This window comes from Streptomyces sp. NPDC057287 (assembly GCF_042667905.1).
Taxonomy (GTDB): domain Bacteria; phylum Actinomycetota; class Actinomycetes; order Streptomycetales; family Streptomycetaceae; genus Streptomyces.
The window spans coordinates 123,791-179,814 of sequence record NZ_JBHUYV010000013.1 but is presented as its reverse complement, the minus strand read 5'-3'; the positions used below and the strand labels follow the sequence as shown (position 1 = coordinate 179,814).

The 56,024-nt window shown below is 71.2% G+C and carries 53 protein-coding genes (1 of these 53 cut by a window edge); 23 read left to right on the top strand and 30 right to left on the bottom strand.

Features of this window, described 5'->3' with window-relative positions; genetic code table 11:
• The 4 genes in view from ACFUNE_RS24915 to ACFUNE_RS24900 are tightly spaced (at most 35 nt apart) and all read left to right on the top strand, a layout consistent with a single transcriptional unit that may run on beyond the window.
• Positions 1–153, top strand: partial view of a cytochrome P450 gene (locus ACFUNE_RS24915; protein WP_383572147.1) — the final stretch only. It extends 1,080 nt beyond the left edge of the window; 153 of the gene's 1,233 nt are visible here — the last part of the coding sequence; its start codon lies beyond the left edge, outside the window; its stop codon occupies positions 151–153.
• Positions 150–362 (top strand): ferredoxin, encoded by a 213-nt coding sequence (locus ACFUNE_RS24910; protein WP_383572144.1) that lies wholly within the window; start codon positions 150–152, stop codon positions 360–362. The genes ACFUNE_RS24915 and ACFUNE_RS24910 overlap by 4 nt, the downstream gene beginning before the upstream one ends.
• A 35-nt stretch (positions 363–397) precedes the next feature.
• Positions 398–1,702, top strand: a complete 1,305-nt coding sequence (locus ACFUNE_RS24905) for a Cpe/LpqF family protein (protein WP_383572141.1) — start codon at positions 398–400, stop codon at positions 1,700–1,702.
• Positions 1,699–2,670 carry an EamA family transporter gene (locus tag ACFUNE_RS24900; protein ID WP_383572138.1) on the top strand — a complete coding sequence of 324 codons (972 nt, stop codon included), beginning with the start codon at positions 1,699–1,701 and terminating at the stop codon, positions 2,668–2,670. The genes ACFUNE_RS24905 and ACFUNE_RS24900 overlap by 4 nt, the downstream gene beginning before the upstream one ends.
• On the opposite strand, the gene ACFUNE_RS24895 is transcribed toward ACFUNE_RS24900, so the two are convergent.
• From ACFUNE_RS24895 to ACFUNE_RS24875, 5 genes are all read right to left on the bottom strand, one after another.
• On the bottom strand, positions 2,597–3,628 hold the full coding sequence (locus ACFUNE_RS24895; RefSeq protein WP_383572135.1) for a GNAT family N-acetyltransferase: 1,032 nt from the start codon (positions 3,626–3,628) through the stop codon (positions 2,597–2,599). The genes ACFUNE_RS24900 and ACFUNE_RS24895 overlap by 74 nt on opposite strands.
• Positions 3,625–5,328, bottom strand: coding sequence for an ABC transporter substrate-binding protein (locus ACFUNE_RS24890; RefSeq protein WP_383572131.1), 1,704 nt, complete (start codon positions 5,326–5,328; stop codon positions 3,625–3,627). The genes ACFUNE_RS24895 and ACFUNE_RS24890 overlap by 4 nt, the downstream gene beginning before the upstream one ends.
• Positions 5,325–6,488 (bottom strand): GNAT family N-acetyltransferase, encoded by a 1,164-nt coding sequence (locus ACFUNE_RS24885; RefSeq protein WP_383572128.1) that lies wholly within the window; start codon positions 6,486–6,488, stop codon positions 5,325–5,327. The genes ACFUNE_RS24890 and ACFUNE_RS24885 overlap by 4 nt, the downstream gene beginning before the upstream one ends.
• On the bottom strand, positions 6,485–7,774 hold the full coding sequence (locus ACFUNE_RS24880) for an ATP-grasp domain-containing protein (RefSeq protein ID WP_383572125.1): 1,290 nt from the start codon (positions 7,772–7,774) through the stop codon (positions 6,485–6,487). The genes ACFUNE_RS24885 and ACFUNE_RS24880 overlap by 4 nt, the downstream gene beginning before the upstream one ends.
• 466 nt (positions 7,775–8,240) lie before the next feature.
• On the bottom strand, positions 8,241–8,702 hold the full coding sequence (locus ACFUNE_RS24875) for a DUF5709 domain-containing protein (RefSeq protein ID WP_383572123.1): 462 nt from the start codon (positions 8,700–8,702) through the stop codon (positions 8,241–8,243).
• A 379-nt stretch (positions 8,703–9,081) separates the two neighbouring features.
• Here ACFUNE_RS24875 and ACFUNE_RS24870 point away from each other — a divergent pair, with 379 nt between their 5' ends.
• The 6 genes from ACFUNE_RS24870 to ACFUNE_RS24845 all read left to right on the top strand — a co-directional run bounded on the left by ACFUNE_RS24870 (position 9,082) and on the right by ACFUNE_RS24845 (position 16,756).
• Positions 9,082–10,845, top strand: a complete 1,764-nt coding sequence (locus tag ACFUNE_RS24870; RefSeq protein WP_383572120.1) for a diacylglycerol kinase family protein — start codon at positions 9,082–9,084, stop codon at positions 10,843–10,845.
• A gap of 1 nt (position 10,846) precedes the next feature.
• Positions 10,847–11,800 (top strand): YihY/virulence factor BrkB family protein, encoded by a 954-nt coding sequence (locus tag ACFUNE_RS24865; protein WP_383572117.1) that lies wholly within the window; start codon positions 10,847–10,849, stop codon positions 11,798–11,800.
• A complete protein-coding gene (locus ACFUNE_RS24860; RefSeq protein ID WP_383572114.1) occupies positions 11,801–12,589 on the top strand; it encodes a phosphatase PAP2 family protein in 789 nt (262 codons plus the stop codon).
• 38 nt (positions 12,590–12,627) lie between these two features.
• The gene (locus tag ACFUNE_RS24855) at positions 12,628–13,254 is read left to right on the top strand and encodes an alpha-ketoglutarate-dependent dioxygenase AlkB (RefSeq protein WP_383572112.1); all 627 of its coding nucleotides are present in this window, start codon (positions 12,628–12,630) and stop codon (positions 13,252–13,254) included.
• Positions 13,255–13,369: 115 nt separating this feature from the next.
• Entirely contained in the window at positions 13,370–14,686 is a 1,317-nt protein-coding gene (locus ACFUNE_RS24850; protein ID WP_383572109.1) for an acetyl-CoA carboxylase biotin carboxylase subunit family protein, read from the top strand.
• A 39-nt stretch (positions 14,687–14,725) separates the two neighbouring features.
• Positions 14,726–16,756, top strand: coding sequence for a CocE/NonD family hydrolase (locus ACFUNE_RS24845; RefSeq protein ID WP_383572106.1), 2,031 nt, complete (start codon positions 14,726–14,728; stop codon positions 16,754–16,756).
• 341 nt (positions 16,757–17,097) lie between these two features.
• Here the strand turns inward: ACFUNE_RS24845 and ACFUNE_RS24840 are convergent, their stop codons facing one another.
• Both ACFUNE_RS24840 and ACFUNE_RS24835 read right to left on the bottom strand, forming a co-directional pair.
• Positions 17,098–17,694 (bottom strand): DUF1772 domain-containing protein, encoded by a 597-nt coding sequence (locus ACFUNE_RS24840; protein ID WP_383572103.1) that lies wholly within the window; start codon positions 17,692–17,694, stop codon positions 17,098–17,100.
• Entirely contained in the window at positions 17,691–18,530 is an 840-nt protein-coding gene (locus ACFUNE_RS24835) for an NAD(P)H-binding protein (protein WP_383572100.1), read from the bottom strand. Before ACFUNE_RS24835 ends, ACFUNE_RS24840 begins: the two co-directional genes overlap by 4 nt.
• A 137-nt stretch (positions 18,531–18,667) precedes the next feature.
• Here ACFUNE_RS24835 and ACFUNE_RS24830 point away from each other — a divergent pair, with 137 nt between their 5' ends.
• Complete coding sequence (locus tag ACFUNE_RS24830) at positions 18,668–19,678, top strand: LysR family transcriptional regulator (protein ID WP_383572098.1); 1,011 nt, start codon at positions 18,668–18,670, stop codon at positions 19,676–19,678.
• Positions 19,679–20,791: 1,113 nt separating this feature from the next.
• Here the strand turns inward: ACFUNE_RS24830 and ACFUNE_RS24825 are convergent.
• Positions 20,792–21,442: a type III effector protein gene (locus ACFUNE_RS24825; protein ID WP_383572095.1), complete on the bottom strand. Its 651-nt coding sequence runs from the start codon at positions 21,440–21,442 to the stop codon at positions 20,792–20,794.
• A gap of 129 nt (positions 21,443–21,571) precedes the next feature.
• On the opposite strand from ACFUNE_RS24825, the gene ACFUNE_RS24820 reads away from it, so the two are divergent.
• The 6 genes from ACFUNE_RS24820 (at position 21,572) to ACFUNE_RS24795 (ending at position 26,823) form a co-directional block, all read left to right on the top strand.
• Complete coding sequence (locus ACFUNE_RS24820) at positions 21,572–22,006, top strand: Hsp20/alpha crystallin family protein (RefSeq protein ID WP_383572092.1); 435 nt, start codon at positions 21,572–21,574, stop codon at positions 22,004–22,006.
• 333 nt (positions 22,007–22,339) lie between these two features.
• A complete protein-coding gene (locus tag ACFUNE_RS24815; RefSeq protein ID WP_383572089.1) occupies positions 22,340–22,774 on the top strand; it encodes a DUF2267 domain-containing protein in 435 nt (144 codons plus the stop codon).
• 342 nt (positions 22,775–23,116) lie between these two features.
• Entirely contained in the window at positions 23,117–23,920 is an 804-nt protein-coding gene (locus ACFUNE_RS24810; RefSeq protein WP_383572086.1) for an alpha/beta fold hydrolase, read from the top strand.
• Entirely contained in the window at positions 23,920–25,296 is a 1,377-nt protein-coding gene (locus tag ACFUNE_RS24805) for a PP2C family protein-serine/threonine phosphatase (protein WP_383572083.1), read from the top strand. Before ACFUNE_RS24810 ends, ACFUNE_RS24805 begins: the two co-directional genes overlap by 1 nt.
• Before the next feature lie 130 nt (positions 25,297–25,426).
• A complete protein-coding gene (locus ACFUNE_RS24800) occupies positions 25,427–26,296 on the top strand; it encodes an RNA polymerase sigma factor SigF (protein WP_383572080.1) in 870 nt (289 codons plus the stop codon).
• A gap of 263 nt (positions 26,297–26,559) precedes the next feature.
• Entirely contained in the window at positions 26,560–26,823 is a 264-nt protein-coding gene (locus ACFUNE_RS24795) for a hypothetical protein (protein WP_383572077.1), read from the top strand.
• A 25-nt stretch (positions 26,824–26,848) separates the two neighbouring features.
• Here ACFUNE_RS24795 and ACFUNE_RS24790 read toward each other — a convergent pair whose 3' ends face one another.
• From ACFUNE_RS24790 to ACFUNE_RS24760, 7 genes are all read right to left on the bottom strand, one after another.
• Entirely contained in the window at positions 26,849–26,977 is a 129-nt protein-coding gene (locus tag ACFUNE_RS24790) for an LPFR motif small protein (RefSeq protein WP_383572074.1), read from the bottom strand.
• 106 nt (positions 26,978–27,083) lie between these two features.
• On the bottom strand, positions 27,084–27,650 hold the full coding sequence (locus tag ACFUNE_RS24785; RefSeq protein WP_383572071.1) for a type 1 glutamine amidotransferase domain-containing protein: 567 nt from the start codon (positions 27,648–27,650) through the stop codon (positions 27,084–27,086).
• A 503-nt stretch (positions 27,651–28,153) separates the two neighbouring features.
• Positions 28,154–29,320, bottom strand: coding sequence for an aromatic acid exporter family protein (locus ACFUNE_RS24780; protein WP_383572296.1), 1,167 nt, complete (start codon positions 29,318–29,320; stop codon positions 28,154–28,156).
• Positions 29,321–29,456: 136 nt separating this feature from the next.
• The gene (locus ACFUNE_RS24775) at positions 29,457–30,221 is read right to left on the bottom strand and encodes a glycosyltransferase (RefSeq protein ID WP_383572068.1); all 765 of its coding nucleotides are present in this window, start codon (positions 30,219–30,221) and stop codon (positions 29,457–29,459) included.
• The gene (locus ACFUNE_RS24770; RefSeq protein WP_383572065.1) at positions 30,218–30,835 is read right to left on the bottom strand and encodes a class I SAM-dependent DNA methyltransferase; all 618 of its coding nucleotides are present in this window, start codon (positions 30,833–30,835) and stop codon (positions 30,218–30,220) included. The genes ACFUNE_RS24775 and ACFUNE_RS24770 overlap by 4 nt, the downstream gene beginning before the upstream one ends.
• Positions 30,832–31,602 (bottom strand): PIG-L deacetylase family protein, encoded by a 771-nt coding sequence (locus tag ACFUNE_RS24765; RefSeq protein WP_383572062.1) that lies wholly within the window; start codon positions 31,600–31,602, stop codon positions 30,832–30,834. The genes ACFUNE_RS24770 and ACFUNE_RS24765 overlap by 4 nt, the downstream gene beginning before the upstream one ends.
• The gene (locus tag ACFUNE_RS24760; RefSeq protein WP_383572059.1) at positions 31,599–32,615 is read right to left on the bottom strand and encodes an acyl-CoA dehydrogenase; all 1,017 of its coding nucleotides are present in this window, start codon (positions 32,613–32,615) and stop codon (positions 31,599–31,601) included. Before ACFUNE_RS24760 ends, ACFUNE_RS24765 begins: the two co-directional genes overlap by 4 nt.
• Before the next feature lie 429 nt (positions 32,616–33,044).
• Between ACFUNE_RS24760 and ACFUNE_RS24755 the strand changes: the two genes are divergently transcribed.
• Positions 33,045–33,287, top strand: a complete 243-nt coding sequence (locus ACFUNE_RS24755) for a DUF2945 domain-containing protein (RefSeq protein ID WP_383572056.1) — start codon at positions 33,045–33,047, stop codon at positions 33,285–33,287.
• Between the two features lie 99 nt (positions 33,288–33,386).
• Positions 33,387–34,286 (top strand): tetratricopeptide repeat protein, encoded by a 900-nt coding sequence (locus ACFUNE_RS24750; protein WP_383572053.1) that lies wholly within the window; start codon positions 33,387–33,389, stop codon positions 34,284–34,286.
• A 408-nt stretch (positions 34,287–34,694) separates the two neighbouring features.
• Here the strand turns inward: ACFUNE_RS24750 and ACFUNE_RS24745 are convergent, their stop codons facing one another.
• On the bottom strand, positions 34,695–35,750 hold the full coding sequence (locus ACFUNE_RS24745; protein ID WP_383572050.1) for a YncE family protein: 1,056 nt from the start codon (positions 35,748–35,750) through the stop codon (positions 34,695–34,697).
• A 274-nt stretch (positions 35,751–36,024) separates the two neighbouring features.
• A complete protein-coding gene (locus ACFUNE_RS24740) occupies positions 36,025–37,824 on the bottom strand; it encodes a hypothetical protein (RefSeq protein ID WP_383572047.1) in 1,800 nt (599 codons plus the stop codon).
• A 211-nt stretch (positions 37,825–38,035) separates the two neighbouring features.
• Between ACFUNE_RS24740 and fes the strand changes: the two genes are divergently transcribed.
• Positions 38,036–39,307 (top strand): enterochelin esterase, encoded by a 1,272-nt coding sequence (gene fes, locus ACFUNE_RS24735; RefSeq protein ID WP_383572044.1) that lies wholly within the window; start codon positions 38,036–38,038, stop codon positions 39,305–39,307.
• A gap of 13 nt (positions 39,308–39,320) precedes the next feature.
• On the opposite strand, the gene ACFUNE_RS24730 is transcribed toward fes, so the two are convergent.
• From ACFUNE_RS24730 to ACFUNE_RS24695, 8 genes are read right to left on the bottom strand one after another with little or no spacing between them, the layout of a single operon-like run.
• Positions 39,321–39,515 (bottom strand): MbtH family NRPS accessory protein, encoded by a 195-nt coding sequence (locus ACFUNE_RS24730; protein ID WP_383572041.1) that lies wholly within the window; start codon positions 39,513–39,515, stop codon positions 39,321–39,323.
• Complete coding sequence (locus tag ACFUNE_RS24725; RefSeq protein WP_383572038.1) at positions 39,512–43,450, bottom strand: amino acid adenylation domain-containing protein; 3,939 nt, start codon at positions 43,448–43,450, stop codon at positions 39,512–39,514. The genes ACFUNE_RS24730 and ACFUNE_RS24725 overlap by 4 nt, the downstream gene beginning before the upstream one ends.
• Complete coding sequence (locus ACFUNE_RS24720) at positions 43,447–43,674, bottom strand: phosphopantetheine-binding protein (protein ID WP_383572035.1); 228 nt, start codon at positions 43,672–43,674, stop codon at positions 43,447–43,449. Before ACFUNE_RS24720 ends, ACFUNE_RS24725 begins: the two co-directional genes overlap by 4 nt.
• Before the next feature lie 5 nt (positions 43,675–43,679).
• The gene (locus tag ACFUNE_RS24715; protein WP_383572032.1) at positions 43,680–44,312 is read right to left on the bottom strand and encodes an isochorismatase family protein; all 633 of its coding nucleotides are present in this window, start codon (positions 44,310–44,312) and stop codon (positions 43,680–43,682) included.
• A 48-nt stretch (positions 44,313–44,360) separates the two neighbouring features.
• Positions 44,361–46,010, bottom strand: coding sequence for a (2,3-dihydroxybenzoyl)adenylate synthase (locus ACFUNE_RS24710; protein WP_383572029.1), 1,650 nt, complete (start codon positions 46,008–46,010; stop codon positions 44,361–44,363).
• Positions 46,007–47,215: an isochorismate synthase DhbC gene (gene dhbC / locus ACFUNE_RS24705; RefSeq protein WP_383572026.1), complete on the bottom strand. Its 1,209-nt coding sequence runs from the start codon at positions 47,213–47,215 to the stop codon at positions 46,007–46,009. The genes ACFUNE_RS24710 and dhbC overlap by 4 nt, the downstream gene beginning before the upstream one ends.
• Positions 47,216–47,273: 58 nt before the next feature.
• Entirely contained in the window at positions 47,274–48,062 is a 789-nt protein-coding gene (locus tag ACFUNE_RS24700) for a 2,3-dihydro-2,3-dihydroxybenzoate dehydrogenase (RefSeq protein WP_383572023.1), read from the bottom strand.
• On the bottom strand, positions 48,059–49,027 hold the full coding sequence (locus tag ACFUNE_RS24695) for an ABC transporter substrate-binding protein (protein WP_383572020.1): 969 nt from the start codon (positions 49,025–49,027) through the stop codon (positions 48,059–48,061). The genes ACFUNE_RS24700 and ACFUNE_RS24695 overlap by 4 nt, the downstream gene beginning before the upstream one ends.
• 159 nt (positions 49,028–49,186) lie before the next feature.
• On the opposite strand from ACFUNE_RS24695, the gene ACFUNE_RS24690 reads away from it, so the two are divergent.
• The 3 genes from ACFUNE_RS24690 to ACFUNE_RS24680 are packed head-to-tail and all read left to right on the top strand — an operon-like array spanning position 49,187 to position 52,250.
• Positions 49,187–50,272, top strand: a complete 1,086-nt coding sequence (locus ACFUNE_RS24690; protein ID WP_383572017.1) for a FecCD family ABC transporter permease — start codon at positions 49,187–49,189, stop codon at positions 50,270–50,272.
• On the top strand, positions 50,269–51,423 hold the full coding sequence (locus ACFUNE_RS24685; protein WP_383572014.1) for a FecCD family ABC transporter permease: 1,155 nt from the start codon (positions 50,269–50,271) through the stop codon (positions 51,421–51,423). The genes ACFUNE_RS24690 and ACFUNE_RS24685 overlap by 4 nt, the downstream gene beginning before the upstream one ends.
• An 8-nt stretch (positions 51,424–51,431) precedes the next feature.
• Positions 51,432–52,250, top strand: a complete 819-nt coding sequence (locus ACFUNE_RS24680) for an ABC transporter ATP-binding protein (RefSeq protein WP_383572011.1) — start codon at positions 51,432–51,434, stop codon at positions 52,248–52,250.
• A gap of 57 nt (positions 52,251–52,307) precedes the next feature.
• Here the strand turns inward: ACFUNE_RS24680 and ACFUNE_RS24675 are convergent, their stop codons facing one another.
• From ACFUNE_RS24675 to ACFUNE_RS24655, 5 genes are all read right to left on the bottom strand, one after another.
• Positions 52,308–52,715, bottom strand: a complete 408-nt coding sequence (locus ACFUNE_RS24675; RefSeq protein ID WP_383572008.1) for an SHOCT domain-containing protein — start codon at positions 52,713–52,715, stop codon at positions 52,308–52,310.
• Positions 52,716–52,787: 72 nt separating this feature from the next.
• Positions 52,788–53,282: an FBP domain-containing protein gene (locus ACFUNE_RS24670; RefSeq protein WP_383572005.1), complete on the bottom strand. Its 495-nt coding sequence runs from the start codon at positions 53,280–53,282 to the stop codon at positions 52,788–52,790.
• A 56-nt stretch (positions 53,283–53,338) separates the two neighbouring features.
• Positions 53,339–53,833 (bottom strand): NUDIX hydrolase, encoded by a 495-nt coding sequence (locus ACFUNE_RS24665; RefSeq protein ID WP_383572002.1) that lies wholly within the window; start codon positions 53,831–53,833, stop codon positions 53,339–53,341.
• A gap of 67 nt (positions 53,834–53,900) precedes the next feature.
• The gene (locus tag ACFUNE_RS24660; RefSeq protein ID WP_383571999.1) at positions 53,901–54,800 is read right to left on the bottom strand and encodes a hypothetical protein; all 900 of its coding nucleotides are present in this window, start codon (positions 54,798–54,800) and stop codon (positions 53,901–53,903) included.
• On the bottom strand, positions 54,797–55,810 hold the full coding sequence (locus ACFUNE_RS24655; protein WP_383571996.1) for an SPFH domain-containing protein: 1,014 nt from the start codon (positions 55,808–55,810) through the stop codon (positions 54,797–54,799). Before ACFUNE_RS24655 ends, ACFUNE_RS24660 begins: the two co-directional genes overlap by 4 nt.
• Positions 55,811–56,024 lie beyond the last annotated feature (214 nt).

The window sequence follows — 56,024 nt, the reverse complement described above, 5'->3', positions numbered from 1 at the left end:
GGCCAGTGGCTGGCGAAGGTGGAGCTGGAGGAGATGCTCGCCGGCGTACTGCGCTGGATGCCCGGCGCCCGGCTCGCCGTGCCGTTCGGCGAACTGGACTTCCGGCACGAGGTGTCCAGCTACGGGCTCGGCGCGCTGCCGGTGACCTGGTGAGCTCCGGACGGCTGACCGTGGCCGTGGACACGGACGCCTGCTGCGCGATGGGCCGGTGCGCGGCGACGGAGCCGCAGGTCTTCGACCAGGACCCGGACAGCGGCATCGTGGTCCTGCTCATGGCCGAACCGCCGCCCGAACTGCACGGGACGGTACGGCTGTGCGCCGAGCTCTGCCCCTGCACGGCCATCACTGTCACCGAGGACTGAGACCACCGGTCGGCAACGGCCGTCGAGGAGCGATGATGATCGATCTGCCCGGTTCCGACGCCTCCGGCCGTCCGGACGCCCAGTCCGCGCTCGACGCGGACAGCACCCCGCTCGGGAGCCGCACCCGCTGGGCGGTGGAGCTGCTCACCGCCCCCGAGGAGCCCCGGGAGGAGGACCTGTCCGGGGTCTTCGTCCCCGTCTTCCTCGCCCGGCATCCGCAGGGCTTCGCCGCGACGGCCCAACAGTGGCGCGGCCTCGGCCCGTTCACCGTCACCGACTACCAGCCGGTGGCCCACAAGTCGTGGGTCACCCTGGAGGGCCCCGCGGGGGCCCGCTCCACCCTGTCGCTGACGCTCGACTCCACCGGACTGATACGCGTGCTGCACCTGGGCCCCGAGATGGTCACGCCGCCGGTGACCGGCTGGGACGACCTGGCCCGGGCTCTGGAGCAGCCGGGGGTGACCTGGTCGGCGCTGGTGACCCGGGAGGAGCGCGGGGTGACCAGGACGCTGTACTCCAAGGACGCCGACCGGCCGATGCCCAACGGCTCCTCGTACAAGCTGTATCTGATGCGGGCGCTGGCGGAGGCCGTGGCCGCCGGAACCGTCCGGTGGGACGACGAGGTGACGATCACGCCGGCCCTGCGCAGCCTGCCCACCGGGGACATGCAGGAACTGCCGGACGGAGCCCGGGTCCCGGTGCGCGAGACGGCGTACAAGATGATCGCGATGAGCGACAACACCGCTGCCGACCTGATCCAGGACCTGCTGGGCAGGGACGCGGTGGAGCGGGCCGTCGTGCAGGGCGGGCACAGCGACCCGTCCTTGCTACGACCCTTCTTGACGAGCCATGAGCTCTTCGAGATCGGCTGGGGCGCACCCGAGGTGCGGGCCGAGTGGGTGGCCGCGGACGAAGCGGGCCGCAGGCGTCTGCTGGAGCGGATCACCGGCCCGATGACCGTACGGGGCTCCGATCTCGGACCGGCCGTTCACCACCTGGGCCTGGACTGGCACATGAGCGCCTGGGACGTGGCGCGGGTGCTGGGCGCGCTGGCCGAGGACGGGGCAGAGGACGCGAGCGGAGCCGTCGACGGCATCCTGACGGCGTACCCGGGCGTCCCGATCGACACCGACCGCTGGCCCCGCGCGGTGTTCAAGGGGGGCTCGTGCCCCGGGGTGATGATGTTCTGCTGGCTGCTGGAGGACCCCGACGGAGCCCGCTGCACACTGGTGCTCCAGCAGTGCGCCGACGACCAGAAACTCATCGGTGACGGGCAGTTCCTGCGAGGGATGGGCGGCCGGGTCATCGAGTCCGGTCTGCTCTCCGGTACCTCCCGGTGACCGCCCGGGACCGGATGCTGGCCGTCCTGGTGGCCGTGCTCTGGGGACTGAACTTCCTCGCGGTGCGGGTCGGCCTCGACCACTTCCCGCCCTTCTTCCTGGCGGCGCTGCGCTATCTGGTGCTCGCCGTGCCGGTGGTCCTGTTCGTGCCGCGCCCGGGGGTGCCGCTGCGCTGGCTGCTCGGCTACGGACTGGGCTTCGGCGTAGCCCAGTTCGCGCTGCTCTTCCTCGCCATCGAGCAGGGCATGCCGTCGGGACTGGCATCCGTGGTGGTGCAGGCGTCGGCGCCGTTCACCGTGCTTCTGGGGGCGCTGCTGCTGCGCGAGCGGGTCACCGGGCGGCAGCTGGCCGGGATCGGGCTGGCGGTGCTGGGCATGGCCGTGATCGCGGTGGACCGGGCGCGTACGGCGCCCCTGCTGCCCCTGGTGCTGACCGTGCTGGCCGCGCTCGGCTGGGCGTTCGGCAACCTGGCCAGCCGGCAGGCGAAGCCCGAGTACCCGCTGCGCTTCGCCCTGTGGATGGCGGTGGTCCCGCCGGTGCCGCTGCTCGCGCTGTCGGCCGTGATGGAGGGCCCGGGCACGGGTTGGAGGGCGCTGGGAGCGGCGTTCGGCCCCGACGGCTGGCCGAGCCTGGTCGCGCTCGTCTACATCGCGGTGCTGGGCAGCGTCGTGGGCTCGGGGATCTGGACAGCGCTGCTCAAGCGCTACCCGGCGGGTGTGGTGGCGCCGTTCTCGATGCTGGTGCCGGTGGTCGGGATGGCCGGCGCGTGGCTGGCGCTGGACGAGCGGCCCACCGGATGGGCGGTGGGCGGCGGGATCGCGGTGGTCGCCGGGGTCCTGCTCGGCACGGGCTGGCTTCCGGGCTTCCTGCGGGAACGCACCGGCCGCCCGGCGGTCAGCCCGCCGGTGCGACCGGCGCCTCCCAGGAGACCAAGCGCTCCTGAGGGACGAAGCCCATCGCCCGGTTGAGGGCGATCATCGGGTGGTTGTCGTCGGCGTTGGCCGTCTCGATCAGCCGTACCCGGGGCTCGTACTCCCGCACATGGGCGAGGTTCGCGAGCTTGAGCAGCAGTCCCAGGCCGTGACCGCGGTGGCCCCCGGCCACCACCGTCATCCCCTGGAGCAGGTGCCGCGGGTTGCCGGTCGTCTTGGACGCGCTGGTGAAACCGGCGAGTTCACCGGTCTCCTCGTGGACGGCGCCCACGTGGTAGGCGCGCCGCCCACGGCCGACCCGCATCCGCTCGTAGCGCCGCACATGACTGGTGCGGACCGCTTCGGGCCCCTGCCCCCAGGTCTCCGGCAGGCTCTCGCCCAACGACTGGCCGAGCTCGGACACGCCGATCGCGAACTCGTCGGGTGTGACGGTTCCCCAGCGCTGGAGCCGGTAGCCGGACGGCACTCGGGGGACGCCGCCGGCCGACGGGTCGTGCCGGTCCAGGTCGAGCCACTGGCGGACCCCCTCGGGGCCCTCGGACCGGGTGGCGCCCAGCGCGGCGGCGAACGCGGCCGGACCCTCGTGCCGTACCGGCCCGCCGGGCAGTGCCTCGACCACATCTCCCACCAGCAGGGTGCGGCCGTGTCTCCCGGCCAGCGCGCCGGCACGCCGGAACAGGGCGCCCCCGACTCCCTGGCGGCGCTCCTTCGGTGCGGTCAGCAGCTGGTCGACCACGGCGACCGGTGCCCCGTCGGGAAGCACGAGCCGGACCGCGCCGACCGCCTGCCCGTCCAGGAAGGCGACCTCGCCCGCCAGAGCGGTGTCCGGCGGTGCGAAGAGCACCGAGCCGGCCAGATCCGCAGCACAGGGCGGGGCTGCGGACAGCGGGACGTCCTCCGCGCTGCCCGTGGTCAGCCGCATCCAGGCGTCTAGGGTGGCCGTGTCGCCGGCGTCCAGCGGGACGAAGCGGAGGTCCGCTGCTGCGTAGTTCATACGGTGTCGTTCTCCCGGTCGGTGCGGGTATCGGTGACGCCCATGGCCTGGATGTCGTACAGGCCGAAGGCGGGGTGGACGTACACGTTGGTGGCGCGGGGGCCCCGGTAGTGCAGGGTCTTGTCGTGGACCAGCGGGAGGATGACCGCGTGGTCCATGACCCGGCGCTCCACCTCGCGCCACAGCTCGGCACGGGCAGCCGGGTCGGCGGTGTGCAGCCCCGTGTCGATCAGTTCGTTGACCTTCGGGTCGTCGAGCTCGGCGATGTTCCAATTGCCGCCGCCGGGGCGGATCAGCCGGCCGTCCACCAGAGGGGCCAGGAAGCCGTACTCGGTGGGGAAGTCGGCGCCCCAGTCGGTGACGATCAGACCGAGCCCGTGCTTGCGGATCGTCTCGGGCGATCCCGCGCCCTGACTGAAGTACGTCGCTACGTCGAGTTCCTTGACGGTCAGCCGGATGCCGACCCGGGCGAGGGACTCCACGACCGCGTCGGCGACCAGTCTGAACTTGCCGCGCTGGGTGCCGATGACGGCGTCGAAGCCGTCGGGCAGTCCGGCGGCCCGGAGCTCCGCACGGGCGGCGTCGAGGTCACCGCGCAGATCGGGTCCGGTCGGGTACCGGTCGAGCGGCTGGTGCGCGGGGAGCTTCGGAGGGAACAGCGCGGTGGTCAGGTCGCCTCCGGTGACCGGGCCACCGCGGGCCTCCTGGAGCAGGATCTTGTCGGCCGCGTAGTGCACGGCCCGCCGCACGTGCACGTTGTCGAAGGGCGGGACGTGCGGCTGGAGCGAGACGAAGTGCAGGAAGCTCGTCTTCGGGTTGTCGGTGCGCGAGCGCAGCACCGGGTCGTCCGCCAGGCGTGCCTGCGCCGCGTGCTGGAGGCCGCGGCCCTCCAGGTTGATGTCGAAATCCCCAGCGGTCAGGCGCTCGTCCATGTCGTCGAGGCCGAGCCCGATGGTGACGTCCACGAGGTCCGGGAGCGCCGGCCGCACCGGGTCGGTCGCCCGGTCCCAGTACGGGTTGCGTTCCAGCAGGAGCCGGCCGCCCGGCCGGTGCTCGGCGACCCGGTAGGGCCCGGTGCAGCGCGGGTCCTCGCCGTACCGGGCCCCGGTGTCGGCGTGCCGGGGTACGGGGGAGACGCAGGGCTGGGCCATCAGATGGTCGAAGTCGGAGAACGGGGTCCGCAGCCGGAAGACGATCGTGCGCGGGTCCGGGGTGAGCACGGCGGGCAGCCCGTCGACACCGTCCCGGTAGGGCCCGGCGTACGGGTGGTCCGGATCGTCCAGCAGCGGCACCAGGTACGTCGGGCCGCCGGGGAGCACGTCCTGGGCGAAGATGCGCTGCACGGCGTACCGTACGTCCGCCGACGTCACCGGGGTGCCGTCGTCGAAGCGGACGCCCTCACGGAGCCGGTAGGTCCAGGTCCGGTTGCCGTCGCTCGCCACGCCCGGTGCCTCGGCGAGGTCGGGCACGGGCACCAGGCCGGCCGGCCCCGGATCGGTGGGATAGGCCATCAAGGTGCGGTTCAGCAGCCGTTGCAGCAGCCACACCCAGACGTAGTAGGTCCGCGCGGGGTCGAGGGAGTCGACGTCGGCGGAGGAGACCAGGCGCAGGGTCCCCCCGCGCCGGTCCGAGGGATGGACACGCGCTCCGACGGCGGCGTTCCAGCCGCCGTCCTCCTGGGAGCCGGTGGCGGGACTCATGGTGTGGTCGTCTCCCGGTCGTCGGCGGGCGTGCCCGCGGTGTCTCCGGCACGGGACAGCGGCAGCAGGTAGGAGCGCTGCTCGCTGACCGCGCAGCCGCGTGCCAGCTTGGCCTCGACGCTGCCGATCCCCGCGTGCAGGACGGTGGCGCCCTCCTTCGCGGCGGCGTCCAGCACCTCGTAGTAGAGGACGTCGTAGTAGAGCGGCAGCTTGCCCTGGGCCTCGTAGTCGAACCCGGCGCGGTGGCCGTACCACTGCTCCTCCCCGCGGGCCCGCGACCGCAGCACCATGCCGAAGCCGATCACGGTCCCGCGCTGCCGGGCCACGGAGACCAGGACGTCGTCGCCCATGATCTCGGCGATCCGGCCGATCATGCGGGCTGAGCCCTCGTCGCTGGCCGGATTCCCGTACTTGCGCAGGAGGTTGGCGTCGAGCTGCCCGAGGCGGGGGGCGAGTGCCTGGGTGAGCGGTTCGACGCGCACCTCGACGCCGGCCTCCGCGAGCGCCCGGCGTTCCAGGCGCACCCGACGGCGGCGGTGGGCGCTCATCTCCTCGACGAACTGCTCGAAACCACCCGGCGGGATGTCCAGCCAGGCGTAGTGGTCGGACGGGTGGTGGTGATAGCCGCGGCTCTCCAGCAGGGCGACCAGGAAGGTGTCGCGCACGTCCACGTGCGGGAAGCAGACGGTGGCCGCTCCGCGGTCCGCCGCCATCGCCTCCGCCCTCTCCAGCAGGGCCGCGAGGTCGTCCTCGGTGGCGTCCGGGGAGGCGAGCACCCGGGTGCGGCCGAGGTGCCGCCCGCCGCAGACGAGCGACGGCAGCAGGCTGTCCGGATCGCCCCCGGCGACATCGCGCAGCACGGCGGCCGCCTCGGGAACCTCCTGCTGCAGGGCGCGCTTCAGCATCGCGTCCGGCCGGGCGAGCAGCCAGGCCACGGAGGTGTCGGCCCAGGCGGTCACCAGCCCGGCGACCGGGGTGCCGGCCCGCTCGCGTACCAGGAAGTCCATCGCCGTACCGGAGTTGTGCTCCTGCACGGTCAGCCACCGGGGGGTCTGGAAGAAGTCCTCCGCCCCCAGCAGCGAGTCCCAGCCGGCCGCCTCCAGCCCGGCCGCGTCCGCGACCGCCCGCACGGCGTCCTCGCCCTCGGTATACGGGCTCACCGGAGGTCTTCCTCGACGACGAAGTCCAGCAGGGCGGCGGCCTTGTCCGCGAGCTCCTGGGCGGCGACCCGGTCGGGGCCGTTGCAGTAGGTGAAGCCCACGCAGGAGGAGTTGTCCATGCGCTGGAGCAGGTGGTCGCCCTTCTCCACGTGCAGCAGCACCTGGACGTTCTCCACGGCCTCGGCGGCCTCCAGCCCGTCGATGCGGGACAGCGTCCCGCGCCGGGCCGGGTAGATCATGCGGACGGCGGCGCCGCCGCGGTGGACGACCGGCTCGATCGGCGGGGTGACCCCGATGGTGAGCAGCCAGGCGTCCAGGATGGGGCTGCGGCCGGTGACGTCGGTGACCAGCATGGTCATGCAGCTCGACGGGGTACGGGGGTTGGCCTCGATGATCCGCCAGCCGGACTCGGTGCGCCTGACCTCGGTGTGGCAGGGGCCGTGCCGGTAGCCGATCATCTCCAGCGTGGTGCGGACCACGTGGTACAGCTCGTCACGCTCGTCGTCGGGCAGCGGTACGGGGAAGGTGTGCCCGCACTCGATGTACAGGGGGTCTCCGAAGAGGTCCTTGGAGGTGACGCCGAAGACATGGGTGTGCCCGTCCACGGTCATCGTCTCGACACTGACCTCCACGCCCTCGACGTACTGCTCCAGCAGCACGTCGCCACTGCGCGGCTGCCCGCGCAGGCTGTGCCGGACGGCGGAGAGCTCCTCCCACGCCTCGACGAGCCCGGCCATGTCGTCGACCCTGCGCACCCCGTAACTGATCGCCTCGGCGGGGGGCTTGGCGATCATGGGGAAGCCGAGCCGCCGGGCCGCCTCCTCCAACTGGCCCCGGTGACCGACCAGGACGTGAGGGATGTTGAACGGCTGGTCGCCGAGGGCGATCCGCAGGTGGTCCTTGATGTTGGCCGTCCGCACGGCGGCAGGGTCGGGGCCGGGCAGCCCGAGGCGGCCGGCGGCCAGTGCCGCGAGCTCGGTGTGGTAGTCGGAGAACGACGTGATGCCGTCGACCAGGGGTGCCCCGTCCTCGCCGGTGATGACGGCGAGGACCGCGTCGAGGTCGGTGGTGTCGACGTCGACCACCCGGTCCACTATGGCCAGCGGGTGGGTCTCCCAGTCGTGCCCATGGGTGTACCAGGACCGGTCACCCGTCAGCAGCCACACTTCGAGGCCGTGTTCCTGCGCCTGCTTCAGGCCCAGGACGAAGGGATGGTTCTGCATGTGCTCGACGATCGCGATCCGCTTTCCGGCGAACTGCGCGTAGTCGGCCAGAGGTGTTGTCATCGGACGCCTCCCGTGTGGGTGATGTGCATCGACCGGTTCCGGGTTCTCGGGGTTCAGTTGAACCGTCTCCGGGCCGGCCGTGCCATGCATCGGGAGGCAGGACGCATAGGCGGCGAGCGAGGCGCATAGGAGGGCCGGGGACGCACGGCGGCGCCCGGCCGGACACGGACGTCCGCGTGCGGGAGCAGGGGACGAGACGCCGGCCGGACGCGTGTCCGTGCCCGCACCCCGCGGGCTTCCCGTCGCGAGGGCACGGGGGACGGCGCCGGTGCGCGTGGCGTACGGGGAGCCCCGGACATGCGCCGGCCCGGCCGTCCGGGTCCCGGAGCGGGACCCGGACGGCCGGGCCGTGTGTCATCGACACGACGGTCCGCGCGCCGACGACGCGGAGGCGGTCACCGGAACAGCCCGGCTCCACCTCCGACGCGTGGCGCCGGGGTCACCCGTCGCGGCCGTGCCGGGCGGATCAGGTCCCGTCGTCGTCCTGGATGTGGACCGCCGCCTCCTCGGCGGAGGCCGCGCCCCCGTCGATGCCGACGTCCCGTCCCAGGACCCGGTTGTTGCGCACAGGGCTGCCGGGTTCCTCGTCTGCCGCGGCCACACGGCCGGCGCGCTCGTCCCCGGCGTCGTCCTCCTCCGGGCCGTTGTCCTCCGGCTCGTCGTCCGCCCCGTCCGTCAGGGGGTCCGCCTCGGGCACCTCCTGCGCGAGACGCCCGTCGAGGGACTCGCCCTCCCGCTGCTCCTCGCCGGTCGTGCCGTACTTCGACACGCCCAGGGGCTTCTCCGGCGGGGAGTACCCCGTGTCCATCATGTCGTCGAGGTCCGGTTCGTCGATCACGTTCTCCGGGTCGAGGTCGTCCGCCGGCCGGTTGTCCGTGTCCGAACCGTCCGGCTGGTAGACGTCGTCACCGCGTCCTTCGTCCGGCATCGGGCGCTCCTTCCCTTGAGGTATGCCGTGTCCGCCGTCGCCCGTACGGGGCTCGTGCGGCTTCGCCGCTCTCCTGCCCACGCGGGAGCGGGTCAGTACTGCGGTTCTCCCGGCGGCCCGTCCGCCCAGATGCGCGAGGTCCGACCGCGAGGCGGAGTGGAAGGCCTGGTCAGGCCGGTTGCGGTCATCCTCGTCGGCCCCGGCAGCTTATGGCCGATCACCGGTCGCTGCGACCGGGAGAGGCCCCGCCCGCACCGGAGGGGAGAGGACCGGCGCCGGTGGCAGGTCTGGAGGGGCGAAGAGGGGGAAGACGGCGAAACGCCGGGGGACAGCCCCGGCTCCACTCGTAGCCCGAGGGACACCGAACGACGGGAACGCCATGCCGACCGACCTACCCGGTAGACGTACAGCCCCCACCGGCGGGCAGGCCCCCGCCATGCCGCCGCATCCCGGTGAGCGCGTACCGTCGCTGCGGTTCCGTGCCGACCGGAAACGCTCGGACGGCACCCCGGAGACCGCCGGCGGCATGGGCCGGGCGGTGGGGATCATCGCCTCGATGGCGGTCTGCCAGGCCGCCCTGATGGTGGGGGTCGGGCTCCTGCTCACCGGCCCGGCGGCCCGGGCATGGCCGTTGACCTCGGAGGACGAGGTCAACGAGGCCCTGGAGCGGGCCCGCACCGGCACCCTCGACACGGTTTCCCTGATCGTGTCCGAGGCGGGCAACACGGTCACGGTCGTCGTCGGCACCCTCCTCGCCTGCCTGGCCCTGCTCCTGGTGCCCCGGCTTCCCCGGTGGCGGGACGCGCTCTTCCTCTCGGTCGCCGTGTCGCTCCAGTCCCTTGTCTTCCTTGTCATCACCGAGGCGGTGGACCGCACCCGGCCGGACGTCGACCGGCTCGACGCCTCGCCCCCCACGTCCAGCTACACCTCCGGACACACCGGTGCGGCGACGGCCCTCTACGCCGGCCTCGCGGTCCTGGTCCTGCACCGGGCGAAGGGCCCGTGGCGCAGAGTCGTGGCGGTGCTCCTGCTGCTCCTGCCGCTGCTGGTGGGGCTCGCCCGGGCGTACCGGGGGATGCACCACCCGACGGACGTCGCCGGAGGCCTGCTCAACGGCGGGCTGTCCCTGCTGATCGTCGGCCGCGCGCTGCTGACGGGCCCCCATGTGCCCGCCGCCGCCCCGGCTCTCGCGACGGCCCCGGAGGGGACGACGCCCCTGGTGGCCGGCCGCACCGCGGTGGTCTTCAATCCCACCGTCACCGACGAGACCGCCTGCGCCGACCTGCGGCGGGTCCTGGAGGACCACGGACACCACGGGGCGGAGTTCGTGCCGACCACGGCAGACGACCCGGGGGAGGGGCAGACGCAGCGCGCCGTACGGGAGGGGGCCTCGCTCGTCGTGGTCTGCGGCGGCGACGGGACGGTCCGCGCCGCCGCGGATGCACTGGCGGGCACGGGCATACCGCTCGCGGTGGTGCCCTGCGGCACGGGCAACCTCCTCGCCCGCAACCTGGGTCTTCCGGTGAAGCCGGCGGATGCCCTGGCGGTCGCGCTGCGCGGCGCCCCGCACCGCATCGACCTCGGCCGGATCGAGGGCGACGACATGGCGCCCGCACATTTCACGGTGATGTCCGGAGCCGGTCTCGACGCGGCGATGCTGGAGGGCACCAGCGACCGCGCGAAGGCCCTCGTGGGCTGGCCCGCCTACGTCATGGCGGGTCTGCGGGAGCTGCGTACCCCCCGCATGCGCCTGACGGTCGCCATCGACGGGGCACGCCCCCTGCGCCGCAGCGCCCGGATGGTGCTCGTCGCCAACACCGGAAGGGTGCAGGGCGGGGCCGTCCTCGTCCCGGCCGCCCGCCCCGACGACGGGCTGCTCGATCTCATGATCCTCGACCCGCGCGGCCCGGGAGGCTGGCTGAGCGCCGTCGCCACGCTGGTGCGACACCGCCCCCGGGGCGGGGCCGGCGATGACGGAGACGGCCGTTCCGTGGAGTACTTCACCTTCCGGCGTGCGGAGATCCGCTTCGACGCACCGCTCCAGCGCGAGCTGGACGGCGACCCGGTGGCCCCGGGGCGGCGCCTCACGGCCGAGGTCAGACCCGGCGCGCTGACCGTGCTCATGCCTGCACGAGGAGAGTGACATGGGTACCGCCACCAGGGTCCCGCAGACCCGCGACATGGCCGGCAGCGAGCTGTCCGGTGACGAGGCACTGGTCACCCTGCGGCGCTACGGCCGCTGGCCGCTGCTCCGCGACTCCTTCGTCCGCTTCCGGTACGCCGACGGCTTCAGCCACTCCCGGGCGCTCGCCCTGCAGACCGTGCTGGCCGTGGTCCCGCTGGTCATCGCCTTCGTCGGGCTGTCCACAGCCCTGCACACGGAGGACCTGGGCAGGGTCGCGGAGCTGACGATCCACCGGATCACGGCCGGGCCGAGCGCCGGCGTGGTCGAGGATGCCCTGGACCGCAGCCGGCAGCGGGCCGACGACGGCGCCCAGCTGGCCCTGTGGTTCGGACTGGTCTTCTCCCTCACCAACACCACGACGGCGATGTGCCAGATAGAGCGCGGCGCCAACCGCATATACGGGGTCGAGCGCGACCGGGTCTTCCATCTGAAGTACCTGCGCGGTCTGGTGATGTCGCTGACCGCGGGCATCCCGCTCGGCATCGGTTTCATCGCGATGGTGGCCGGGGGCGACCTGGTCGCCGCGGTGGTCGACGTGTACGACCTGAGTCCCGGCGCACGGTCCGCCTGGGACCTGCTGCGCTGGCCCGCCGGGGTGGTCCTCGTGCTCCTCTCGGCGAGCGCCATCTTCCGCCGCTCGCCGAGGCGCCGGCAGCCGGGCTACACCTGGCTGGCCTTCGGAGCCGCCGTGTACCTGGTGCTCTGGACCACGCTGACCTGGCTGCTGAGCCTCTACCTCGCGGTCAGCGGTTCCTTCGACACCGTCTACGGCCCGCTCACGGCGTTCATGTCCCTGCTGCTCTGGGCCTACCTGACCTCCATCGCCCTCTTCCTCGGCCTCTCCTTCGCCGCCCAGCTGGAAGCGGTGCGGGCCAAGCGGCCCGGCCCCGTACAACCCGACCCTGGAGCCTGAATGCCCGCCCGACCCGCTGTCCCGGCCGCCCCGCGACGGAGGCGAAAGGACGCCGACCGCCGATTCGGCGTCCGGCTGTTCGGCTCCGCGGCGCTCGCCGCCGTCGCCGCCGTCGTCTTCGGCCTCCTGCTCGTCCTGGTGGAGAGCGGGTGGCTGCCCTTGCGGCGCCTCGACGCGGGCGCCGCCCGGTGGCTGAACAGGACCGCCCTGGACCATCCGGCGTGGACAGGGACCCTGCGCTTCTTCTCCGACGTGGTGTGGGATCCCGTGACGCTCCGCGCCGCGGTCGCCGTGCTCGTCCTGTGGCTGCTGTACCGGCGCGCCTGGAGGCTCGCCGCCTGGTCGGCGGTCACCGCGGTGGCCGGCGGACTCATCGGCCTGCTGGCCAAGGCGGTGGTCGAGCGGGCGAGGCCGTCGCTCCCCGACCCGGTGGCACACGCTCCCGGCTACTCGTTCCCCTCCGGTCACGCGATGGCGGCGACGACCTCGTTCGCCGTCCTGCTGCTCGTGCTCCTGCCCATGGTCCGGCGAGGCCTCCGCCCCCTGTGCTGGGCCGTGGCGGTCGTCTCCGTCCTGGGTGTCGGATTCACCCGTGTCGCGCTGGGCGTCCACTGGTTCAGCGACGTGGTCGGCGGCTGGACGCTCGGGCTGGCCGTGGTGGCGCTCACCAGCTGGTCCTTCGAGGCGTGGCGCGCCGACGCCGGCCTCGGCCGGACCGAGATGGCCGAGGGCCTGGAGCCCGAGCTGGACGGCGACGACGACCCGGAGGCGAGCGACCCCACCCACTGAAGGGAACGTCTGTTCTATTGCCTAGTAGGCTCGTCCCCATGTCCTCTCATCTCCAGGGTTCACTGTTCGACCAGGCCGACCGCCCGGACCTGGGCCGTCTCACCGGGCTGCACAGGACGGTCCTGGGCGACGGGGCGTGGATCGATCTCCTGCCGGGCTGGCTGAGCGGCGCCGACGAGCTCTTCGCCGAGCTCGCGGCAGGGGTTCCCTGGAGGGCCGAGCGCCGTCAGATGTACGACCGGACGGTCGACGTGCCCCGCCTGCTCTCGTTCTACCGCGCCGGGGACGCCCTGCCGAGCCCCGTCCTGGACGAGGCCCGCGACGCAGTGTCCTCCCACTACGCCGACGAGCTGGGCGAGCCCTTCACCACGGCCGGGCTCTGCTACTACCGGGACGGGCGCGACAGCGTCGCCTGGCACGGCGACCTGAACGGCCGCAGCTCGTACGAGGACACGATGGTGGCGATCCTGTCCCTCGGTGCCCCGCGTGATCTGCTGCTCCGCCCCTGCCGCGGCGGCGACACCGTGCGCCGGCCGCTGGGCCACGGCGACCTGATCGTCATGGGCGGCTCCTGCCAGCGCACCTGGCAGCACGCCGTACCCAAGACCGCGCGCGCCCGAGGGCCGCGGATCAGCGTCCAGTACCGCACCCGCGGAGTGAGCTGAGGCGGGTCGAACGGCCGGACCTCTCCCTGTTCGAGGATCACCCCGCATGTCGGCCGATGCCGAGGGCACGCGCTGTGGTGTGCAGGAACACCTCCTACCGGAAGGGAACCACCACATGCCCCAGGGGCAGCGCAAGAACATCTTCATCATCGGTCTCGACGACTCCAACCTGCCGACGCTGGAAGCCGTACCCGATGCAGGCTCCTACCGGTTCCACCGCCTGCTGGGCGTCGAGGAACTGCAGGAGGGCGAGGTGTCCGTGCCCGCTCTGATGGACCGTGCCCGAGCCGTTCTCGACGCGCACGACGGCAGCATCGACGCGATAGTCGGTTACTGGGACTTCCCGGTGAGCACCCTCGTCCCGATGCTCGGCAAGGAGTACGGCGTGCGTACGACCAGCCTCGAATCCGTGGTCAAGTGCGAGCACAAGTACTGGAGCCGGCTGGAGCAGCGGAAGGTCATCGACGAGCTCCCGGCCTTCGGCCGGGTGGACCTGGACTCGGACGACCCCAAGCCGCCCGAGGGCGTGAGCTTCCCCATGTGGCTCAAGCCGGCCCTCGCCTACTCTTCGGAACTGGCCTTCGGCGTATCGGACATGACGGAGTTCAGAACGGCCGTCGACCGGATCCGCGAGGGCATCGGCCGGGTCGGCAGGCCCTTCGACTCCGTGCTGGACCTGCTGGAGCTGCCCCCGGAGATGGAGGGCGTCGGCGGCCAGGTCTGTCTCGCCGAGGAGGCGATGACCGGAATCCAGGTGGCTGTCGAGGGATACGTCCTCGACGGCAGGGCGACCGTGTACGGCGTACTGGACTCGATCAACTACCCGGCCTCCCCCTGCTTCCTGCGCCACCAGTACCCGAGCAGCCTTCCGCCGGCGGTCATCCGCAAGCTGCACGACGTCAGCGAGCGGACCATGGAGCAGATCGGCATGGAGTCGGCCACCTTCAGCATCGAGTACTTCTACGACCCGAAGACCCAGGACATCAGTCTCCTGGAGATCAACCCCCGTCACTCGCAGTCCCACGCCGAACTCTTCGACTACGTCGACGGCGCGCCCAACCACCACCGGATGATCAGCCTCGCCCTCGGCCGCGACCCCGCCCTCACCGGAGGCAAGGGTCCCTACGCCCTGGCCGCCAAGTGGTACTACCGCTGGTTCGGCGACGCGAAGGTCCACGAGGTCCCCACCCCGGAACGGATCGCAGCCATCGAGCGCGAGATACCCGGGGTGCGCATCGACGTCGTACCCGAGGAGGGGCAGAAGCTCTCCACGGTCTCCGGGCAGGACAGCTACAGCTACGAGCTGGCACACATCTTCACCGGGGGCGACGACGAGGAGGACCTGCGCCGCAAGTTCGACCGCTGCGTGGCCGCCCTCGGACTCACCTTCGACGAGACGGAGCCGGGAGGCCACGACACGAAGACCGGATGACCCGTCAGGCCCCGCACGAAGAAAGGAGGCCGCACAGGCATGCGCTACGTCGACCAGCTGCCCTGCGCGATCCAGGAAGAGAAGCACGTCACGATCCCCATGGAGGACGGGGTCAAGCTCTCCGCGCGGATCTGGCGTCCCACCGCCTCGGACGCCGAACCCGTGCCGGCCGTTCTCGAGTACATCCCGTACCGCAAGAACGACCTCACCTCCACCCGCGACGCCATCCACCACCCCTACATCGCCGGGCACGGATACGCGTGCGTACGCGTCGACGTGCGGGGGACCGGCGAGTCGGAGGGCGTGCTGCTGGACGAGTACCTGGAACTGGAGCAGCGCGATGCCGAGGCCGTGCTGGCCTGGATCGCCGAACAGCCCTGGTGCGACGGGAACACCGGGATGATGGGCATCTCCTGGGGTGCCTTCGCCGCCCTCCAGACGGCCGCCCGCAGGCCGCCGAGCCTGCGCGCCATCTGCATCGCGTCGTTCACCGACGACAGGTACGCGGACGACATGCACTACCTCGGCGGCGCGATGCTCTCCGACAACCTGGCCGAGGCCGGCACCATGTTCGCGTACGCCACGTGCCCGCCCGATCCGGCCGTGGTCGGTGAACGCTGGCGGGAGATGTGGCGGGAGCGGCTCGACGCCGCCCGGCCCTGGGTCCTGGAGTGGCTGCGCCACCAGCAGCGGGACGACTACTGGCGTCACGCCTCCCTGAGCGAGGACTACTCGGCCCTGCGCTGCCCGGTGCTCGCCTCCAGCGGGTGGGCGGACGGCTACTCCAACGCCGTGACCCGGCTCCTGAGCCGTGTCGACGTACCCCGCAAGGGACTCATCGGCCCCTGGTCGCACAAGCTCCCGCACCTCGGCGAGCCGGGACCGGCCATCGGGTACCTCCAGGAGGTCGTGCGCTGGTGGGACCACTGGCTCAAGGGCATCGACAACGGCGTCATGGACGGCCCCATGCTGAGGACGTGGATGCAGGAGAGCGTCCCGCCCTCCACCTCCTACGAGGAACGGCCCGGGCGGTGGGTCGGCGAGCCGTCCTGGCCCTCACCCCACATCGGTGAGACCGTCTTCCCGCTGCGCGACGGCACCCTGGGCCGGCCGGAAGAGCTCGCGGACCAGGAGGAACGCGTTCACACGGTGCAGTCACCCCTCTCCGTGGGCCAGTTCGCCGGCAAGTGGGCCTCGTACAACGCCCCGCCGGACCTGCCCTACGACCAGCGCGAGGAGGACGGCGGCTCACTGGTCTTCCAGACCGCGCCGCTCGACGGGCGCGTCGAGATCCTCGGCGCCCCCGTCGCCGAACTGGAGGTGTCCGCGGACGCCCCGGTCGCACAGCTGAACGTCAGGCTGTCCGACGTCGCACCGGACGGGCGCTCCACCAGGGTGACCTACGGCGTGCTCAACCTGACCCACCGCGACGGCGAGGAAGCCCCGGAGGCCCTGGAACCGGGGCGGCGATACCGCGTCCGCGTGCCGCTGCACAGCGTCGCGCAGGCGTTCCCGCCCGGCCACCGCATCCGGCTGTCGCTCTCGACCTCGTACTGGCCGCTCGTCTGGCCGTCCCCCGCACCGGCCCTGATCAGCGTCTACGAGAAGGGCAGCACGCTGACGCTGCCGGTCCGGCCCGAGGACGTGCCGGAGGACAAGGTCCTGCCGCCCTTCGGTGAGCCCGAGGGCTGCGCGCCCCCCGCCGTCACCCGGCTGAGCGAGCCGGAGCAGGCGTGGACCGTGTCCAGGGACCTGGTCGACTACCGGTCTGTGCTGGACATCGTGAAGGACCGCGGACTCCAGCGGTACGAGGACACCGGGATCGAGACCGGTCTGAGGGCCTGCGAGCAGTACAGCTGGATCGGTGAGGACTTCGGATCGGTGCGCGGCGAATCGGCCTGGGTGATGCGCTTCGGGCGTCCCGGCTGGGACGTCCGGGTCGAGACACGCACCGTCCTCACCTCGGACGCGCACGCCTTCCACGTCGACGCGACGCTCGACGGCTACGAGGACGGGCGACGGGTCTTCTCCCGCACCTGGAACGAGGAGGTCCCCCGGGAGAACGTCTGACGGACCAGCCCGCCCCCTCGAACGGGCACCCGGGGCTGACCAGGGAACTTCCGTATTCGGGCGTCCCAGGTCAGCCCCGGGAACACACAGTCGACAAGCTCGTGACGCATCCTGCCGAGCGATACGCGTGTCACGCGCCGTGGGCGGCCAGGCCCTGCACGGGGGACCATCGGTTGCGATGGCCCCACAGCCCCGGCGGGCGGCCCGCTCGCCGGGACCGGCACGTATGGGCGATACGCGAGTCGATGCCCGTATCGTCGCCCGTGATCCGGCCCCTTTTCGCGGATCACTGATTGCCGCGCGCGGCCCTCCGGTGTCCACCTGCGGGCCGGAGGGCGCCCTCAGCGGTCCGTCCCATCCCCGTCGTGCGCGGAGGGTCCGACGCCTGCCGGGTGCAGCGCGCCGGTGTCGTGGGAGGTGGGTGCCGCTGCCCGATCAGTGAGGATCCGGTCTGCGCCGTGCAGGACCAGTGCCCAGGTCAGGCAGGCGAAGGCCGCCGTGTGCAGCAACGCGCGCACGATGTTCCAGGTGACCCAGGCCGCTTCGAACTGTGCGCGGACGGCGGCCAGGTCGCCGACGGAGTCCGGGTCGCCGGCCCGCTCCAACTGGTCGTTGAGCGGGACGTTGGCCGCGACGGTCACCGCGAACGCGACCAGGTAGAGCACGAGCGCGGCGATGAGCCAGGGCAACCCCGGCCGATGAGCGTGCCAGGCGAGCAACACGGCCAGGGCGATCAGCGGGATCGACCCCAGGAACAGAAGCATGAACACGGGGTTGAGGATCGACTTGTTGATGCCTTGCATCGTCGCCACGAGCGTGTGGTCGGAGGCAGTGCGCAGTCCCGGCATCACGGCGTAGGCGAATGCTGCGAAGAGCCCGGCCGTCAGACCGGAGGCGATGACGGAGGCGAGCAGGGTGCTGGTCTGGAGAACTTTCACGAGGTGGCCTCGGGGGTCCAGGCGCCGGTGGCCGCGACCTCGGATGCATAGCCGGTGAAGTCGCGGGCCGGCCGGCCGAGGACCTGCCGGACGCCGTCGCCGACATGTGCGTTTCGGCCGTCGAGGACGCTCGTGAACAGGTAGGTCAGCAGGTCGGTGACGTCGGCGGGGACGCCGTGCGTGGCGAGTTCGGCGGCATAGGCGTCCACGGGCACCGTGACGTAACCGATCTCGCGGCCGGATGCCGCTCCGATCATGGCCGTGGCCTGTGCGAAGGTGAGCAGTCTGGGGCCGGTCAGGTCGTAGGCGCGGCCTGTCTGCCCGCCGTCGGCGAGGACGGTGGCAGCGACCTCCGCGATGTCGTCGGCATCGATGAACGGCTCCTCGACGTCCCCGACCGGCAGCGCGAGCTCTCCGTCGAGGATCGGGCCGAGGAAGTCGCCCTCGCTGAAGTTCTGGGCGAAGAACGAGGCACGCAGGACCGTCCACTCCGCGCCCGAGGCCGCCAGCGCCTTCTCGCAGGCCTCGGCCTCCGGCTCGCCGCGCCCGGAGAGCAGCACCAGACGGCGTGCTCCGGTTCGTACCGCGAGCTCGGCGAACGCGCCTATCGCCTCGGGGGCGCCGGGGACGGCGAGGTCGGGCTGGTAGGAGACGTAAACGGCGTCCACACCTGTCAGAGCGGGCTGCCATGTCGTGGAGTCGTTCCAGTCGAAGGGGATTCCGCCGGACCGTGAGCCGATCCGGACCGCATGACCGCGACCGGTCAACTGCCGTACGACACGGCGCCCGGTCTTACCGGTTCCGCCCAGGACCAGGGTGAGTGCGGGAGAGGACATGGTGATCGCCTCGGCTTTCGTGGTTGGCGCTTCGATGACCGCGTTCCTGCGGTGTGTTCACAGCCTCGATCACCTGGAGGCCGCCATCAACTGCCGCTTCTGCAATGATTGTTGACCTGTGGTTGACGATCGGGGGAGTGGTGGAACGACGTGAGATCGAGATCTTTCTGACGGTCGGCGAGGAGCTGCACTTCGGCCGCAGCGCCGAGCGACTGCACATCTCGGTGGCCATGGTCAGCAAGACGGTCCAGAAGCTGGAACGGTCGGTGGGCGCGGCCCTCTTCGAGCGGACCAGTAGACGGGTGGCCTTCACCGCGATCGGTCGGCGTCTCTTCGAGGATCTGATCCCCGCCCACCAGGCCCTGATGGACGCCTTCGCGCGAGCAGTGGCCTCAGGTCGAGGCGTGGACGGCGTGTTGCGGGTCGGGTTCCTGGGAACGGCCACCGCACAGTTCGTGATGCGCGCGGCTGAGCTGCTGCGAACCCGGCATCCGGGGTGCGAGGTGCGGCTGCAGGAGAGCCGATTCGCGGACGGGACGGCGCCGCTGCGCGACGACGTGATCGACGTCCTGCTGATCGACAACTTCGCGGTCCCGGTATCGACGCTCGCACCCGACCACAGCGCGGGCCCCATGCTGTTCCGGGAGGCGCCGATGCTCGCTGTCTCGGCGCGCCACCCGCTGGCGCGGAGGGGAGGAGTGGAACTGGCGGAGCTCGCGCGGTACGAGGTGCTGAGGCCGCGGGCGCCCTCGGCACACGCTGCGCGGACGCCCGCTCCCGGGCAGGCAGCCCGATGGGTCGCTCCCGAGGGAGCGGAGCAGTTGTTCGCTCCTGGGCAGGCGGATTCGTCGTCCGCCCCCGGCAGAGCGCCGGAGGGCCGAGGCACTGGGCGAAGCACGGAATTCGGCAGCATCCAGGAGATGTGGGCGCTGGTCGGCGGAGGCCACGGAGTCTTTCCCGTCCCGTCCCACGCGAGTGTGTACGACGCTCGCCCCGACATCGCGTTCGTCCCGATCGAGGGAGCCCCGGCGTACGAATGGCGCCTGATCTGGCTCTCCGCTTCGGACAACAACCGCGTCCGGGCCTTCTCCGAGGCGGCCTGCGACTACGTGGCGGTGCACCCCGATCCACTGACCGCGATGGCGTAGTCGATGTCAGGCGTCCGGAAGCTTCCGATCAAGAGCTGAGGTGCCCCGGACGCGTCCATGACGGGCGCTGACTGCGGACGCCTCCCCACTGGCTCGGGCTGATCAACTGGCCACCGAACTCATGCGTATCCCGGCGCGGTTCACAGTGCGCCAGGGCCTGCCGTCCCGCAGCGGGCGTGTCCTTCCGGCCCTGGTTGCTCAGCCCTTGCGGCTGGCCCGCAGGCCTTCTCCAGGAGGGTGCGGAAGCCGATGAGGTCGACTGACATGTGTTCTCCGTTCGTTCGCCCTGCGGCCCTGCAATCCTGCGGCTCCGGGGACCGTGTGTGTCTTCGGCGGGGCCCAGTCAGGACACGAGGCCCCGGGCGCCGGCGACGGCTTCGTCGAGGATCACCAGGCCCTTTGCCAACTGCCCCTTCCTCCGCGGTGTGCAGCGGAAAGAAATGACCACCTCGTCTTGGAGACCGGCGGTCTCCGGCAGCAGCCCGGCCCGGGAAGCGCGGCTCGGCCAGCACATGGCGGCGGGCTGTTCCGACGAGGGAGCGGCGCACCCGTTCGCCCAGGGGCAGAGTTTCCGGCCCGGAGGGTGCCGTTGTGCTCGCCGGGCCGCCGCACGTCGTACTCGGGGCGCATCAGAGTGCGGGCCATGGGTGTCCCGTACCCGCTGATGGACCTGGACAGGCCCGACATGCTTCGTGATGGCATGCACCAGACCGCGGCGCACCGAGGAGTGGCGCCGTACCGGCGCAACTCCAGCCGGTCTTCTCAACGGGCCTGAGCGGCCTGTCCGCCGTCGTCACCGGCGGATCGCGTGGCTTCGGATTGCTGGTCGCCGATGAACTCCTGCGGCGAGGGTGTGGCTGGTGTGCGCGCACCGTTTTCAGGGCTGGAGGGCGAGCATCGGCCCGACACGGCCGATGATCCGGCCCGCCGACTTCGACGCCCCAGCTGATCACGGTGGCGGAGTCGTCCTGGGTGGCGTCCACCACGCCATGCTCGACATCGCACGGATGTGGCAAGTCGACCTCGGCGGACAGAAAGCGGTTCTCGACCACGTTTGAGGCGACTCAAAGATCATGTGCGGGACAGCCCTGAAGCACCGCTACGCGGGTGCTGTCAAAGAGGGCTTCGTTGGTCACGGCTGTTTTCTCTGATTCGGTCCGTACGACGGTTGATCGCGCTGACGCGGTCCGCCAGTTCGGGATGGCTGTCCGCAAGGTGTTCGACAGCTGCGGTCAGTGCTCCGATGAGGTTGGCGCCGTCGTTGTCGGTCAGGGCCGCCGCCAGCAGTGAGGTGACTGCTGGGGGAAGGCCCTCAACGGCCGCGATCTGGCCGGCGAGCTGACGCAGGTCGCCGACATTGCTCCGGGCCCAGGTGGCCACGCTGCGGTCGGCGGCGCGATCGCTCCGAGTGGCTTCCACACGCTGTTCGCCAGTGGCGCCCGGCGCGCCGGGGCGGACGCGTAGGTAGCGACGCTCCGCGGCCTGTCGGCTAGCCACGCCGAGCGGGTGGGCGAGGTCGGCCCAGCTGGTGCCGGCCTTGCGGGCTGCTTCGATCAGTCCCGGCTCCCATGCGGCCAGCTGCTCACGCAGTTCACGCAGCAGGAGCAGGGCAGCTAGCACCTGTTCGGACGTTGCCGCCTCGCTCGCCGGGTGGGAGGGGGGAGTGGGTGACTGGGCGGTCCGGACTGCCCCGTCGATGGAGCTCAGTGCTGCGGTGGCAGCGGCGAAGGATGTGGGCTCGCGACCTTCGGGTGGTGGGCACATTTGAGTCTCCGCTCTCGTTGTCACCCTTCCGATGACACTGTAGTTGTCATCGTTCGGATGACATGCTACAACAGTGGCAGACGAAGCGCATTGGCAGTTTCTGCCCGAACCTGTGGAGGTGTTTTCGCGATGTTGATGCGCACAGACCCGTTTCGCGAGCTGGACCGACTTGCCCAACAGCTCACCGGTGCCGCCGGGAGCTGGCACAAGCCGTCCGCCATGCCGATGGACGCCTATCGTGAGGGCGAGGAGTACGTAGTCGCCCTTGACCTGCCCGGTGTCAGCCCGGACGCCATCGATGTCGACGTCGAGCGCAACATGCTCACTGTCAAGGCGGAGCGCCGTCCGGTCGCCACGGGCGCGGATGTGCAGGTCGAACTCTCCGAGCGGCCGCTGGGTGTCTTCTCCCGCCAGCTCGTCCTGGCCGACGCACTGGACACCGAGCGCATCAGGGCCGAGTACGACGCAGGGGTGCTGACCCTGCGCATCCCGATCGCCGAGCGAGCCAAGCCCCGAAAGGTCACTGTCGGCGCAGCGGCCTCCCGCACGCCGATCGGCTCCTGACTCCAGCTCTTCTACCCGGGCCCGGGAAGGCGACGCGCGGGAGACGTCCACGGCAGGGCCCTCCCGCGCGTCGCACCGCGCCGCGGCTGGTTCTCCGTGACCGCCCTCCACCTGCGCCTACTCCTCGCAGGCAATGCCGTACGGACCTGGACCGGTCTTCCGGAGGTGCCGTCCTGCGAGGCCTTGAGAGGACAAGGCCTGAGATGCCAGGACTTCCTGCCGCCAACCCGGGCACACCTGAAGTTACGACCCCTCAGCAGATCCGCAGCTCCACCGCCGGCGCCCGCACGCATGGGCCGGCAGCTGCCCCGTCCAGAAAGGCATCCCCCAGCGATGCGCACTCTGCGTGACACGACTCGCTCCACCGCTGACGTGACGTATGACCAGATGCTGGAGAAGATCAGGTACGACGGCGCCTACCCCACACGCGAACGGGCGGAGACCGTCACCGAAGTCGTACTGTCCGCCCTGGGCAGGCAACTGAGCGGCGACGAGCGTGTCGACCTCGCCGCCCACCTCCCCACCAGGGCCGCCCGCCTCCTCACCGCCGAGATCCCGAGCCCCACTCCGCTCACCGGCTGGTCCTTCGTCAAGGATCTGGCAGCGCGCACGGGAGGCACCCCCGCAACCACCCGCTGGGACACCGGAGCCGTCCTGGTCACCATTGCGGATCTCGCCGGCCCGGCCCTTCTCGACCGGATCCTGGCCCAGCTCCCCGCGGGCTACGCTCTGCTCTTCGGCCGAGCCGAACTCATTCAGGCCGCCTGACCGGCGACCTGCCGGGTCGCGCCGGCGAACACCGGCGCCGTCACGGATCGCCGCCCCTCGATGAGAGGGGCGGCCCGCCAGCCACCTGCTGGTGCGGCGATCGCAGTGATGTGAAGGCCGGATATTTCCATCGGCCCCTGACCACCCGGCGGTCCCGGGTGCCCGGTCCTGTGACCGGTGGCCCAGTCATCCGAGACAGACCCCACCCTCAGGCAACCCCTCAAAGAACCTCGGGCGCCGCACCACAGGAGGCGCGGGCGCCCCCGGGGGGTGCGGTGTGTGACCTGTGAGGATGTTCAGCTGCTCGTCAGGTGCACGCATGCCGATGGGATGATGGCTGACGTGGACATCCGCAACAGGAACAACGTCACGGTCACCGGCCCCGCCGACGGACCAGTGGTGATACTGGCGCACGGCTTCGGCTGCGATCAGAACATGTGGCGGCTGATCGAGCCGGCGCTGGCGAAGCAGTACCGGGTGGTGCTGTTCGACTACGTCGGCTGCGGCCGCTCAGATCTGTCTGCCTGGGACCGGAAGCGCTACTCCTCGCTCCAGGGCTACGCCCAGGATGTGACAGACGTCTGCGAGGAACTGGACCTTGAGCGCGCGGTATTCGTCGGGCATTCGGTCAGCGCCATGATCGGGGCCCTGGCAGCACAGGCTTCACCGGAGCGGATCGGAGCTCTGGTGATGGTGGCACCCTCTCCCTGCTACATCGACGACGACAATTACCGAGGCGGCTTCACTGCCGAGGACATAGACGAGCTGCTGGCATCGTTGGAGTCGAACTACCTGGGCTGGTCAGCTGCCATGGCCCCAGTGATCATGGGTAACCCGGAGAGGCCGGAGCTGGGACTGGAACTGACCAACAGCTTCTGCGCCACCGACCCCGACATCGCCCGCGTCTTCGCCCGCACTACGTTCCTGTCCGACAGTCGTGAGGACATGACGCGAGTGAGCGTCCCGACGCTGGTGCTGGAATGTGCCCAGGACGCCATCGCCCCCCGTGAGGTGGGCGCCTATGTGCATTCAGCCATACCCTCATCCACTCTGGTCACACTGGATGCCACGGGGCACTGCCCCCAACTGAGCGCCCCGCAAGCCACCGCGCAGGCAATCCTCGACTTCCTGGCAGGCCGCCTGTGATGTGCCGCACCGGTGAGGAGGCGGAGCCCCCGAAGGCCGGCAGTATCGCTGGTACGGACGCCGCGTTCACCGCGCTTCTGGAGGACAGTGCCGAGGAACTCTACGAGGCAGCACCCTGCGGTTACCTCTCCACCCTGATGGACGGCACCATCGCGAAGGCCAACGCCAGGCTGCTTGGCTGGCTCGGCCTGGACCGCGAGAGCGTGGTAGGGCGCAAGCGATTCGCCGACCTGCTCACTGTCGGCGGCAAGCTCTACCACGAGACCCACTTCGCGCCCTTGCTGCGGATGCAAGGCGAACTGCATGGCATCGCACTGGAGATAAAAGCCGCCGACGGCGCCAGACTGCCGGTGCTCATCTCCTCACAGATCAAGTACAGCAGCGAAGGCGAACCGCTACTGATCCGCACCACAGTCTTCGACGCCTCCGACCGCCGCGCCTACGAAGAGGAACTCCTACGTCGCAGCCAGGAGGCGCAGCGGGCACGTGCCGAGGCCGAACAGGCTCGTCAGGAAGCAGAGAAGGCCAGGCTCCGAGCTGAGGCGGACCGGAAGCGGCTCGCCGACGCGCTGACCGTACTGCAACAGTCACTCGTGCCCACCTCGCTGCCCGACGTGCCGGGACTGGAAACGGCTGTGCACTACCACACCGCCTCCGACGACCAGCTCGGTGGCGACTTCTACGACCTGTTCCCCCTCGATGCGGCACGCTGGGCGTTCTTCCTGGGTGATGTGTGCGGCAAGGGTCCCCAGGCTGCCGCTCTGACCTCACTGACCCGCTACACCCTGCGTGCTGCCGCACACCACGATCCCGAGCCCGTCTCGGCCCTCACGACTCTGAATACCGTCCTGCACGAGCGATACGGCGCGGACGGCGACCCCCGCTACTGCACCGTCATCTTCGGGATTGTCGAGCCCGGACTAGAGGACGGGCAGGTCGCCCTGCGCCTGGCCTCCGGCGGCCACCCGCCGGCCCTGGTCCTGCGTTCCGACGGCCGGGCCGAATTCCTGCGCACCCCTGGTGGGATGCTCGTCGGCGCCCTTCCCGCAGCTCCGTTCAGCACCGCCCATACCGTTCTCGCCCCCGGCGATACGCTCTTGCTGTACACCGACGGCCTCACCGAAGCCCGCACCGGCCCCACCCGCAAGGACCTGTACGGCGAAGACGCCCTCCAGGTTTTTGCCGCAGCCCTCGCCCCCGCAGCCCCTCAGGATGTGGTCGACTCCCTGATCGCACTGCTGAACGGTTTCGGAGCCGGTCTGGACGACGACACCGCCCTGCTCGCCCTCGGCGCCCCCGCCAACCGCCCTGGCATCCCGCCGGGCGACGGAGGAGTCGCGATGAGGCCGCTGTACATTGCCGCGCGCGACGTCTGAGCCGGTCAAGGGCGCCTGCGGGCATCAATTCGACTTTCTCTCCCAGCGAGGTGTGTCGCGTTTTCTCGCGGGTACCCGCTGGTCCGCGTACGGGGGATACAGGACGGCAGAGACATGGAGGGGAAGTTCAATGTCGGTATTGACGCAGGCCGGCGTGTCCGCAACCGCAGCAGATGCGGTGCTTCCGAGGATCAACGATCCTCACAAGGTCGCACCGAAGGACGCCCGAGGGCTGGGCAAGGTTTTCTTCGACCGGCTCCAGGACTGCGAAGAGGGCACGGCGGAGTACCAGTACGCACGCAACACCCTGATCGAGATGAATCTGTCGCTGGTGCAGTTCGCGGCCAAGCGCTTCCGCAACCGTGGCGACGGGCAGATGGAAGACATCATCCAGGTCGGCACCATCGGTCTGATCAAGGCGATCGACCGGTTCGAACTGTCCCGTGAGGTCGAGTTCACCACCTTCGCGATTCCCTATGTCGTAGGTGAGATCAAGCGCTTCTTCCGTGACACCACATGGGCTGTCCACGTCCCGCGCAGGCTTCAGGAACTGAGGATCACGCTCGCCAAGGCCAAAGACGACCTCGGTGCCGCGCTGGACCGCGACCCCACGGTCGCCGAGCTGGCCTCGCACCTGGACATCAGCGAAGAGGAAGTCGTTGAAGGCCTCATCGCCTCCAACGGCTACACCGCCGGTTCTCTGGACCTACCCGCGACCCGCAGCGAGCAGACAAATAGTGCAGACGGGGAAGGCCGGACGCTCGCCGACCTGACAGGGGACCTGGACCCCAGCATGGAGCTGGTGGAAAATCTGCATGCTCTGACCCCGCTGCTCAGGGCCCTTGATGACCGGGAACGAGCCATAGTGCAGATGCGTTTCGGGCAGGAGATGACTCAGGCGCAAATCGGCGAACACCTGGGTCTTTCGCAGATGCATGTTTCACGTCTCCTCACCCGCATCTTGAAAAAGCTCCGTGCCGGCCTGCTCACGCAGGACTGATCTGCCTCGTCACCCAGGCAGCAGGTAGCACAGGGCCTGTTCACGAACCCGCGGCTCCGCTGCCGGGCGGCGTCCCGTCTCCGAGCACTTCGCATGCGAGTAACTCGCTGGCACACACCTGAAAATCTATGCTGACCGAGGTAGATGTTGCGTGGTGGTGCAGTTATAATTTCTGTCGTGCCCAGAAGGGTGTAGCAGTTTCCTCTGGGCCCCGGTGCGACATGGCACCGGGGCCCTTACGCGTTCCCGTCGAAGATGTGCAAGTGACAGCGGGCGATTCCTTCGGCCGTCTCGACGACGACTACCTCGCCTACACCACGGGCCGCGCCGCCGAAATGCTCGGCACCACTCAGGGCTTCCTGCGCGCTATCGGCGAAGCCCGCCTCATGACCCCGCTCCGGTCCGCGGGCGGTCCTGAAGCCCAGCACCCCGGCGACGGCCATCCGGGCTGCATGCTTCGACGTGATGCGATGGGGAGTTCGCCAGTGCCCGATAAGGCGTGGCTCCTGAACCGGCGCGAACGGTAGTGACGAAGCCGGAGAGGAGGATCCGTCAGTGGCGCCCTCGCGCGCTGTCGGAAGCACCACCGAAGAGCCGGGCAAGGGCGCGGAAGGGCAGGGTGACCACGGTAGCGACGGCGCCGCCGATCGATCGCAGTACGTCTGCGATGGCCTTGAACATGAGATTCCTCCAGCTGGGATGGTTCTTGCAGTGACGACTCGCAGGCACCCGCGCTTCGTGCCTGAGGGCTCGGAGAGAGCCCGTTGGGCACTGCTCGAATCGAGAATCAGGAGCCGACGAGAGCCTTGTTGATGGCGTCCAGGAAGTCGTCCAGGTCCTTGGGAGTGCGGGAGCTGACCAAGGTGTAGCCGCCCTCGGCGTCGCTGACCACGGATTCATCGACCCAGGCCGCGGCGCCCGCATTGCGGATGTCGGTGCGCAGAGAGGGGTAGGAGGTCAGGGTCTTTCCCCGGACGACATCGGTCTCCACCAAGGCCCACAGGCCGTGGCAGATGGCGGCAATCGGCCGCCCCGATGATGCAAAGGCTTTGACCAGGGCGAGGGCTTCGTCCTCCAGACGGAGCTGGTCGGCGTTGAGGGTGCCACCAGGCAGCAGCAGTAGCTGGTAGTCCCCCGGGTCGACCACGTCGAAGGTGGCATCGGGTTCCACCCGCTCACCCAGGTCCTTGTCGCCCACCAGGGTCTGAATCGGCTCGGCGCTTGCGGCGGCGACGGTGACGTCTGCGCCGTCCTCGCGTAGCCGCTTGCGCGGGACCAGCAGTTCGTCCTGCTCGACCCCGTAGTTGGTGACGAGAACCAGTACACGGTGTCCGTTCAGAGGTCGGTCAGCCATGGTGAGCGCCTTTCATCGTGGTGGGATGCGGACCTCGGTGGTGTGGTTTGTGCTCTTTCAACGGCCGAGAGCTTTACGCAGCTGCTCCTTGTCCCCCAGGAGGTCTTACTCGCTTCCTGGGATTCTGCGGAGCGGCCCGTTCCTCGCTGTCCTTGATGTGTTCGTACTGACGCTCCCGTTTGGGGCTCGCACCTGCCCGCATGACTGTTCTCCTCTCGGGGCTGAGGTCGGGGGACTGGCGAGACGTACTCCACTGACGCGCGAGTCATCACTCCCGATCCAGTGCACGCCGTCATGACGCACCGCGCGACCTGGGAGACGACTGAGGGCTGGGGGGGGGCAGCACCGTCGCAGCCGCCTGTGCCCCGACGCGGCCCGTGGAGCCGCTTCTCCGACGCCGCCGACGTCCGGTGGAGGCTGGAAGCGAAAGGCCGATGTTCGAGCGGGCTGCGCGCCGGTCGCCGTCCTCGTAGGAGGTGGGGCGGTCCGGCGCTGCAAACGGGTCAGTCGTTCGTGCGAGGCCCTTGGTGGCCGGGTGCACGCAGATCCCCGGCAGCTGTGCCCGGGCGCCGGCGGAGCCGTCCCTGGCTGCGCTGCGCTGCTTCGAGGAGTACTTCGGAGGTATATCTGAACTCCTCCATCAACCGCCCCGCTTCGGTGACGAGGATGCCGTACGGGACAGTGGGATCAGCAAGGGACAGTGGCAGTCTTCCGGCCTCCTCGACTACCTCAGCACGCTGCGACTCAGCTTCCCGGGTGAGGCGTTTCAGCCTCTTCGCCTGTTGGAACAGGGTCGTTTCGTCGAGCGTCGTCAACACCTCCGCGGCCTCGCTGACGGCCTCGAGGAACACGCCGTAGCGCTGCAGGAGAGGTCTTCCGGAATCCCCCAGTTCGCGTGACTGATCGAGGGCGCGGATGAGGCCGGCCACCTGGTAGAGCGTGCGTTCGAGAGCGTCGAGCACGGCCTCGTAGCCCTCGAACCCGGGGTGACCGCGGTAGCGACGCATCAAGCGCCGCGGGTTGAGGAGGGTGCTCTCCTTGGCTGTTTCGAGCCCCGACCGGGCCTGCTCGATCATCTGGCCGGTGAGCGCTGCGCGGGCTCGCCATCCGGCCGTCGTCTCCTGGTCCGGGACCTGCTCCGAGAGCACGGGATACATGTCGGCGAGGAGCCCGTACAGGGCGCCGGCGAGGTTGCGGATGCCGTACTCGGCGCTGCGATAGCGCAGCGGTGGGGCGATGAGGACGTTGACAGCGGTGCCGATGGCGCATCCGATCAGCACGAGCACCACGATCTCCCCGAGCCGCAGGAAGCGCTCGGAGCCTCCTGCCGATGCGGTGTAGGTGGCGAAGGCGAAGAAGGCGGCGGTGGCGACCTGTGATCCCTGGGCGCCCAGGACCGGCCAGCGTCCGATCGTCAGGGCGACGAGAGCCACGAGCGCGAAGGTCAGCAGTTCAGGGCCTGAGAACAAGCCGATTGCGGCCTGCACCATCACACCCGCCACTACCGCGGCGACGTAGCGCAGTGACTGTACGAGGGATCGGTACACGGTCACCTGCATGATCAACACAGCCGAGAACGGCGCGAACGCCGGCGAGTGGGCGTCAAGGACATCAGCGGCGATCACCCAGCTCAAGGTGGCGGCAAAGGTGCTCTTGCCGATCACCAGCAGGGTGTTCCGCTCCTCACCTCCGCCGGAGAGAGCACGGTGCCACCAACGAGCCGCAGCTCGCAGCCTTCGCGGGCCCCGTACGCGGGCCTTCGCACTCTCTGAGACGGCGTCCGCCTCCCTCCGTCCTCGGCCTTCGTCAGTACGGTGTCGCCCGGTCCTCGCTGAACGCCTTCGGGTGCAGCGGTCGCGTGTCCCTCACGAGCTGAGCAAGGTGATCTGCGTATCCGCCCCGGGCCCTGGCAGTCAGACGCGCGGAGGTGAGAACCGGAAAGCGCCTGGTGCGGAGGACCCGGTAACCATGCGCCTGCAGGGCGGCCACCAGTGCGTGATCCTCTCCGGCGGTGAGGGAGGGAAACCCCCCGACACGCAGATACGCATCCGCGCGCACCCCCAGATTCGCCCCGTGGACGTGCGGGTGAAGACCGGAGCGGTGCCCCGCGCTGCCGGCCGTCGCGTAGGCCCGCATGTGATCGCTGATCACGTCTTCGACCGCGGCCGGCCATCCCTGAGGGCGGATCGTGCCCACCACCGCGTCCCAGCCCCGCTCCGCGCAGGCTCGCTGATGGGTAAGCCAACGAGGCGGAACTTCGCTGTCCGCATCCGTCGAGGCGATCCACACGGTGGCGGGGTCCACGCCGAGTGTGCCCAGAGCCAGTCGTGTGCCGGCGGCTCTGGCCTCACCCGGGCTGCGCGCACCGAGCGTCGCGACCACAGCACCCTCCTGGCGGGCCGTCTCGTACGTCTGGTCGGTGCAGGCGTCGGCAGCGACCACCACGAGCAGCCGGACCGATCTGACGGCCGGATGACGTGCCGCCCGACGAACAGAGGCGAGGGTTGCCGGAAGGAGGGTCTGTTCATTGTGCGCAGGAATCACCACGGCGATGGCGGCGAGACCGGTCACAGAAGTCCCTCGAACCCGGCGGGGGAGAGTGGAGGTGCCTCACCAGGCAGAACCCGGCTGAATGTCTGTAGAACGAAATCTTCCTCCGTGTGATCCACGCCCAGGAGCAGCCCGGGTTCACGCGCCAGCCGCTCGGCCAGCTGTGCACCGGTGTACAGGTGCTCTTGCACCGGGTGGTTCCAGTGCACCGTCACCAGGGTCCCGCCGGCGTCGAGGGAGTCGATTGCGCGTGACAGCAGATCGTCCAGTCGCCGCTCGTCGAAGTAGTAGAGGAGTTCGGAGAACACGATGAGATCGAACGTTCCGTCCGGCCACTCCTGGGGCACGGTGAGGCGGGTCACCTCGACGTGGCTGAGGTCCGCTGTGTGCCGACGGGCGGTGGCGACGGCGGATTCGATCCGATCTGCGGCGACCAGTTCATCGCACCTCTGAGCGAGAAGGCGCGTCAGCTGCCCGACAGAGCATGCGGGCTCGAAGACACGCCGGAAGCGTGGCCGCGGCAGCGACGCCAGGGTCAGTGCGTACTTCCGCTCCTCGTACCAGCGCTCCTGGAGATGCCACGGGTCACTCCTGCCCTGGTACATCTCTTCGAAGTATTCGGCCGGAGTGCTCACTGGAACACCACCTCGTGGGGGCGCAGATGATGGGCGATCTCCTCGGGCGGCAGAATCGCCGCATCCTGCACACCCGGCCCGAGAGGCCGGATCTGCGAGGCGAACGCATCGATGGCATGCCGCTTGCGCGCCCGGACCTCGGGGGTGAGCGACAGCTTCGCAGCCCGGCTCCAGGGCACGCGGGGATCGCCGGGCACCGCCCAGTGCCACAGCCAGATGGGGTATTCGACAAGGGGTACGTCAGCCTCCTCGGCTGCCGCTCGTGCGGCGCGGCCGGCCGCCTCGTGGTCGCCATGCACGTCACCGGTCCACGGCGCGGCCACCAGAGCCGCTCCGCGGCACAGCGGGAGAAGCGCCTTGCGCAGGTCGTCCTCGTGCGCTGCCACCCGGGAGTCCGGGATGTGCAGTCGCACGACGTCGGCACCGCCGGCGCCCAGCCGGCCCAGAGCGGTGCGGGTCTCCTCCGAACGGATGGCCGCGAGCTCGTGAGGCCGCAGCACTCTGCTGTGAGGGTGAGACCCTTCACCGTCCGTCACCGCTACGACGGTCAGACGGTGCCCGAGGTCCGACAACACGGCGAGGGCGCCGCCGAAGCCGAGTACCTCGTCATCCGGGTGTGCGGCCACGACCACTACGCTTCCGGAGGGCGGAAGCGGAAACTCACGCACGGCATCCCAACCCGACCACGTTGCCCACAGCCCCTCGGCCGTGCCGGGGGCCTGGATCGGATTCGCGTAGGAAGACGGGTCGTCGGAGCGCGTGCTCACAGGCCCTCACCATCGCCGAGGAGGGCGCCGAGCTCGGCGAGGTTGCGCTCCGCGTGGTGCTGTCGGATGTATACGGTGAGGTCGGCGACGTTGCGCGCGTGACGCTGGTCGTGGCAGAGCGGTCCCGCACCGGTAGCGCGGCCGACGTGGTTCAGTGCGCGACCACAGACGGCCTCGACAAGGCCCCGGACGCGCAGACTCCGCAGTCGAGCCCCGCCCTTCGAGTCCAGGGGATCGGTGTCGATGGCGGTCGCAGCTGCCTCCAGGGCGAGATCTGCCGCATGCAGGTCGATGTCGACGACACCGAGGTGCGCTTGAGTGTGCGGGTCGTTCCCGCGAGTTGCCGCCGCGTACAGCGGACGTGCCACTGCGTGCGCTCCGCCGAGCCAGCAGGCGGCCACTCCGATGCCACCGTGCTGAAAACCGGGCCGGTTCACATAGCCCTCGACATCCCCCACGGGTTCGGCCGCCGCATCGTGGAAACGCACATCGGGCGTATCCGAGCCGGCCATACCCAGTGCTCGCCACGTCCCCTCGACCGGTTCGTACGACGCGTCACCCAGGGCGACGGCGAAGAGACGGCGCCCGTCCTCGGCGCATGCGGTGACCAAGGCGTGCGTGCAACTGTGCGCCCCGGAGCAGTACTGCTTGAGTCCGCTGACCGTCCACCCGCCGCCGGGCCGACGAGTTGCGGACAGGCCTTCACCCGGAGGTTCCGCAGCCCACACCCCCCAACGGTGGCCCGGCTCCGCGGAGGGGCCACCGAGCTCGGCGAGGATCGCCACAGCGTCGACGTGTCCCTCCACCAGTCTGGCGAGGCACAGATCATCCTCTGCCACCGCCCGCAAGGCGGCGAAACGTTCAGCTGTTCTGCCGCTGCCGGGCAGCGGGAAGTGCAGGCGCCCGCTGTCCATCGCGCTGACCGCCTCGGCGAAACGCGCCGAGGTCTCCTCTCGTAGCGCACGTGCCTCGAAGTCCCCGGCCGTGCCTGGAGGCGCAAGGTTCTCGGGCACGACAAGACGCCGTTCGGAAGTGCCTGTCACTCGGAAGTCCCTTCACTTTGATGCTCTGGGGGCCTCATCCGCCGAGAACGCTTTCGTCACGCCTGCACGGGGCCGGCACGCGAGAGAGCAAACACATCGCCTGCCTGCATCGCGTGCCCAGGCTTTCGGCTCACAACCTAACCGCGACGTATCGTCCGATTCGGGAGCCGCGTCCTGGCCGAAGGCGTGCCGTGATGCCGCCGACGTCTCCCGAAAGCCGCGCCTGCCTGCTGTTCGCCGCCGCTGCGGTTCTGTAGCCGATCGGTTGGCTGCCGGCCCGGGACGGACCGGAGGACACGTGGCCCCACATGCGAGGACGCCATGCACCCGTGATGCTGATGGAGACCGGGCGCCGTTCGGCGGACCGTTCCTTCCGCTCGACGAGAGAGAGGATGTCCGATGGCCGGCAAGGGCAAGGGCAAGGACAAGAAGCTGTCCCGTGGGGACGACGTCACATGGAAGAGCCATGGCCAGGAGGTCGAGGGCACCGTCACCCGGAAGGTCGCCGGGCGGACCGAGGCCGCCGGCCGGACCGTGGACGCGTCCAAGGACGAGCCGCAGTACGAGGTGGAGAGCGACAAGACGGGCAGGAACGCAGTCCACAAGCCCGAGTCACTGCGCAAGAAGGACAGCGGCTCGTGAGCGGCGGACGGGACGGATAGCGGCAGTCCGGCGACACCGTCGGCTGTGTCCCTCGCGGGCGGCGGGGGACCCGCCGAGCGTCGCGGTTATTCTTCGCTGATGTCGAATCAGTCAGTGGCGGCGGGGATCGGTCTCGCTCGTGTGATGGCGCACTGCGGCGGAAGTCCGGCCGGCGCCGTGCGCTTCCTTGTGGGGGCGATAGCGTCCGCCCCGGCGGACCCGGAGCCGTACGCGGCCCTCGGCGAGTTGTGGCGGGAGCGCCGCCCGGAACTGGAGGAGGCCCTCGAAGGGGACGGCTCCTTGAGCGCTGTGCTGGCGCAGGCGTACTTCCTGTTCCTGCAAGGAGACATGGACAACGCGGCGATGGCCCTGGGGGCGGTCGCGGGGGCACGGCCCGATGTGGCGTGGGGCGCTGCCCCGTGGTTCGGCGACGCCCGCTTCCTCGACGTGGTGAGTGCGGAGGCGCTGGCGGAAGCCTGTCTGCGGACGCTGGACCGCGACCACGACCTGGACACGAACGAGATGCGGGAGCGGTTCGCACCCTGGTTCCATGTCGTCGACGTGGTGTCCGAACGAAGTCCCGTGCCGGCTTCGCTGGCCGCCATGGCCCGGCTGCCCCGGGCCTGTGGACGCTACGGGCTGGCCTTCGACCTGTGCGACCGTGCCGACGCGGTCGAACGGGTCATGTGGACTGCGGTGGCACGCGCAGCTACCTGGCGCGCGAAGGGCGACCTCGACCGTGCCGCGACGGCCTTCGAGGACGCCCTGGCCCTGGACTCCGCCAACTGGTCCCTGTACCTGGATCTCGCCGACGTCCGGGCCGAGCAAGGTGACGTGGTCACCGCTGTGGATCTCGTAGAACAAGGTCTGACCCACGCCCCGACCGAGGAATCCCTGCACACCGCGCGTGCCGTGTACCGCGCGCGCCTGTCAGGCGCGTCCGGCGGCTTGAGTGCACCTCGGCCCGCTTATGATCCGCCCCACGATCTTCCTGGCTGAGAGTCCTGATCGGCGGGAGCGTTCGGAAGTTCTGCTACCGGGCCGTCGACACCGTCCGTCGGCAGGCTCCTGAGGAACGGGGCAAGCCGGTCGGCGATCACCCGGTCGTCGTGAGCTGAGGTGTGCCCGTCACATCCGAGGAAGTCCAGGCCCGACCGATCGAGGAACCAGTAGTGGACCCCGCTGTCGCCGGCATCCTTGCGCGCCTCGACCACCTGCCGTCACGGGTCGAGCCACTCGTCGCCTGCGCGTCGGAGGGCCGGGAACACTCTTCGTCTCCGGGGACACGACCGCGCCGGGGTGCCCGGCCCACTGCTTCTGGCAATGGGCCGGACAACCGGCTGTGAATGTGGGGGAGGTGGCGCGACATCCGGCGGTGAGGAGTGGGGGCAGTGCGCTGGGGCCGTGTCAGCGGGTGAGGCGGAAGCTGTGCACCTGGTCGGCGCCGTCGAGGCCGGCTCCGGACTTGTCGACCACGTACGCCGTGCCGTTGGCGACGGTGACGTGGTTGGGGTTGGCGCCGGTGGTGACCGTCCGGACGACGGAACCCTTGCGCGGGTCGACGACCGTCGCCGTGGCGGCGGTGCGGTTGACGACCACGACGTTGCCCGTGCGGTCGTCGCCGGCGACGGACAGCGCGCCCGCGCCCGTGGCGACGGACTTGGTGACGAGCCCCTTCTTCAGGTCGATCACAGAGAGGTCGCCACCGGTCTGGTTGGCGGTGTACGCGGTCCGGCCGTTCTCGGACAGGGCGATCGAGATCGGGCCGTCGCCGGTGGGGATGAGGCGCGGGGTCGTCGACCTGGCCGCGACCTCGATGACCTGGTCGCCGTTGAGGTCCGCGGCGTAGGCGGTGCCGGTGCGCTCGTTCACGACCAGACCGGTCGGGGAGGACCCGGCGACGGTGACCCGCTTCTTCTCCTTGAGGGTCCTGGAGTCGAAGGCGACGAGGGTGCCGTCCGCGAACGCGCTCGCCCACACCGTGTTGTGGCGCTCGTCGACGACGATCTCCCGGGCGTGGCCCACGCCGGGGAGGGTGGCGAGGTGCTCGCCGGTGCGCTGGCTGTAGACCGCGACGGTGTTGTTGCGGGTGTTCGTCGTCCAGACGGTGTTGTGTTCGTCGTCCACGGCTACGCCGTACACGGCTTCCAGGGCGCCCGTGGCCGCGTCGGTGACCGGCGGGGTGATGGTCTGCTTCACCTTGAGGGACTTCGGGTCCACCTTCAGCAGGCTGGAGGCGAGGACCGGCGGACGGCCCACGGCGGACGTGGTCCACAGGACGTTGTTCCGCTCGGAGTACGAGGACTGGTAGAGGCCCTTCACGAGCGGCGCGACCGTGACGGTGCCGGCCGAGGTGTGCGCGGCGGCGGTGCCCGTCAGCGCTGCGGTGCTGCCGGCGGTCACCACGAGGGCGATGGCGGCGCGGGTGACGGTGCGACGGGTTCTGCGGGGGGACGAGGTCATGCGGGGGTCAACTCCCTGACAGGGGTACCAGTGGGAACTGTGTGGTTTCAGTGAAACCACACAGTCATAACTTAGCTTAGGCTTACCTAAGTAACGTGCTTTTGGGCGTGTGACGAGGGCAACAACGGCCCTGTGGAGACGCTGTGTTCGGGTGGCGCCGGGTGTTCGGACGCGTGCCGGTGTTGGACGCGTGCCGTCAGTTCTGCGCGGCGTGCCCGCCCGGACGCGCGTGCCGTCAGTTCTGCGCGGCGTGCCCGCCCGGACGCGCGTGCCGTCAGCTCTGCGCGGCGTGCCCGCCCGGACGCCGGCGTACGACGACCAGGGTCGTGGCTGCGGCGCCGGCCGCTCCGCCCACCGCCGCGGCCGCCGCCGACCAGGCGATGGTCGCGTACGAGACGGAGCTCGCCGCGGACGCCGCGGTGACGGTGTTCGGCGTGACCCGGGGCGCGGTGGCCGCCGCCGGGCCGGCGCCCGCGGCCGTCGAGCCGGGCGCGGTCACCGTGAAGTCGACCTTGAGGGTGGTGGACGGGTTCGGCGCGAGGAAGCGCAGCCAGTGGGCCCCCGCGGGGGTGTCGGCCGGGATCGTGACCTCACCCTTGTACGAGCCCGAGGCGTCCGCCTTCCACTGGCCCAGGATCTCCTCGTCGTCCAGCTTGATGGTGACGGTCTGTCCGGCCGGGAACGAGGTCACCTCGAAGGGGATCTTCCCGCCCGGCTGCACCTGGCTGGCCGATATCGCGGCCTTGGCGCCCCGGGAGTTGGACGCACTGGCCGGCGCACCCGTGGCCGCGGGCACCGCGGCGGTGCCGGCGGATCCGCCCGTGCCGCCCGATGAGGTGCTCGCCGCAGCCTGCTCGGCGGAGGCGCCGGAGGTGACGGTGAAGTCGGCCCGGAGGCTCGTCGAGGGGTTCGGCGCGAGGAAGCGGAGCCAGTGGGCGCCCTTCGTGGCGTCCGCCGGGATCGTGACGGTCCCGGTGAGCGAGCCGTCCGCGCCGATGCCGTTCGGCCACTGGCCGATGATCTTCGAGTCGTCGAGCTTGACGGTGAGCTGCTGGCCGGCCGGGAAGCCCGTCACCCGGAAGGAGACCTTGCCGCCGGCGGCGACCTGTGAACCCGCGGTGATCGTGGCGGACGTGGTCGCGCTGCCGCCCGCGCCGCCGACGGAGCCGGACGATCCGCCGACGCCGCCCGAGCCGCCGCTGCCGCCGCTCGTGCCCGTGTCCGTACCGCCGCCCGTGCTGCCGCCCGTCCCCGTCCCGCCGCCGCTGCCCGTGCCGGCCGACGTCACGGAGATGTCGGCCCTGAGGCTCGTCGAGGGGTTGGGGGCGAGGAAGCGCAGCCAGTGCGCCCCGGCCGAGGCCGACTTGGGGACGGTGACCGTCGCGGTGAGCGTCCCGTCCGCCTTCACGGCCGAGGGCAACTGCCCGATGATGTCGGTGTCGTCCAGCTTCACCGTGACGCTCTGGCCCTTGGTGAACCCGGAAAGGGTGAAGGTGACCTTCCCGCCCGCCGTCACCTCGGCGTCCTTCAGCCGCACCGCCGGGTCGGACGCGGGCGGTGCGGTCGTCGGGGGCGTCGTGGGGGTCGGTGTGGGAGTGGGAGTGGGTGTCGGGGTAGGAGTGCTGCCCGTCACCGTCAGGTTCTCGCTGCGCACGCTCGTCTGCGGTGCCAGGAAGCGCAGCCAGTGCTCCCCGCCGGGGGCGGCGTCGGCCGGGACCGACACGGTGCCCGACACGCTGCCGTCGTCGCCGATGGGGAACTGCTTGAGCAGGGACGCGTCGTCGAACTTGACGCTCAGGGTGGCTCCGGCGGGGAAGCCCGTCGCCTCGAACGGCACGGAGCCGCCGGGCTTCACGGCCGTGGTGCCCAGGGTGACCGTGGGGGCGACGGAGTCGGCGACGAGGGCGACCGTGCCGGTCGCGTCCGCTCCGGCGGGGCCCGCGGCGAGTGGCAGGGCGGCCAGGGTGCCGATGCCGAGCGTCGCGCCTGCGGCGAGTGCGGCCATCCGTCCCAGCCGGGGGCGGGGCGTCGCGGAAGCGGACCTGGCGTTACGGGAGGGTCTGGCAGGGTTCATGGTGAGCTGCTCCAGGCGGGCGGCGGAGAGGGTGAGGAGGAGGGCGTGCGGAACAACGGCCTTGCGGACAAGCCGACAAGGGCCCTCCAGCGCACTTAGGTTAGCCTAACCTCAGCACCACGCACGTCCTGTACGCGTTCGAGAGGTAAGGTGACCCTAAGCTGCCATTCCTCGTTGTTCCTCGTCGTCCTCGCTGTTCGGAGCCCGTCACGTGATCACGTCAGTGCCGCCGCAAGACGCCCCGCGCCGGCCCCCTCGGACCGTGCGCCCTGACAAAGTGCCGCGGCTCCTGGAACCGGCGCGGCGGCTTCCCGCACCGGGGGAGACCGAGCAGTTCTGGGCCGAAGTGCGCGGCAGCGGCACCCCCCTCGTCGGGCCGGACCCGCAAGGCAGCTCCGACCACCTGGCGGTGACGTTCCTGTGGCGCGGCGCCGGCACCACCCGCGCCGTGCAGGTCCTTCCCAACAAGCTGGGCGATCCCCGCGCCCCCGAGGGCAATCTGATGGAGCGGGTGCCCGGCACCGACGTATGGCACTGGACCCTGCGTCTGCGGCACGACTGGCGGGGGACCTACGTCTTCTACGTCGACGAGGGCGACGGCCCCGGCCCCGGCACCCCTGGCTACTGGCAGTGGCTGCGCACCCGGCGGCGCCACGACCCGCACAACGCCCGTACGCTGCCCCGCCGCTGGGGTGGCGATCCGGTGTCCTGCGCGGAACTCCCCGCCGCTCCGGGCGGACTGGACTGGCAGCCGAGGCCGGGCGTCCCCCGTGGCCGCGTGGCCGCCCACGAGGTGCCGGCCGAGAAGCTCGGAGGCACCCGCCGGGTCTGGCTGTACGAACCGCCGGGCGTCCAGGGGCACTCGGACGGGCTGCCCGTGCTCGTGCTCCTCGACGGTGAGCACTGGCAGCCGAAGCTCGGGCTCGCACACCTGCTGGACAACCTGATCGCGGACGGCCGTATCCCTCCGCTCGTCGCCCTGCTGCCGGAATCCGTGGACGCGGACACCCGGTGGTCCGACATGACCTGCCGCCCGGAGTTCACCGCCTTCCTCGCCGACGAGCTCCTGCCCTGGGCCGCGACCCGGCTCCCGGTCACCGACGACCCCGCCCGTACGGTCGTCGCCGGACAGAGCCTCGGAGGCCTCTCCGCCGCCCATGCGGCGCTGTCCGCCCCCGGCCGCTTCGGCAACGTCCTCGCGCAGTCCGGCTCCTTCTGGTGGCCAGACGGCCCGCAGGCGCAGTGGCTCACCGACCGGATCGCCGGAGCCCCGCGCCTGCCCGTCCGGTTCTGGCTCTCCTTCGGCGAACAGGAATGGGTCGCCCTCCCCGCCGCCAGGCGGCTGCGCGAGGTCCTGGCGGCAGCGGGCTACGAGGACGCCTCCTACCGGGAGTTCAACGGCGGTCACGACTACCTGTGCTGGCGCACGGAGCTCGCCGACGGCCTGGTGGACCTGCTGGGTCCGGCCGCCCCCACTGAGTAGGGGCGGCCCGACCTCAGGCCTTTTCGCGGCCCGGTGCCAGCGCGGCGGCACACGCCCCGTGCGGGGCCGGGCCGAACCGTACGGACCATCCCGCCGGCACCTCCCGCCAGACCGGCCAGAGGGACAGCTGACCCGAGGCGTTCTCCAGCACCAGATGCGTGGCGCTGTCCTCCGGACCGGCGTCGAACGGGCCGCTCTTCGCGCTCACGCGTCCAGCTCCTTCAGTCGGGCCGCCAGGACGGCGGCGACGGCGTACAGATGGCGTTCCTGCATCAACTGCGGGTGGGTGCAGTCGAGGTCGTGGTTGTCGACGGACCCGGTCACGTGAGCCCGCCACGCCTCGCGGGTCAGCCAGTCCTCAGCGCGCGGGGCGGCCGCCGTGAAGAACAACAGGTCGCCGTCGTACCTCCGGTGGTGGTGCTCGCGCATCATGCGGGCGTGGTTCGGGACGATGTCGACGATCTTCGACAGGGTGCGGTCGCTGAGCCCGGCGAGCGGGCTCCCGGCCAGGCGCAGCGTCGCCAGCACGTCCTCACGGTCCTGCTCGTGCGTACGCTCGAAGCCCGCCATCCGCAGGACGGCGGTCAGCGCGTCGCCCTCCTCGGGCGCCGGGCGCTCCCGCCACTGCTCGGCCGGGAACGCGTCGAGCAGGGCGAGCAGCTCCACCTCCTCACCTGCCTCCTGGAGCAGCACGGCCACGGTGTGCGCCAGCACTCCGCCGACGGACCAGCCCAACAGCCGGTAGGGGCCGTGCTCCTGGACCGCGCGGATGTGGTCGACGTAGTCGGACGCCTCCTCCTGCAGGGTGAGCGGCAGCGCCTCGTCGCCCACCAGCCCGCGCGCCTGGATGCCGTACACCGGCTGCTCCGGGCCGAGGCGGGCCGACAGGCCGGCGTAGCACCAGGCGATCCCGCCCGCCGGGTGAATGGTGAACAGCGGGGGGTGCCCCTCCCCGCCACGCAGTCGCAGGACGACGTCCAGGGCGTCCTCGGACGCGGGTCCCGTGGAGCCGAGCCGGGTTGCGAGCGCGGCCGGGGTCGGGGATTCGAACAGCGAGCCGATGGTCAGCTCCGTGCCGAACTCCTCCCGTACGCGCGCCACGAGCCGCACGGCGAGCAGCGAGGTGCCGCCCAGGTCGAAGAACGCGTCGTCCGGACCCACCCGGCCGACGTCCAGCACCTGCGCGAACAGCCGTGTGAGCGCCTCCTCCCGGGCGTCCGACGGACGCCGTGAGTCCGCGCCGCCGCTGAACACCGGGGCGGGCAGGGCCCGCCGGTCCAGCTTGCCGTTGGGGCTCAGCGGGAAGGCGTCCAGCGCCACCACCGCCGCCGGCACCATGTGCTCCGGCAGCTCCCGCGCCAGCGAGGCGCGTACCGCCACCGGATCCGCACTCCCGGTGATGTAGCCGACGAGCCGCTGTTCACCCGGGCGGTCCTCCCGCACCAAGGCGCAGGAGGCGTCCACCCCGCCCCGGTCCGTCAGCGCCGTCTCGATCTCGCCGAGCTCGATGCGCTGCCCGCGGAGCTTCACCTGGTCGTCCGTACGGCCGAGGTAGACGACCTCGCCCTGGTCCGTCCAGTGCGCCAGGTCCCCCGTGCGGTACATGCGCTGAGCCGGCCGGCCGAAGGGGTCGGCGACGAAGCGGGACGCGGTCAGCTCCGGACGGTTCAGATAGCCGTCGGCGAGCTGACGCCCCGCCAGGTAGAGCTCGCCGGGGATGCCCGGCGGGCAGGGCTGCAATGCGGCGTCGAGCACGTACAGACGGGTGTTCCACACGGGCCGGCCGATCGGCACCGGGCCGGTGGCGTCCGCCGCGCACGCGTGGAAGGTGACATCGACGGCCGCCTCGGTGGGGCCGTACAGATTGTGCAGCTCCGCGCCGGGCAGACCGCGGCCGAACGCGTCGGCGGTCTCACGGGGCAGCGCCTCACCGCTGCAGAAGACCCTCCTGAGACTCCCGCACGCGTCCGCGTCCGCCTCCGCGAGGAAGACCTGAAGCATCGACGGCACGAAGTGGCAGGTGGTGACGGACTGTTCACGGATCAGCCGGGCCAGATAGGCCGGATCCTTGTGACCGCCGGGTTCGGCGACCACCAGCGCGGCTCCCTGGCGCAGCGGCCAGAAGAACTCCCACACGGACACGTCGAACGACGACGGCGTCTTCTGCAGCACCCGGTCGTCCGCCGTCAGCCCGTAGGCGCCCTGCATCCAGCGCAGCCTGTTGTCGATCGCCCCGTGCGACACGACGACGCCCTTGGGGCGTCCGGTCGACCCCGAGGTGTAGATGACGTACGCCGGATGGGCCGGGGTGAGGGGACGCGCCGGGTTCACCCAGAGGTACTCCGAGACGTCGAGGCCGTCCAGGACGACCAGCGGCGTGCCGGTGTCCTCGGGGAGCCGCCCCGCCCGGTCGGTCACCGCGCAGACCGGCGCCGCGTCCTGGAGCATGTACGCCAGCCGCTGCTCGGGGTAGTCGGGGTCGAGCGGCAGATAGGCCGCACCCGCCTTCAGGACGGCGAGCAGGGACACCACGAGCTCCACCGAGCGCGGCACCGACACCGCCACCACCGCACCGGGCCGGGCACCGAGCGTCCGCAGGTGCCGGGCCAGCCGGTTGGCGCGGGTGTTCAGCTCCTCGTAGGTGAGCGTGGTACTGCCGAACACCAGGGCGGTGGCGTCGGGGGTGCGCGCGGCGCGCGACTCGATCGGGCCGATCAGCGTCGTGGGCGGAAGCGTGCGGTCGGTGTCGTTGAACGTGTTGACGACCAGCTCGAGTTCGTCCGCCGTCGCGATGCCGTGGGCGGCCGTGGGCACATGCGGGTCGGCCCGGCTCAGCCGCTCCAGCAGGTCCAGGAAGCGTTCCTGGTGGGCGGCCAGCTCCCGGCCGTCGTAGAGGGCCGGATTGCCGTCGTGGTCGATGCGCAGACCACGGCCGTCGGCCCGGTCGTAGATGTTCACCGTCAGGTCGTCGACCGGCCCGGCCGACAGGTTCCGGGCCCGCGCGGGGGCGCCCGCGAAGTCCACGTCGTAGTCGAAGGGCATGACGTTGACGAGGGGGCCGACCAGCCCGCGGTTCTCGCCGAGGAGCCGCAGGTCGCGGCGGATGTCCTCGTAGCGGAACCGCTGGTGGCGGCGGATCTCGCGGATGCCGAGCACCACCTGGCGGACCAGCTCGGCGAAGGTCGCGTCGGGGGACACGTCCAGCCGCAGCGGGAGCACGTTCATCACCATGCCGGGCACCCGCAGCGACACGGACCCCATGCGGCCCATCATCGGGAGGCCGAGCACGACCTCCTGATGACCGGTCGCCCGCGAGGTGTAGAGGGCCTGGGCGGCGATCAGCACGTCCGGCCAGGTGGCGCGGAGCCGGGCGGCCAGCTCCCGCACGCCCTCGGTGGCGTCCGTGCCCAGATGGGCCGTCCGGCGCAGGAACGTCCGTGAAGGGAGCGCGCCCCGGCCGGCGAGCCTGGGCACCTCGGGGCGGTCGGCGAACGCTCCGGTCCAGTGCGCGCGGTCGGCGGAGAAGGCCTCCGACGAGCGGTACGCGGCGTCCTCGTCCACCAGGGCGGCGAGTGTCCCGAAGGCGCGGGGGCCCGGCTCCTCGCCCCGGGCGAGCGCCGTGTAGACCTCGGCGGTCCTGCGTACGAGGAGCGAGTAGCCGAAGCCGTCCATGACGAGGTGGTGGATGCGCTGGTACCACAGCCACTTCTCCTCACCCACCCGGAACAGGGCGTGCCGGAACAGCGGGCCGGCTGCCAGGTCGAAGGGCTCGGCGAGGTCCGCGCGCATCCACGCCTCGGCCTGCCGGCCTGCGTCGGACGCGTCCCGCAGGTCGTGCGTCGTGAGCGGCGGCGCGACCGACGGCAGGACGCGCTGGCGCGGGCCGTCGGGGGAGTCCTCGACGGTGACGCGCAGGGCGTCGGCCTCGGCGGTCACGCGCCGTAGCGCCGCCGCGAACAGTGCCGGGTCGAGAGGCCCGTCGATCTCCAGGCACTCCGCCGTGTTCTGCGCGGGACTGAGCGGATCGAGGGACTGCGCGAACCACATGCCCGACTGGGCGGCGGTCAGCGGCAGCACGAGGGCCGCGGCGTCCGGGGCAGGGGCCGGGCCGGCCCCGTCGGCATCCGTGAGCAGGACGGTCACGAGACCCCCAGCAGCGGAGCCCAGGCCTCGATGGCGGGCTGCTCGGCGAGGTCCGCGAAGTCCGCCTCGACCCCGTGGTCCCGGCGCCAGCGTCCCAGCAGCGCCATGATGCGCACCGAGTCCAGCCCGTAGTCCAGGAGGTTCTCGTCGAGGGGGATGTCCGCGGGGTCCTCACCGAGGGCGTCGGCGACATCGTGGCGGATCAGATCGAGGGTGAGGGCCATGGTGTTCAGATCTCCTTCAGGAGTGCGTCGGTCGTGGTGACGACCGCGCAGCGGCCCGCCGCCCAGCGCAGCGCCATGTCGTGGTCCTCGCGCGAGAAGTCCGCGACGGCGTCGGCGACCAGGAAGGCCTGGGTGTCACGCATCCACGCGTCGCAGGCGCTCATGAGCACCCCGATGTGCGCGTACACACCGGTGATCACCAGCTGGTCGCGGCCGGACTCGCGCAGCAGCGCATCGAGTTCGGTGCGCACGTACGCGCTGTACTTCCACTTGGTCATGACGGTGTCGCCGTCCGCGGGCGCGACGGCAGCGGGAATCGCCAGCGCCTCGGGGTCGTCGGCGGCGCCGGGGCCCCAGAAGTCGAGCTGGAGCCCGCGCTCCTCCGCCGTCTGACCGCCGCGCTGCACGGAGTAGACGACCGGCACGCCGAGGCGGCGGCACTCCTCGATGACACGCGAGGTGTTGTCGAGCATGCCGGTGAGCGGCTGCTCACCGGGCGGGAACGCGCCGAGGAAGTGGTTCTGCAGGTCGTGGACCAGAAGGACGGCGCGCGCCGGGTCGACGGTCCAGTCCACCCGGTTCACGGGCAGTTCGGCCGCGGTCGGCAGTGCGTAGGAAGCGATGGCGGGAAGGGCCATGGGGTGGAACCTTTCGGTGCCGCTCTGGGCGGAACTCGGTGCTGAGTCTCAGTGCTGGGCGGACAGGGCGCGGCCGGGGAGCGCGTCGGAGCGCAGTCCCTTCTTGCTGACCTTGCCGATGCCGGTCTGCGGGAAGGCCTCGACGAATTCGACGAGGTCGGGAATCTTGTACGCGGCGACCCCGCGCTCGCGCACGAGGCGTTTGATCGCGACCGGCTTCAGCGGCTCGGCGCCCGCGCGCAGGACGACGTAGGCCAGGGTGCGTTCCCCCAGGTACTCGTCGGCCACCCCCACGACGGACACGTCGTGCACCGAGGGATGGCCGAGGATGATGTTCTCGATCTCCTCCGGGGCGACCTTCTCGCCACCCCGGTTGATCTGGTCCTTGGCGCGGCCCTCGACGATCAGATGGCCCGTGGGGGTGCGCCGCACGATGTCACCCGTGCGGTAGAAGCCGTCCTCCGTGAACGCCTTCCTGTTGTGGTCCGGCGCGCGCCAGTATCCGCGGATCGTGTAGGGGCCGCGGGTCAGCAGATGGCCGAATCCCCCCTCGGGCACGTCCTCGTCCTCGTCGTCGACGACACGGATCTCGTCGTCCTCGGAGATCGGCAGGCCCTGGGTGGTGACCACGGTCTCGTGGTCGTCGTCCAGACGCGTGTAGTTGACGAGTCCCTCGGCCATGCCGAACACCTGCATGAGCGGGCACCCCAGCGCCGGCTCCAGCCGGCGGGCGGCCGCCTCGCTGTACTTGGCGCCGCCGACGAGGACGAGGTCCAGGCTCGACAGGTCGTGCTCGGTGCCGGGGCCGGCCTCCGTCCACACCAGGGCGAGCGGCGGCACGATGCCCGTCATCGTGACGCGTTCGCTCTCCACGAGCGGGAAGGCCGTCGCCGGATCGGGTCCGGGGCACAGGACCACGGTCCCCCCGGCGTACAGCGCCCCGAGCCATCCGGGCGAGCTCATCGGGAAGTTGTGCGCGGCCGGGAGCACCACGAGGAAGCGGGTGTCGCCGTCGACGCCGCAGATCTCGTTGGAGCCGCGCAGCGAGTAGATGTAGTCGTCGTGCGTACGCGGGATGAGCTTGGGGACCCCCGTCGTGCCGCCCGACAGCTGAAGGAACGCCAGGTCGTGCGGCTCCGGCTCGAATCCGGTGTCCGTGGGCGTACGGGGCACCTCGGACAGGGCGGTGTGCTCGCCCGGCGGGCCGACGACGAAGACGTGCTTCAGGCTCGGCGTGCGCTCCTTGACCTTCGAGGCGAGCGCGAGGTGGTCGAAGCCGGCATGACGGTCGGGGACCACGTAGGCGACGGCCTCGGTGAAGGAGCAGAAGTACTCGATCTCCGTCTCGCGGTGCGCGGGGAGCGCGTAGACCGGCAGTGCGCCGATGCGGAAGAGCGCGAAGACGACCTCGATGAACTCGGCCACGTTGGGGAGCTGTATGACGACCCGGTCGCCCCGGGATATCCCGCGGGCCGTGAACCCGGCGGCGAGCCGCGAAGCCCGCTCGTCCAGTTCCCCGTACGTCCACTCACGGCGTCCGGGGGCCGGATCGACTATCGCGACCCGGTCGGGGTGCGCGGCGGCGCGCTCGCGCAGGAAGCCGCCGAAGGTCTCCCCGCGCCAGTGGCCCGCAGCGCGGTAGCGCGCCGCGAACCCGTCGGGCCAGGTGGGCGCGTCGGCTGCCTGGAGGGCGGTCACAGCGCGGCTCCGACGGCGCTCAGGAAGGTCCGGAACTTGGCCCCGGTCTCCGCCGTCTCGGCGGCCGGCGAGGACTCCGCCACCACGCCGGCGCCGGCGAACAGCCGCAGGGTGCGGCCCTCGGCCTCGGCGCAGCGGATCGTCACGACCCAGTCGCCGTCGCCGTCCGCGTCCTGCCAGCCGACCATGCCGGTGTACGCGCCGCGGTCGAAGGGCTCCGACTCCGCGATGACCTGCCGGGCCACGTCGGTCGGGGTGCCGCAGACCGCGGGGGTGGGGTGCAGCGCCGAGGCGAGGTCCAGGGCGGTGGACGACGGGTCGCGCAGCTCTCCGGCCAGCGTCGTCGACAGGTGCCACATGGCGGCGGTCCGCACGAGGGTGGGGCGTTCGGGCACCTCCAGGCTGACGCAGAACGGCGCCAGCGCCTCCCCGATGGCATCGACCACGACGGCGTGCTCGTGGAGGTCCTTCGGCGAGTCCAGGAGCGCGGCGGCCCTGCGGACGTCCTCCGCCAGGTCGTTGCTGCGCTGGGCGGACCCGGCCAGCGGGTTGGCGACGAGTCGGCTGCCCCGGCGGGCCACGAGGAGCTCGGGGCTCGCACCCACCAGGGTGCGGCCCGGGCCGCTGGGGACGGCGAAGGTGTATCCGTCCGGGTCGCGGCGTGCCAGCCGGCTCAGCATGGCCGGCAGGTCGAGGTCGCGCGCCGAGGTCAGCTCCAGCGTGCGGGCCAGGACGACCTTGTCGAACTCCCCGGCACGCATCCGCTTCACGGCCGCCGCGACCGCGTCGGAGTACTCCTCCGCGGCCGGGACCTCCCGTATCCGCCAGGCGTCGCCCCGGTCCACGTCGGGACCGTGCAGCGCGATGAGCGGGTCCTCGCGCAGGGCGGTCGCCCATCTGACCGTCTCCGGGACGGCGAGCGCCGCCTCACCGCCCGGTGCGAAGGGCACGGAGCCGACGACGACCGGCGCCGGCCCGCCCGCGCGACGGGCGGCGTCCAGGACCTCCTGCACCCGCAGGGTCAGGGGCCGTGCGTCGTGCGGCACCAGCGCCGCGGTGCCTGATGCGAGCAGGGTGTGCCGGGGTGTGGCGAGGAAGCGGTCCGTGCCGGGCCGGTAGGCCTCCAGCAGGGCGGTCGCGGCACCGGGGGCGTCGTGCGGGGGCGGAGCGGTGGGAGCGGTGGGTACGCGCAGAGAGGCAGACATGGGTGGTCTCCAGTGGGGATGGCTCGAGCTGCGGCAGGGTGGCGGAGCGGGGCGGGATTCAGGCCCGCAGGGTGGCTCCGCCGTCGACGTACAGGTCGTGCATGGTGATGTGGCGGGCGCGGTCGGACACGAGGAAGGCGACCGCGTCGGCGATGTCGGAGGGGTCCGCGATCCGGCCGAGCGGGATGCCGGTGCGGTACGTCGTGGGGTCGCCCTCGATGACGCCGCGCGCGGAGGCTTCCTCGTCACCCGCGGTCCACATGCCGCGCTGCATGTCGGTCAGGGTCGATCCGGGCGACACGGTGTTGCACCGCACGCCCCGGGAGGCGACCTCCAGGCCGAGGCACTTGGTGAACATCACGGCCGCCGCCTTGGAGGCCGCGTACGCCGCCATGTTCGTACGGGGGATGCCGGCGGCGTTGGAGGCGACGGTGACGATGCTGCCCGAACCCCGCCCGGACATCCGGCGGGAGACGGACCGCGACACGTGGAAGACGCCGTGGGTGTTGACGGCGAAGGTGGCCGCCCACTCCTCGTCCGAGAGGTCGGCGACGGGCGAACCACGCAGGATCCCGGCCACGTTGACGGCGATGTCCAGCGGACCGAGCGTGCTCTCCGTCTCCGCTACGAGGCCCTCGACGGCCGCGGAGTCCGTGACGTCGAGGGTGCGCGCGGTCACCTGGTCCTCGTACGTCCTTGCCAGGGCGGCGACACCGTCCGGGGTCAGGTCGGTGGCGAGGACGCGGGCTCCGCGGGCCACGAGCGCGTGGACGACCGCTTCGCCTATGCCGCGGCCCGCGCCCGTCACGAGGGCGAGCCGGCCGGCGAGTTCCCGCTCCTGGCTCACTTGACCATGGCCTTCCGGATGTCGTCGAGCACCGAGACGGCTGCCTGCGCGCCACCGAGGCTGGTCCACTTGGTCCCGTCGATGACGGTCGCGTGCTCGTCGCGCACCGCGCCCAGCTGTCCGTACGCGGGCTTCTTCGCCAGCTCGCCGAGGAGGTCCGCGTCGAGGGAGCCTATGAACAGCCAGTCGCCGTCGATCTCTTCGAGGTTCTCGTCGCTGAGCGGCGTGGAGTGGCCCTCGCCCTTGTCGTTCTGGATACCCGGACGCGTGAAACCGAGGTCCTTCAGGACGTCGCTGATGAACACGCCCTGCTGCATGACCGCGGTGCCCTTGGCGGAGTAGCGGGCCACGGACACGCTCGCGCCGGCCTGCGGGCCGAGGTCGGTCCTGAGGGCGGCCGCCCCCTTCTCGTAGTCGGCGAGGAACTTCTCGGCCTCGTTGGACCTGCCCAGCGTCGTGCCGGTGAGCTGGAGGGCCTTCTTCCAGTCCTTGGTGTTGTCGATGGTGACCACCGTCGGCGCGATCTTCCGGAGCTGCGCGAGCACCTGCTCGTCGGCGAGCTGCCCCGCGAGGATCACGTCCGGCTTCGCCTGGACGACCTTCTCGATGTCGGGGCCGGTGACCGCGCCCACGACGGGGATGCTCTTCGCCTGGTCCGCGAGGTACTGGGGTGCGCCCTTCTGGCCGCGTCCCGCGGTCAGACCCACCGGTTCCACGCCCAGGGCGAGGGAGGCGTCCAGGTCCATCTCGCTGAGCGCGACCACGCGCTTCGGCATGGCCGGAACCTTCACCTTCGTCCCGGCCGCGTCCGTGACCCGGGTCGTCGCCGCGGCGTCCGTGCCGGCGGATCCGGCTTCGTCCTCGGAACCGCAGGCGCTCAGCGTCAGCGCGCAGAGGGTGAGCAGGGCCGCCGACACGACGGGACGTGCGATACGGCGGGACGAGGGGGACGAATACGGCGCCATGGCCTGGGATCTCCGTTTGCGTTCGGCGAAGCCCGGTCCGGCGGGACACTCTCCGAAACGTGAATCGGAGAGAAGTGGTGCGTATTGCGCCACTTCAGGGCATAGGTGTGCCCACGGCCCGCCGGAACCGGACGAGTTCATTTAGGTTAGGCTAACCTTATGTCGATAGCGCAAGGGGGTCGGCCACGATCAGCCGGATCCCGCCCCTCCGAAGGGACCCCGTCTGCGGGGCGCCCAATTCCCTGGGTCACCACCGGACTTCTGGCACTTCTCGTGGCCCTTGTGCTGCTCTCCCTCGTCATCGGCACGGGCAACAGCCCCGTGGGACGCGCCTGGGACTTCCTGCTCGGTGATCCCGCCGCCCGGTCCGACGCACAGATCCGGCTGGCCGTCATGGACGTACGCCTCCCGCGCACGCTCGCCGCCGTCCTCGTGGGCACCTGCCTCGGCGCGGCCGGCTGTCTGCTCCAGGCCGCGACCCGCAACCCGCTCGCCGAGACCGGCCTGCTGGGCGTCAACTCCGGAGCCGCCTTCGCCGTCGTCCTCGGACTCACTTTCTTCGGCGCCGACTCACCGGGCGCGCTGCTGGTCTGGGCCCTCCTCGGCGGCATGGCGGCCAGCGCCTTGGTCCTGCTGGTCGCCGGGTCCGGACGCACCGCGGGCTCACCCCTGCGGCTCGTCCTGGCCGGATCCGCGCTGGGCGCCACCTTCCACGGCTGTACGTCGTACGTCCTGCTGGGCACGCAGTCGACGTTCGACACCTACCGCTACTGGACGATCGGTTCGCTCGCCGGAATCGAGATCTCCGACCTCCTCCCCCTGCTGCCGCTCGTGGCGCTCGGTCTCCTCACCGCACTCGGCTGCGCCCGCCCGCTCTCGGCGCTCGGCCTCGGGGACGACGGCGCCCGCTCGCTCGGCCACCACCCCGGCCGGATCCGGCTCGTGGTCGCCGGGGCCGTCTCGCTGCTCGCCGGGTGCGCGGTCGCGGTGGCGGGGCCCATCGCCTTCCTGGGACTGCTCGCCCCCTACGCCGCACGGGCGCTGACAGGGCCACGCATGATGGCCCAACTCGTCCTCTCCGCGCTGATCGCGGCCGACATCATGATCCTCGCCGACATCCTCGCCAGGGTCGTCATCCGTCCCTGGGAGACGCCGGTCAGCGTGCTGCTCGCCTTCGTGGGCGGTCCGCTGCTCGTCTGGATCGCCCGCTCCTCACGCCTGTCCACCGCGGGGGCCGAGGCATGAGCGACCCGAAGCGTGCAGGAGTCGCCGTGCCGGACACGTCGACAGCCGGAGAAGCGCTGCCGCGCACGCCCCCGACCGGAAAGCCCGCGCCGCGCACCGCCCCCTCCGACGTGACGCCGCCCGACAGCACCGTGCTGCGCGGCGGCGCCTACTCCTGGCTCCTCCCGCGCCGCAGCGCACTCGCCGCCGCGCTCCTCATGCCGGTCGTCGTCGTCCTCATCGCCCTCGCGGTGATGGCGAGTTCGACCGGAATGAGCCTGTCGCAGACGGTCTCCGGACTCCTCGGGACGGGCGACACCGGAACCGTCATGATCGTGAGGGACTTCCGGCTGCCCCGCGTCTTCACCGGACTCATGGTCGGCGCCGCGCTCGGCATCGCCGGCTGCCTCACCCAGACCCTGGCGGGCAACCGCCTCGCCACGCCCGACCTGGTCGGTGTCAACGACGGTGCCACGGCCGCCGTCGTCGCCGCCGCGGCTGGCTCCACCACCGGCATGGTCGGCGACTGGTGGCTCGGCCCGATCGGGGCGGTCGTGGCCGCCGCGGCCGTCGTCCTCTGCGCGGGCGGAGCGGGCAGCGCCGGCTACCGGGTCCTCGTGACCGGCATCGGCGTCTCCACCTTCATCGGCGCCGTGAGCGACCTGATCATGTCCCGGGAGAACGACAACACCGCGGGCGGGGTCTTCCTCTGGGCCGTCGGCAGCCTCAACGGACGGGACTGGAGCGTCGGTACGCCACTGGCTCTGGTCCTGCTGCTCCTCGTGCCGCTCGCCCTCGCGGCCGGCCACCGGCTGCAGCTGCTGCGCTTCGACGACGACGTCGCCGCCTCCCTGGGCGTCGACCTGCGCCGGCTGCGCGCCGTGGCGCTCGCCCTCGCGGTCGCGCTCGCGGGCACCGCTGTGGGCGTCGGCGGGCCGATCGCCTTCGTCGCCCTCGCCGCCCCGGTCCTGGCCCAGCGACTGGCCGGCCCCACCCGGGTCCCCGTCACCGGGTCCGCGCTCACCGGCGCCGCGCTGATCGCCGCGGCCGACGCCCTCGGGCGCGTCGCCGCACCTGTCGAACTGCCCGTCGGTGTCGTCACCAGCGTCCTCGGCGGCCCCTTCCTGCTCTGGGTCCTGCTCCGCCCGGACCGTGCCACCGGAAAGGCGTGACCATCCCCATGGCCGAGACACCCCACGAGACCGCCCCCGGTCTCGAAGTCAGCGCGCTGCACGCCGGATACCCCGGCCGGCCCGTCGTCGAGAACGTCGACCTCACCGTCCCGGCCGGAAAGGTCGTCGCGATCGTCGGCCCCAACGGTTGCGGAAAATCGACCCTGTTGCGCACCGTCGCGCGTCTCCACCGCCCCGAGTCCGGAACCGTCAAGGCCGGGGGCGAGGACATATGGGAGCTCAGCCGGCGCCGGGCGGCCCATCACGTCGCGCTGCTGCCCCAGTCGCCCCGCGCGCCTGAGGCCGTCACGGTGGCCGGGCTCGTCCGCTACGGCCGCCACCCCCAGCAGGGCCTGCTGCGCCAGTGGTCGCGGGAGGACGAGAACGCCGTACGCGACGCACTGGAGGCCACCGGGACGACGGAACTGGCGGCCGAACGACTGGACCGGCTCTCGGGAGGCCAGCGTCAGCGGTGCTGGCTCGCGATGGTGCTCGCCCAGCACACCCCGCTCATCCTGCTCGACGAACCCACCAGCGCCCTCGACCTCGGCCACGCCGTGGAAGTCCTGGAGCTGGTGCGGGAGGTGGCCGCCGCCGGCCGCACCGTCGTCATGGTGCAGCACGACCTGGCGGCGGCCGCCCGGTACGCCGATGTGCTCGTGGCCATGAAGGACGGGCGCGTCGTGGCCCGCGGTGAGCCGGCCGCCACGGTCGACGAGGCACTGGTGAAGGAGCTCTACGGTCTGGAGGCCGACATCCTCCGCGCACCGGGCGACGCCTCACCCGTGGTGGTGCCCAGGAGCGGTCGCCTCACGTCGCGAAGGTGACACGCTTCGTGCCCCGGACCGCCGGGCGGACCGGACGGGACGGGGCGCGGTGCGGGGTCAGACGAGGAGCTTGGCCTTGGCCTTGTCGTACTCCTCCTGGCTGAGATGGCCCTTGTCCTTGAGTTCGGCGAGCTTGGCGAGCTCGGACACGTGGCCACCGCCGGTACCCGGACCGTCGTCCGGCCGGGCGGCCTGCTGTACGTACTTCCGGAAGGCCTCTTCCCGGTCCTCGGCCTGCTTGGCCTCCCGCCGCCCCATGCTCTTTCCGCGGGCGATCAGGTAGACCAGCACGCCGACGTAGGGCAGCAGGATGACGAAGACCAGCCAGGCCGCCTTGGTCCAGCCGCTCAGGGAGTGGTCCTGGAAGATGTCGGTGACCACCTTGAAGAGCAGGAAGAACCACAGCACCCAGAGGAACACGTACATCATCGTCAGGAAGAGGTTCAGGAGCGGATAGTCGTCCATGGGCCTACTCCGATCGCGCGGACAGTCCCTTATTCGTACATCTGCTCCCGGCTCATCGCATTTCTGGGGAAATCAGGCGGACAGCATGTCGAGGAAGGCCGCGAGCTTGTTCCTGGTCCGCTCGATCTGCTGTTCCACGGTCAGCGACTCCTCGAAGCGGCCTCCCGGCGCCGGGGTCTTCTTCCCGCGCACGTACAGCGAGCAGTCGAGGTCGGTGCAGAGGTAGATCCCCACCGAATTCCCGTCCCGGCCCGCCTGCCCCCGCTTGCGGGCGGTCATCAGCGAGACGCCGCTGCCCGGATGCGTGGTCAGGCAGACCGAGCACATGCTGCGGTGCAGGAAGCCGCGCTGCTGCGACGGGAAGCGGAGTGTGATGCCGACGAGCTCGCCGCGCAGCTCGGTGACGACATAGCTCCGGTCGGGTGCGGACAGGTCGCGCCAGCCCAGGAAGTCCAGATCGTCCCAGCGGCGCTCGTCGAGGTCGCGGGGCAGCGGCAGGCGCTTCGCCTCTCCCTTGGAACAGTTGACGAACGACGCCCGGATGTCCTGCTCACTGACTGCTCTCATGGAGTCGACGCTAACTCTGCCTATGACTCCTAGGCAAATGTATATTGGAACTAGGTCTATGCCTGGGGTGCCGTGATCCGCAGGACATGGGCAGGCGGGTGCCCCACGCCGAGATCAGGGCGCCAGGCGTCCAGGATCTGGGCCGACGGGTCGAAGAGCGGGCCCGGGAGGTCCTCGAGAGCGGTCCACCGCCACGTGCTGATCAGGTGGGGCTCGGTGACCTCGGGGTCCGCCGACTCCACCCTCACCAGCGCCGCCATGCTGATCCGGTTGATGCCGCCCACCACGTCGTGCACCATCGCGAAGACGCTCACGCTCCTCTCGGCCACCAGCAGGCCGGTCTCCTCGCGCAGCTCCCGGGCCGCGGCGGCCGCGACCGACTCGTGCGTCGGGTCGACCTTCCCTCCCGGCAGTTCCCAGGTGCCGTCCCGGTGCCTGCCGAGGAGGATTCTGCCCTTCCCGTCCTGTACGACCACGCCCACCCCGAACGCGGCCTGGGCGAGTGGCGGACGGGTGTTGCGCGTCGGGGTGTTCACGGAATCGGTGGCCATGCGCTGCACTGCTCCCGGCTGGTCGGTCGAGGGGGGCCCTGCGGACCGCGCCATCCTCACACGCCGGTCAGGCGACCAGGCGGAGCGAGGTGTCCGAGACCCCCAGCCGGACGGACTGGCCCCACGTCAACTCCAGCGCGTCGGACTCCATCCCGTCACCGAACACCACCATCCGGTCCGATTCCACGGTGAGTCTGAGCCCGTCCCTGAGGCCCAGTTCGCCCGCGACCATCGAGGTGCCGGTGACCGGTGAGGGCCAGGCCTCGCGCACGAACCAGACCAGCCGCGGATCGGACGGGGCCGGCAGGCGCAGTGGGCTGCCGCGCTCGAGCCAGAGGGAGCGCAGCCAGCCGGAGGACCCCGTCCCCGTGCCGACCAGGACGCCGGAGGACGCCTGGGACTCGCCGTCGGAGGGTGCGCCGTCCGGGCCGATGCGGTAGCGGGCGGTCTGATGCCCGGGTGCCCCGAGGTAGATCTCGTTGAGCGCGAGCAGCCGCTGCGTGTCGTCGGCGACCGCCTCGGTCATCGTGAGCGCGTCCACCCGCCCGCCCGGTGCGACGGCGGCCCGGCACAGCGCCGCCGTGTCGCGGGCCCGGTGGCGGACGAGGACTCCCGGGTTGCGGCCGGGGTCCGTGTCGATGCCCACGACCGGCTGTCCGGACAGGTACTTCGCGGCATTGGCGACCAGGCCGTCCTGTCCGACGACGACGATCACGTCCTCGGGACCGAACAGGAAGCGGTCGAGGTCCGCCCGCTCCACCCGGGTCCGCCGCCACCGGAGTGGCACGGCGGCGGCCACCTCGGTGAGTGCCTGCTCGTTGAGCCGGTGGCGCCCGGCCACCTCCTCGATGGACCGGCCGCGTGCGGCGAGCACGAACGCGGCCTGGCCGTGCGTGCCGTGCCGCGCCAGGAGCTCCTCGTACTCGGTCGTGCGGTGCACCAGGACCGCACGCGGTGCCAGGCTCACGCCCGGTCCTCCGGCTCGGCCCTGCCGAGCTTGGCGAGCAGGCCCGTCAGGACGTCGGGGGAGAGGGTGAGGCTGTCGATGCGGGGCAGGTTCTCGGCCAGCCGCGTCGCCGCGAGGGCGTGCAACGTCCCGGGATCCACCTCGGCGTGCGCCCGCAGCCAGGCGGCCTGCGCCTCGGCGCGGGCCGCGCCGACCTCGCGTGCCGCCTCCGCCTCCGCGCGTGCCAGCCGTACGGTGCGGTCGGCCTCGGCCGCCGTGCGCACCCCGTCGGCCGCCGATTTCTCCTCGGCCTCCCGGCGGGCGTTGGTGCCTCGCTGGTCGACCAGCTGCTCCTCGCGGCGCGCGAGCTCGATCTTGCTGGCCAGCTCGTTCTCGGCGATGGTGCGCTCACGCTCGACCGCGACCGCCCGTCGCTCGTACACCGACCGGTCGGCCTCCTGCTGGATCTGTTCCCTGGCCGGGGTCCGCAGGGCGCGCTCGACCTCCGCCTCGGGGCGGATGGCGACGACGCGCACGGCGACCACGTCTATGCCGGTGGCGGGCAGGCGGGGTTCGTCCGCCAGTCCGGTGGCGACCCGTTCCCGCACGGAGGCGACCCCGTCCACCAGGGCGGTGGCGAGAGGGGTGCGGGCCAGGACGTCCAGCGCGTGCTGCTGCGCCGTCTCGGTGAGCAGGGTGGCGATCTGTTCGAGCGGCGCACCACGCCACACGCCCGTGTCGGGGTCCACGGAGAAGTCGAGGCGGGCGGCGGCCACGGCGGGGTCGCTGATCCGGTAGGTGACCGTGGCCTGGACGGTCACGTCCTGGAAGTCGGCCGTCCGGGCGTGGAAGGCCATCGCCAGCTCCCGGTCGTCGACCGGGACCTCGGAGAGCGCCGCGGAGAGCGAGCGGTACCAGAAGCTCAGCCCGGGGCCGGCCTGGACGAGCCGGCCGCGCCTGTGGTGGCGGATGTGGGCGGTGGGCGCGGAGCGCAGGTGCCGCCGGCCGAAGCGCCGGGTGATGTCTGCCATGTCAGGACCCCCTCTTTCTCGTCATGTCGACGATAACGAGGTTCCCCTATATCGTCAAGAGGACGAGAAGACTGCTCCGGGCTTGAAAGCGGCCGGGCGGGGGGGGGGGCGGGGGGCCCCCCCCCCCCGGGGGGGGGCCGGGCCCCCCCCCCCCCGGGGGGGCGCCGGGGGGGGCCCCCGCCAACCCCGGGGCCCCCGCCCCCCCGAAAGAGGG

What these genes read in the sequence shown, in the direction of transcription:
- ACFUNE_RS24845 (WP_383572106.1), top strand. Translation starts at nt 14,726, where the DNA reads ATGCGCTACGTCGACCAGCTGCCCTGCGCGATCCAGGAAGAGAAGCAC.
- ACFUNE_RS24860 (WP_383572114.1), top strand. Translation starts at nt 11,801, where the DNA reads ATGCCCGCCCGACCCGCTGTCCCGGCCGCCCCGCGACGGAGGCGAAAG.
- ACFUNE_RS24715 (WP_383572032.1), bottom strand. Translation starts at nt 44,312, where the DNA reads ATGGCCCTTCCCGCCATCGCTTCCTACGCACTGCCGACCGCGGCCGAA.
- ACFUNE_RS24835 (WP_383572100.1), bottom strand. Translation starts at nt 18,530, where the DNA reads ATGTCCTCTCCCGCACTCACCCTGGTCCTGGGCGGAACCGGTAAGACC.
- ACFUNE_RS24855 (WP_383572112.1), top strand. Translation starts at nt 12,628, where the DNA reads ATGTCCTCTCATCTCCAGGGTTCACTGTTCGACCAGGCCGACCGCCCG.
- ACFUNE_RS24690 (WP_383572017.1), top strand. Translation starts at nt 49,187, where the DNA reads ATGTCGATAGCGCAAGGGGGTCGGCCACGATCAGCCGGATCCCGCCCC.
- ACFUNE_RS24870 (WP_383572120.1), top strand. Translation starts at nt 9,082, where the DNA reads ATGCCGACCGACCTACCCGGTAGACGTACAGCCCCCACCGGCGGGCAG.
- ACFUNE_RS24680 (WP_383572011.1), top strand. Translation starts at nt 51,432, where the DNA reads ATGGCCGAGACACCCCACGAGACCGCCCCCGGTCTCGAAGTCAGCGCG.
- ACFUNE_RS24665 (WP_383572002.1), bottom strand. Translation starts at nt 53,833, where the DNA reads ATGGCCACCGATTCCGTGAACACCCCGACGCGCAACACCCGTCCGCCA.
- ACFUNE_RS24785 (WP_383572071.1), bottom strand. Translation starts at nt 27,650, where the DNA reads ATGGCTGACCGACCTCTGAACGGACACCGTGTACTGGTTCTCGTCACC.
- ACFUNE_RS24655 (WP_383571996.1), bottom strand. Translation starts at nt 55,810, where the DNA reads ATGGCAGACATCACCCGGCGCTTCGGCCGGCGGCACCTGCGCTCCGCG.
- ACFUNE_RS24880 (WP_383572125.1), bottom strand. Translation starts at nt 7,774, where the DNA reads ATGACAACACCTCTGGCCGACTACGCGCAGTTCGCCGGAAAGCGGATC.
- ACFUNE_RS24820 (WP_383572092.1), top strand. Translation starts at nt 21,572, where the DNA reads ATGTTGATGCGCACAGACCCGTTTCGCGAGCTGGACCGACTTGCCCAA.
- ACFUNE_RS24755 (WP_383572056.1), top strand. Translation starts at nt 33,045, where the DNA reads ATGGCCGGCAAGGGCAAGGGCAAGGACAAGAAGCTGTCCCGTGGGGAC.
- ACFUNE_RS24895 (WP_383572135.1), bottom strand. Translation starts at nt 3,628, where the DNA reads ATGAACTACGCAGCAGCGGACCTCCGCTTCGTCCCGCTGGACGCCGGC.
- ACFUNE_RS24695 (WP_383572020.1), bottom strand. Translation starts at nt 49,027, where the DNA reads ATGGCGCCGTATTCGTCCCCCTCGTCCCGCCGTATCGCACGTCCCGTC.
- ACFUNE_RS24850 (WP_383572109.1), top strand. Translation starts at nt 13,370, where the DNA reads ATGCCCCAGGGGCAGCGCAAGAACATCTTCATCATCGGTCTCGACGAC.
- ACFUNE_RS24865 (WP_383572117.1), top strand. Translation starts at nt 10,847, where the DNA reads ATGGGTACCGCCACCAGGGTCCCGCAGACCCGCGACATGGCCGGCAGC.
- dhbC (WP_383572026.1), bottom strand. Translation starts at nt 47,215, where the DNA reads ATGTCTGCCTCTCTGCGCGTACCCACCGCTCCCACCGCTCCGCCCCCG.
- ACFUNE_RS24675 (WP_383572008.1), bottom strand. Translation starts at nt 52,715, where the DNA reads ATGGACGACTATCCGCTCCTGAACCTCTTCCTGACGATGATGTACGTG.
- ACFUNE_RS24750 (WP_383572053.1), top strand. Translation starts at nt 33,387, where the DNA reads ATGTCGAATCAGTCAGTGGCGGCGGGGATCGGTCTCGCTCGTGTGATG.
- ACFUNE_RS24825 (WP_383572095.1), bottom strand. Translation starts at nt 21,442, where the DNA reads ATGTGCCCACCACCCGAAGGTCGCGAGCCCACATCCTTCGCCGCTGCC.
- ACFUNE_RS24805 (WP_383572083.1), top strand. Translation starts at nt 23,920, where the DNA reads ATGTGCCGCACCGGTGAGGAGGCGGAGCCCCCGAAGGCCGGCAGTATC.
- ACFUNE_RS24815 (WP_383572089.1), top strand. Translation starts at nt 22,340, where the DNA reads ATGCGCACTCTGCGTGACACGACTCGCTCCACCGCTGACGTGACGTAT.
- ACFUNE_RS24720 (WP_383572035.1), bottom strand. Translation starts at nt 43,674, where the DNA reads ATGGCCCTCACCCTCGATCTGATCCGCCACGATGTCGCCGACGCCCTC.
- ACFUNE_RS24890 (WP_383572131.1), bottom strand. Translation starts at nt 5,328, where the DNA reads ATGAGTCCCGCCACCGGCTCCCAGGAGGACGGCGGCTGGAACGCCGCC.
- ACFUNE_RS24670 (WP_383572005.1), bottom strand. Translation starts at nt 53,282, where the DNA reads ATGAGAGCAGTCAGTGAGCAGGACATCCGGGCGTCGTTCGTCAACTGT.
- ACFUNE_RS24875 (WP_383572123.1), bottom strand. Translation starts at nt 8,702, where the DNA reads ATGCCGGACGAAGGACGCGGTGACGACGTCTACCAGCCGGACGGTTCG.
- ACFUNE_RS24685 (WP_383572014.1), top strand. Translation starts at nt 50,269, where the DNA reads ATGAGCGACCCGAAGCGTGCAGGAGTCGCCGTGCCGGACACGTCGACA.
- ACFUNE_RS24800 (WP_383572080.1), top strand. Translation starts at nt 25,427, where the DNA reads ATGTCGGTATTGACGCAGGCCGGCGTGTCCGCAACCGCAGCAGATGCG.
- ACFUNE_RS24740 (WP_383572047.1), bottom strand. Translation starts at nt 37,824, where the DNA reads ATGAACCCTGCCAGACCCTCCCGTAACGCCAGGTCCGCTTCCGCGACG.
- ACFUNE_RS24745 (WP_383572050.1), bottom strand. Translation starts at nt 35,750, where the DNA reads ATGACCTCGTCCCCCCGCAGAACCCGTCGCACCGTCACCCGCGCCGCC.
- ACFUNE_RS24790 (WP_383572074.1), bottom strand. Translation starts at nt 26,977, where the DNA reads ATGTTCAAGGCCATCGCAGACGTACTGCGATCGATCGGCGGCGCCGTC.
- ACFUNE_RS24905 (WP_383572141.1), top strand. Translation starts at nt 398, where the DNA reads ATGATCGATCTGCCCGGTTCCGACGCCTCCGGCCGTCCGGACGCCCAG.